This is a genomic window from Roseinatronobacter domitianus (assembly GCF_023336755.1).
GTDB classification, from domain to species: domain Bacteria; phylum Pseudomonadota; class Alphaproteobacteria; order Rhodobacterales; family Rhodobacteraceae; genus Roseinatronobacter; species Roseinatronobacter domitianus.
In genome coordinates this window covers 1-56258 of the sequence record NZ_JALZWP010000014.1, presented here as the reverse complement: position 1 = coordinate 56258, position 56258 = coordinate 1, and the positions used below count along the sequence as shown (strand labels likewise).

The 56258-nt window shown below is 60.6% G+C and carries 57 protein-coding genes and 1 tRNA gene (1 of these 58 running past the window's edge); 33 read left to right on the top strand and 25 right to left on the bottom strand.

Annotated features, from left to right (window positions below):
• Positions 1–1040, bottom strand: the 5' portion of a protein-coding gene (iolD, locus tag M3N55_RS13170) for a 3D-(3,5/4)-trihydroxycyclohexane-1,2-dione acylhydrolase (decyclizing) (protein ID WP_249059833.1). 832 nt of this gene lie to the left of the window's left edge; 1040 of the gene's 1872 nt are visible here — the first part of the coding sequence; its start codon is at positions 1038–1040; its stop codon lies off the left edge, out of view.
• Between the two features lie 122 nt (positions 1041–1162).
• Between iolD and M3N55_RS13165 the strand changes: the two genes are divergently transcribed.
• From M3N55_RS13165 to M3N55_RS13155, 3 genes are read left to right on the top strand one after another with little or no spacing between them, the layout of a single operon-like run.
• Complete coding sequence (locus tag M3N55_RS13165) at positions 1163–2278, top strand: Gfo/Idh/MocA family protein (RefSeq protein WP_249059832.1); 1116 nt, start codon at positions 1163–1165, stop codon at positions 2276–2278.
• A 14-nt stretch (positions 2279–2292) separates the two neighbouring features.
• Positions 2293–3183, top strand: a complete 891-nt coding sequence (locus M3N55_RS13160) for a sugar phosphate isomerase/epimerase family protein (RefSeq protein ID WP_249059831.1) — start codon at positions 2293–2295, stop codon at positions 3181–3183.
• 11 nt (positions 3184–3194) lie between these two features.
• The gene (locus M3N55_RS13155; RefSeq protein ID WP_249059830.1) at positions 3195–4325 is read left to right on the top strand and encodes a Gfo/Idh/MocA family protein; all 1131 of its coding nucleotides are present in this window, start codon (positions 3195–3197) and stop codon (positions 4323–4325) included.
• 89 nt (positions 4326–4414) lie between these two features.
• On the opposite strand, the gene M3N55_RS13150 is transcribed toward M3N55_RS13155, so the two are convergent.
• Complete coding sequence (locus tag M3N55_RS13150; RefSeq protein WP_249059829.1) at positions 4415–5425, bottom strand: LacI family DNA-binding transcriptional regulator; 1011 nt, start codon at positions 5423–5425, stop codon at positions 4415–4417.
• A gap of 176 nt (positions 5426–5601) precedes the next feature.
• On the opposite strand from M3N55_RS13150, the gene M3N55_RS13145 reads away from it, so the two are divergent.
• The 4 genes from M3N55_RS13145 to iolB all read left to right on the top strand — a co-directional run bounded on the left by M3N55_RS13145 (position 5602) and on the right by iolB (position 9342).
• A complete protein-coding gene (locus M3N55_RS13145) occupies positions 5602–6549 on the top strand; it encodes a sugar ABC transporter substrate-binding protein (protein ID WP_249059828.1) in 948 nt (315 codons plus the stop codon).
• An 87-nt stretch (positions 6550–6636) separates the two neighbouring features.
• Positions 6637–7752 carry an ABC transporter permease gene (locus M3N55_RS13140; RefSeq protein ID WP_249059827.1) on the top strand — a complete coding sequence of 372 codons (1116 nt, stop codon included), beginning with the start codon at positions 6637–6639 and terminating at the stop codon, positions 7750–7752.
• A gap of 1 nt (position 7753) precedes the next feature.
• Positions 7754–8545 carry an ATP-binding cassette domain-containing protein gene (locus M3N55_RS13135; RefSeq protein ID WP_249059825.1) on the top strand — a complete coding sequence of 264 codons (792 nt, stop codon included), beginning with the start codon at positions 7754–7756 and terminating at the stop codon, positions 8543–8545.
• Positions 8545–9342 carry a 5-deoxy-glucuronate isomerase gene (gene iolB / locus M3N55_RS13130; RefSeq protein WP_249059822.1) on the top strand — a complete coding sequence of 266 codons (798 nt, stop codon included), beginning with the start codon at positions 8545–8547 and terminating at the stop codon, positions 9340–9342. The genes M3N55_RS13135 and iolB overlap by 1 nt, the downstream gene beginning before the upstream one ends.
• 70 nt (positions 9343–9412) lie before the next feature.
• Here iolB and M3N55_RS13125 read toward each other — a convergent pair whose 3' ends face one another.
• Positions 9413–10225 carry a class II aldolase/adducin family protein gene (locus tag M3N55_RS13125; RefSeq protein WP_249059819.1) on the bottom strand — a complete coding sequence of 271 codons (813 nt, stop codon included), beginning with the start codon at positions 10223–10225 and terminating at the stop codon, positions 9413–9415.
• Positions 10226–10302: 77 nt separating this feature from the next.
• Between M3N55_RS13125 and M3N55_RS13120 the strand changes: the two genes are divergently transcribed.
• Complete coding sequence (locus M3N55_RS13120; RefSeq protein ID WP_249059817.1) at positions 10303–11241, top strand: LysR family transcriptional regulator; 939 nt, start codon at positions 10303–10305, stop codon at positions 11239–11241.
• A 9-nt stretch (positions 11242–11250) separates the two neighbouring features.
• Here the strand turns inward: M3N55_RS13120 and rfbA are convergent, their stop codons facing one another.
• The 6 genes from rfbA to M3N55_RS13090 form a co-directional block, all read right to left on the bottom strand.
• On the bottom strand, positions 11251–12123 hold the full coding sequence (rfbA, locus tag M3N55_RS13115) for a glucose-1-phosphate thymidylyltransferase RfbA (RefSeq protein WP_249059815.1): 873 nt from the start codon (positions 12121–12123) through the stop codon (positions 11251–11253).
• Positions 12120–12968, bottom strand: a complete 849-nt coding sequence (gene rfbD / locus M3N55_RS13110) for a dTDP-4-dehydrorhamnose reductase (protein WP_249059812.1) — start codon at positions 12966–12968, stop codon at positions 12120–12122. Before rfbD ends, rfbA begins: the two co-directional genes overlap by 4 nt.
• Entirely contained in the window at positions 12965–14008 is a 1044-nt protein-coding gene (rfbB, locus tag M3N55_RS13105) for a dTDP-glucose 4,6-dehydratase (RefSeq protein ID WP_249059810.1), read from the bottom strand. Before rfbB ends, rfbD begins: the two co-directional genes overlap by 4 nt.
• A gap of 9 nt (positions 14009–14017) precedes the next feature.
• Entirely contained in the window at positions 14018–14575 is a 558-nt protein-coding gene (gene rfbC / locus M3N55_RS13100; RefSeq protein ID WP_249059808.1) for a dTDP-4-dehydrorhamnose 3,5-epimerase, read from the bottom strand.
• A 69-nt stretch (positions 14576–14644) separates the two neighbouring features.
• Positions 14645–17065: a phenylalanine--tRNA ligase subunit beta gene (gene pheT / locus M3N55_RS13095; RefSeq protein WP_249059806.1), complete on the bottom strand. Its 2421-nt coding sequence runs from the start codon at positions 17063–17065 to the stop codon at positions 14645–14647.
• Positions 17066–17135: 70 nt separating this feature from the next.
• The gene (locus tag M3N55_RS13090) at positions 17136–17912 is read right to left on the bottom strand and encodes a DUF1013 domain-containing protein (protein ID WP_249059803.1); all 777 of its coding nucleotides are present in this window, start codon (positions 17910–17912) and stop codon (positions 17136–17138) included.
• Between the two features lie 153 nt (positions 17913–18065).
• Between M3N55_RS13090 and M3N55_RS13085 the strand changes: the two genes are divergently transcribed.
• Positions 18066–18722 (top strand): ribonuclease T2 family protein, encoded by a 657-nt coding sequence (locus tag M3N55_RS13085; protein WP_249059801.1) that lies wholly within the window; start codon positions 18066–18068, stop codon positions 18720–18722.
• 7 nt (positions 18723–18729) lie between these two features.
• Here M3N55_RS13085 and M3N55_RS13080 read toward each other — a convergent pair whose 3' ends face one another.
• On the bottom strand, positions 18730–20121 hold the full coding sequence (locus tag M3N55_RS13080; RefSeq protein ID WP_249059799.1) for an aspartate aminotransferase family protein: 1392 nt from the start codon (positions 20119–20121) through the stop codon (positions 18730–18732).
• A gap of 147 nt (positions 20122–20268) precedes the next feature.
• A complete protein-coding gene (locus M3N55_RS13075; protein WP_249059798.1) occupies positions 20269–21492 on the bottom strand; it encodes an acyl-CoA dehydrogenase in 1224 nt (407 codons plus the stop codon).
• A gap of 100 nt (positions 21493–21592) precedes the next feature.
• Here M3N55_RS13075 and M3N55_RS13070 point away from each other — a divergent pair, with 100 nt between their 5' ends.
• The 11 genes from M3N55_RS13070 (at position 21593) to M3N55_RS13020 (ending at position 33054) form a co-directional block, all read left to right on the top strand.
• Complete coding sequence (locus M3N55_RS13070) at positions 21593–22480, top strand: LysR substrate-binding domain-containing protein (RefSeq protein WP_249059796.1); 888 nt, start codon at positions 21593–21595, stop codon at positions 22478–22480.
• A gap of 49 nt (positions 22481–22529) precedes the next feature.
• The gene (locus tag M3N55_RS13065; protein ID WP_249059794.1) at positions 22530–23663 is read left to right on the top strand and encodes a cation diffusion facilitator family transporter; all 1134 of its coding nucleotides are present in this window, start codon (positions 22530–22532) and stop codon (positions 23661–23663) included.
• A 23-nt stretch (positions 23664–23686) separates the two neighbouring features.
• On the top strand, positions 23687–25045 hold the full coding sequence (gene radA / locus M3N55_RS13060; RefSeq protein WP_249059792.1) for a DNA repair protein RadA: 1359 nt from the start codon (positions 23687–23689) through the stop codon (positions 25043–25045).
• A 22-nt stretch (positions 25046–25067) separates the two neighbouring features.
• On the top strand, positions 25068–25619 hold the full coding sequence (locus M3N55_RS13055) for a CvpA family protein (protein WP_249059783.1): 552 nt from the start codon (positions 25068–25070) through the stop codon (positions 25617–25619).
• A gap of 7 nt (positions 25620–25626) precedes the next feature.
• Complete coding sequence (locus tag M3N55_RS13050; protein ID WP_249059780.1) at positions 25627–26778, top strand: RsmB/NOP family class I SAM-dependent RNA methyltransferase; 1152 nt, start codon at positions 25627–25629, stop codon at positions 26776–26778.
• A 91-nt stretch (positions 26779–26869) separates the two neighbouring features.
• Complete coding sequence (locus M3N55_RS16810; protein ID WP_249059779.1) at positions 26870–29179, top strand: ATP-binding protein; 2310 nt, start codon at positions 26870–26872, stop codon at positions 29177–29179.
• A gap of 80 nt (positions 29180–29259) precedes the next feature.
• Positions 29260–30273: a nicotinate-nucleotide--dimethylbenzimidazole phosphoribosyltransferase gene (cobT, locus tag M3N55_RS13040; RefSeq protein ID WP_249059777.1), complete on the top strand. Its 1014-nt coding sequence runs from the start codon at positions 29260–29262 to the stop codon at positions 30271–30273.
• 3 nt (positions 30274–30276) lie between these two features.
• Positions 30277–31032 carry an adenosylcobinamide-GDP ribazoletransferase gene (gene cobS, locus M3N55_RS13035; RefSeq protein WP_249059772.1) on the top strand — a complete coding sequence of 252 codons (756 nt, stop codon included), beginning with the start codon at positions 30277–30279 and terminating at the stop codon, positions 31030–31032.
• Positions 31023–31553, top strand: a complete 531-nt coding sequence (gene cobC, locus M3N55_RS13030; RefSeq protein ID WP_249059771.1) for an alpha-ribazole phosphatase family protein — start codon at positions 31023–31025, stop codon at positions 31551–31553. The genes cobS and cobC overlap by 10 nt, the downstream gene beginning before the upstream one ends.
• Entirely contained in the window at positions 31543–32055 is a 513-nt protein-coding gene (gene cobU / locus M3N55_RS13025) for a bifunctional adenosylcobinamide kinase/adenosylcobinamide-phosphate guanylyltransferase (RefSeq protein WP_249059769.1), read from the top strand. The genes cobC and cobU overlap by 11 nt, the downstream gene beginning before the upstream one ends.
• Positions 32056–32154: 99 nt before the next feature.
• On the top strand, positions 32155–33054 hold the full coding sequence (locus M3N55_RS13020; RefSeq protein ID WP_249059768.1) for a DMT family transporter: 900 nt from the start codon (positions 32155–32157) through the stop codon (positions 33052–33054).
• Positions 33055–33105: 51 nt separating this feature from the next.
• Here M3N55_RS13020 and M3N55_RS13015 read toward each other — a convergent pair whose 3' ends face one another.
• The 6 genes from M3N55_RS13015 to M3N55_RS12990 form a co-directional block, all read right to left on the bottom strand.
• Entirely contained in the window at positions 33106–33846 is a 741-nt protein-coding gene (locus M3N55_RS13015; RefSeq protein ID WP_249059765.1) for a YebC/PmpR family DNA-binding transcriptional regulator, read from the bottom strand.
• Between the two features lie 125 nt (positions 33847–33971).
• Entirely contained in the window at positions 33972–34481 is a 510-nt protein-coding gene (locus M3N55_RS13010; RefSeq protein ID WP_249059763.1) for a CarD family transcriptional regulator, read from the bottom strand.
• A 215-nt stretch (positions 34482–34696) separates the two neighbouring features.
• Positions 34697–35035, bottom strand: coding sequence for a ferredoxin FdxA (fdxA, locus tag M3N55_RS13005; protein ID WP_249059761.1), 339 nt, complete (start codon positions 35033–35035; stop codon positions 34697–34699).
• Between the two features lie 71 nt (positions 35036–35106).
• Positions 35107–35457 carry an RNA-binding S4 domain-containing protein gene (locus M3N55_RS13000; protein ID WP_249059862.1) on the bottom strand — a complete coding sequence of 117 codons (351 nt, stop codon included), beginning with the start codon at positions 35455–35457 and terminating at the stop codon, positions 35107–35109.
• 27 nt (positions 35458–35484) lie between these two features.
• Entirely contained in the window at positions 35485–38280 is a 2796-nt protein-coding gene (locus tag M3N55_RS12995; RefSeq protein ID WP_249059860.1) for a helicase-related protein, read from the bottom strand.
• A 27-nt stretch (positions 38281–38307) separates the two neighbouring features.
• The gene (locus tag M3N55_RS12990) at positions 38308–38868 is read right to left on the bottom strand and encodes a tetratricopeptide repeat protein (RefSeq protein WP_249059759.1); all 561 of its coding nucleotides are present in this window, start codon (positions 38866–38868) and stop codon (positions 38308–38310) included.
• 66 nt (positions 38869–38934) lie between these two features.
• Between M3N55_RS12990 and M3N55_RS12985 the strand changes: the two genes are divergently transcribed.
• The 6 genes from M3N55_RS12985 to M3N55_RS12960 all read left to right on the top strand — a co-directional run bounded on the left by M3N55_RS12985 (position 38935) and on the right by M3N55_RS12960 (position 42487).
• Positions 38935–39222, top strand: coding sequence for an SCP2 sterol-binding domain-containing protein (locus M3N55_RS12985; RefSeq protein WP_249059757.1), 288 nt, complete (start codon positions 38935–38937; stop codon positions 39220–39222).
• Positions 39219–40145, top strand: a complete 927-nt coding sequence (locus M3N55_RS12980) for an alpha/beta fold hydrolase (RefSeq protein ID WP_249059755.1) — start codon at positions 39219–39221, stop codon at positions 40143–40145. The genes M3N55_RS12985 and M3N55_RS12980 overlap by 4 nt, the downstream gene beginning before the upstream one ends.
• Before the next feature lie 99 nt (positions 40146–40244).
• On the top strand, positions 40245–41108 hold the full coding sequence (locus M3N55_RS12975; RefSeq protein ID WP_249059754.1) for an MBL fold metallo-hydrolase: 864 nt from the start codon (positions 40245–40247) through the stop codon (positions 41106–41108).
• Positions 41109–41182: 74 nt separating this feature from the next.
• Positions 41183–41611 carry a YeeE/YedE family protein gene (locus M3N55_RS12970; RefSeq protein WP_249059858.1) on the top strand — a complete coding sequence of 143 codons (429 nt, stop codon included), beginning with the start codon at positions 41183–41185 and terminating at the stop codon, positions 41609–41611.
• A gap of 2 nt (positions 41612–41613) precedes the next feature.
• The gene (locus M3N55_RS12965) at positions 41614–42045 is read left to right on the top strand and encodes a DUF6691 family protein (protein ID WP_249059856.1); all 432 of its coding nucleotides are present in this window, start codon (positions 41614–41616) and stop codon (positions 42043–42045) included.
• Positions 42046–42061: 16 nt separating this feature from the next.
• Positions 42062–42487 carry a protein tyrosine phosphatase family protein gene (locus M3N55_RS12960; protein WP_249059753.1) on the top strand — a complete coding sequence of 142 codons (426 nt, stop codon included), beginning with the start codon at positions 42062–42064 and terminating at the stop codon, positions 42485–42487.
• A 65-nt stretch (positions 42488–42552) separates the two neighbouring features.
• Here the strand turns inward: M3N55_RS12960 and M3N55_RS16805 are convergent, their stop codons facing one another.
• Both M3N55_RS16805 and M3N55_RS12950 read right to left on the bottom strand, forming a co-directional pair.
• Positions 42553–43605 (bottom strand): FliM/FliN family flagellar motor switch protein, encoded by a 1053-nt coding sequence (locus tag M3N55_RS16805; RefSeq protein WP_249059751.1) that lies wholly within the window; start codon positions 43603–43605, stop codon positions 42553–42555.
• 48 nt (positions 43606–43653) lie between these two features.
• Positions 43654–44241, bottom strand: coding sequence for a lytic transglycosylase (locus tag M3N55_RS12950; protein WP_249059749.1), 588 nt, complete (start codon positions 44239–44241; stop codon positions 43654–43656).
• Positions 44242–44431: 190 nt separating this feature from the next.
• On the opposite strand from M3N55_RS12950, the gene gatB reads away from it, so the two are divergent.
• The 3 genes from gatB (at position 44432) to M3N55_RS12935 (ending at position 46969) form a co-directional block, all read left to right on the top strand.
• The gene (gene gatB / locus M3N55_RS12945; RefSeq protein ID WP_249059747.1) at positions 44432–45946 is read left to right on the top strand and encodes an Asp-tRNA(Asn)/Glu-tRNA(Gln) amidotransferase subunit GatB; all 1515 of its coding nucleotides are present in this window, start codon (positions 44432–44434) and stop codon (positions 45944–45946) included.
• Between the two features lie 75 nt (positions 45947–46021).
• The gene (locus M3N55_RS12940) at positions 46022–46495 is read left to right on the top strand and encodes an acyloxyacyl hydrolase (RefSeq protein WP_249059745.1); all 474 of its coding nucleotides are present in this window, start codon (positions 46022–46024) and stop codon (positions 46493–46495) included.
• 57 nt (positions 46496–46552) lie between these two features.
• Positions 46553–46969, top strand: coding sequence for a DUF4177 domain-containing protein (locus M3N55_RS12935; protein ID WP_249059743.1), 417 nt, complete (start codon positions 46553–46555; stop codon positions 46967–46969).
• A gap of 7 nt (positions 46970–46976) precedes the next feature.
• Here M3N55_RS12935 and pheS read toward each other — a convergent pair whose 3' ends face one another.
• Together pheS and M3N55_RS12925 are read right to left on the bottom strand one after the other, a co-directional pair.
• A complete protein-coding gene (gene pheS / locus M3N55_RS12930; protein WP_249059854.1) occupies positions 46977–48050 on the bottom strand; it encodes a phenylalanine--tRNA ligase subunit alpha in 1074 nt (357 codons plus the stop codon).
• Positions 48051–48227: 177 nt separating this feature from the next.
• Positions 48228–49688: a bifunctional diguanylate cyclase/phosphodiesterase gene (locus M3N55_RS12925; RefSeq protein ID WP_249059741.1), complete on the bottom strand. Its 1461-nt coding sequence runs from the start codon at positions 49686–49688 to the stop codon at positions 48228–48230.
• A 165-nt stretch (positions 49689–49853) separates the two neighbouring features.
• On the opposite strand from M3N55_RS12925, the gene M3N55_RS12920 reads away from it, so the two are divergent.
• Positions 49854–51332, top strand: coding sequence for an NAD-dependent succinate-semialdehyde dehydrogenase (locus tag M3N55_RS12920; protein WP_249059739.1), 1479 nt, complete (start codon positions 49854–49856; stop codon positions 51330–51332).
• Between the two features lie 54 nt (positions 51333–51386).
• Here M3N55_RS12920 and glnA read toward each other — a convergent pair whose 3' ends face one another.
• Complete coding sequence (gene glnA / locus M3N55_RS12915; RefSeq protein ID WP_249059738.1) at positions 51387–52793, bottom strand: type I glutamate--ammonia ligase; 1407 nt, start codon at positions 52791–52793, stop codon at positions 51387–51389.
• Between the two features lie 57 nt (positions 52794–52850).
• Entirely contained in the window at positions 52851–53189 is a 339-nt protein-coding gene (locus tag M3N55_RS12910) for a P-II family nitrogen regulator (protein WP_249059736.1), read from the bottom strand.
• A gap of 188 nt (positions 53190–53377) precedes the next feature.
• Between M3N55_RS12910 and M3N55_RS16800 the strand changes: the two genes are divergently transcribed.
• On the top strand, positions 53378–54022 hold the full coding sequence (locus M3N55_RS16800) for an NAD(P)H-hydrate epimerase (protein WP_346429275.1): 645 nt from the start codon (positions 53378–53380) through the stop codon (positions 54020–54022).
• Positions 54019–54897 (top strand): NAD(P)H-hydrate dehydratase, encoded by an 879-nt coding sequence (locus tag M3N55_RS16795; protein ID WP_346429274.1) that lies wholly within the window; start codon positions 54019–54021, stop codon positions 54895–54897. Before M3N55_RS16800 ends, M3N55_RS16795 begins: the two co-directional genes overlap by 4 nt.
• Here the strand turns inward: M3N55_RS16795 and M3N55_RS12900 are convergent.
• Positions 54881–55351, bottom strand: a complete 471-nt coding sequence (locus tag M3N55_RS12900) for a Hint domain-containing protein (protein ID WP_249059735.1) — start codon at positions 55349–55351, stop codon at positions 54881–54883. The two genes, M3N55_RS16795 and M3N55_RS12900, sit on opposite strands and share 17 nt — an antisense overlap.
• 195 nt (positions 55352–55546) lie before the next feature.
• Between M3N55_RS12900 and M3N55_RS12895 the strand changes: the two genes are divergently transcribed.
• Positions 55547–55631: transfer RNA gene (locus tag M3N55_RS12895), tRNA-Leu, on the top strand.
• 97 nt (positions 55632–55728) lie between these two features.
• On the opposite strand, the gene M3N55_RS12890 is transcribed toward M3N55_RS12895, so the two are convergent.
• Positions 55729–56106: a tyrosine-type recombinase/integrase gene (locus M3N55_RS12890; RefSeq protein WP_249059734.1), complete on the bottom strand. Its 378-nt coding sequence runs from the start codon at positions 56104–56106 to the stop codon at positions 55729–55731.
• Positions 56107–56258: the final 152 nt, after the last annotated feature.

Genomic DNA, 56258 nt, shown 5'->3' with positions numbered 1-56258 from the left:
CCCACAACCGGCAATGACAGGTGCTTCATCGCATCATGCCGACCGACATTCAGCCCGATCAGACGCGCGTCCCCGGCAAAGGCCGTCCATGATCCGGTGGTGAAATCCTGCAAGCGCGTGCCCACGGCCAGCACAACATCGGCCTGTTCAGCGATCGCATTGGCACTGTCAGAGCCGGTCACACCTATCGGGCCAATATTCAGAGGATGCGTGGCCAGCATATTCGCGCGACCCGCGATCGTCTCTAGCACCGGAATACCATGCGCTTCGGCAAAGGCCGTCAGCTCGGACACAGCGCCCGAATACTGCACACCTCCGCCCGCAATTATCACCGGACGTTTTGCCCCCGCCAAAGAGGCGGCGGCATCCGTGATCTCACGCATGTCCGGGGTCTGCCTGCGGATCCGGTGAACGCGACGCGCAAAGAAACTTTCGGGGTAATCATAAACCCAGCCCTGCACATCCTGCGGCAAGCCAAGGAAAGCGGGCCCACAATCTGCAGGGTCAAGCATCGTCGCCAATGCCGCGGGCAAAGACTGGATCACTTGTGCCGGGTGCGTAATCCGGTCCCAAAACCGCGTCACAGCCTTGAAGGCGTCATTCACGCCCAATGTCGGATTGCCGAAGTGTTCCAACTGTTGCAGCACCGGATCGGGCAGCCGGGTCAGGAAGGTGTCGCCACACAGCATCAGCATGGGCAGACGGTTGGCATGCGCCAGTGCGGCTGCCGTCAACAGATTGGCTGTGCCCGGCCCTGCGCTGGCGGTGCAGAACATGAATCGGCGGCGCAGATGGTATTTTGCATAGGCTGCCGCAGCAAAGCCCATGCTTTGCTCATTCTGGCCCCGGTAAAGCGGCATCGTGTCGATATGCGGATAAAGCGCCTCGCCCAGACAAGGCACGTTGCCATGCCCGAAAATGCCGAAACCACCGCCGCAAATGCGTGTTTCGATGCCATCAATCTCGATATATTGGTTCAACAGGTAGCGTGTGATCGCCTGTGCTGCTGTCAGCCGGATGGTGCTGGCTGTCGCGGTCATGTCTGTTCTCCCCTCGTCGATCTGCGCAGGGTTTTGCGATTACCGGTTGCGCAATGTCTAGGCAGAGGATAACCGTTTTGCAACCGGTTGCAAGCCGAGTCACGCAGAGCGAAGGACGAATCATGCAAGAGATCGGGATCGGCCTGATTGGCGGGGGTTATATGGGCAAAGCCCATGCCGTAGCCTACGCCGCCGTGGGGGCAGTTTTCAACACACAGCTAAGGCCACGGCTGGAAATGGTCACAGCTTCCAGCCCCGAATCATCAGAGCGATACCGCGCCGCCTTTGGCTTTGCGCGCGCGGCCCCAGACTGGCAAACACTTGTGGCTGATCCAAAGGTCGAGGCGATTGTCATCGCCGCGCCACAAGCCACACATCGCCAAATTGCGACAGCCGCTTTCGCGCTTGGTAAACCCGTATTCTGCGAAAAGCCGCTTGGGGCGTCTGTGTCTGATGCGCAGGCGATGGTTGCCGCCGCCGAAAGCGCAAAGCTGCCCAATATGATCGGCTTCAACTACATCCGCACCCCGGCCACGCAATTCGTCCGTCAACTTCTGGCAGAAGGTGCAATCGGCGATCTGACGTGGTTCCGGGGCGAGCATACCGAGGATTTCCTGGCAGACCCAGAGATCGCGGCGAATTGGCGCTGCCATGACCGCGCCAATGGCTGCATGGGTGATCTGGCGCCTCATATGGTCAATTGCGCGCTGGCGCTGATGGGCGACATCACAGAACTTTCGGCACGGATTGAAACGCTTCACCCAATGCGCGACGGGCCCAACGGGCCTGTGCCCGTGGATAATGACGATCACGGACAGATGATGGTGCGCTTTGCCTCTGGCGTGATGGGGCATTTGTATTTCTCCCGCGCGGCCACCGGGCGCAAGATGGGCTATGCCTACGAAATACATGGGACAAAAGGAGCCATCCGGTTTGACCAGGAAGACCAGAATGCGGTCTGGCTGTATCTGGCCGAAGGGCCTGATGCGCAACGCGGCTTCACGAAAATTCTGACAGGCCCCGCTCATCCTGACTACCTGCCATTTTGTCAGGGTCCGGGGCATGGCACTGGCTATCAAGACCAGATCATCATCGAAGCACGCGACTTTCTGAATGCTATCCAGACAGGCGACCCCGTCTGGCCCACCTTTCGCGACGGCCTCGCCGTGGCGCGGGTGATTGACACCGCCTTTGCCTCGGCCACGGATGGCCGCTGGCATTCCGTTCCAAAAGACTGAAAGGGTCCACATCCATGTCAATTCGCATCGGCAATGCGCCCTGCTCCTGGGGTGTCGAGTTTTCTGACGACCCCCGCAATCCGCCTTGGCGGCGCGTGCTGAAAGAATGCACGGAGGCAGGCTACACCGGCATCGAACTGGGCCCCGTGGGTTTCATGCCCGAAGACCCGGCGCAACTTTCTGAAGCGTTGGACGAACATGGGCTAGAGTTGATCGGCGGGGTGGTCTTTCGCGCGTTCCACGACCCCGACCAATGGGACAATGTGTTGGACGGCGCGATCCGCACCTGCAAGGCGCTGTCGGCGCATGGCGCGCAACATCTGGTGCTGATCGATTCCATCTCGTCGCGCCGCGCCCCGACCGCAGGGCGCGCAGAAGACGCCGAACAAATGGATGCCGCTGAATGGGCAGCCTTTCGCGACCGCATCGCGCATGTCGCACGAATGGGGGCCGAGGACTATGGCCTGACTGTGGGAATACACGCCCATGCTGCCGGCTTCATGGACTTCGAGCCAGAGTTGGAGCGATTGCTGAATGAAGTGCCAGACGACATTCTGAAAATCTGCTTCGACACCGGCCATCATTCCTATGCAGGCTTTGATCCCGTTGCCTTCATGCGCAAACATATGGACCGCATTTCCTACATGCACTTCAAAGACATATCGCCAAGCGTCAAGGCCGATGTGATTGCGAAAGGCACCGGCTTCTATGATGCTTGCGGGCAAGGTATTTTCTGCAATCTGGGCCATGGCGATGTCGATTTCCCCAAGGTGCGCCAGTTGCTGCTGGATCATGGGTATAAGGGCTGGTGCACAGTCGAGCAGGATTGCGACCCGACGCTGGATGTCTCTCCGGTCGATGACGCGCGCGCCAACCGCGAGTATCTGCAAAGCATCGGATTTTAAGGGAGCCATCCATGAAACTGAACTGGGGCATGATTGGCGGCGGCGAGGGCAGCCAGATTGGGCCAGCGCATCGGCTTGGCGCATTGGCGGACGGCAATTTCACCTTGGCGGCGGGCGCTCTAGACCATGATGCTGCGAAAGGCCGCGCCTATGCACAGAGCCTTGGCGTAGCGCCAGACCGCGCCTATGGCGACTGGCGCGAAATGCTGGCGGGCGAGCGTGGACGTGATGACCGCATTGATCTGGTCACAGTCGCCACGCCAAACGCGACACATTTCGAGATCACCAAAGCGTTTCTGGAAGCCGGTTTTCATGTGCTTTGCGAAAAGCCCATGACAATGACGGTGGAAGAAGGCGAAGAAATCGTGCGCGTGGCGCGTGCCTCGGGCAAGATTTGCGCGGTGAATTACTGCTATTCAGCCTATCCAATGGTGCGCGAGATGCGCGAGATGGTGCGCAGCGGGCAGATAGGTCGCGTGCGGCTGGTGGTCACGAATTTCAGCCATGGCCACCACGGCGACGCCACCGATGCCGATAACCCGCGCGTGCGCTGGCGCTATGATCCGGCAATGGCGGGCGTGTCGGGCCAGTTCGCCGATTGCGGCATTCACGCGCTGCACATGGCCAGCTTCATCACTGGCGACCAGGTCGAAACCGTTTCGGCTGATTTTGCCTCGACCATTTCCAGCCGCGTTCTGGAAGATGACGCCATGGTCAATTTCCGCATGTCGAGTGGCACGGTCGGGCGGCTCTGGACATCTTCTGTCGCCATAGGCCGCCAGCACGGCTTTGATATACAGGTCTTTGGCGAAACAGGCGGAATGCGATGGGCGTCCGAGCAACCAAATCAGGTGTATTACACACCTGTCGGTGGCCGCACGCAGATCATGGAAAAAGGTGAGGCGGGTCTAAGCAGCGACGCCGCGCGGCTGAGTCGTGTCGCAATTGCCCATCCCGAAGGTTTCCCGCTGGCTGTGGCGAATATCTACGTCGATCTGGCCGCCGCCATAAGGGGAGAGGGGCGCGACGGCTTGCCCTTGGCCGATGATGGCCTGCGCTCGATGGCGGCAGTTTATGCGGCGGTGACATCGGCCAAATCAGCGGGCGCGTGGGTCGATGCAAGGCCGCCCATGTTCCGCTAGAGCAGGTCGCGCAAAAAGGCAAGCGTTCCCAAACGGTTAGAGTGGGCCAAGTGAATGCCAACGAACGCGCCACGCTCTCAGGCACCCTGCTAGGGTTGCATTGGGCTTACGGGTCGTAAAGTGCCGCGTTCAATGACGCGACATGGAAAAAGACGTGTTTCAGGGTGGCGGTCGGGGTTTTGAATGGTTTCGACCGCCAGATCAATAGAGGCGCCGATAATCTGGGCGACGGGCTGACGTATCGTTGTCAGGTTGATGTTTTCCCAGCGCGCCATTTCCATATCGTTCAGACCGATAATGCCAATGTCATCAGGCACACGCAGGCCCGCATCACGGATGGCAGACAACGCCCCGATGGACAGCACGTCATCCCCACAGAAATACGCCTCTGCCGGGGTGTTTTGCAAAAGGCGCTGCATTTCTGCACGGCCAGCATCGAACGAATAGGCGCTGGCGTAACTGATACCGACTTTGATGTCGGGGTGGCGGGACAAAGCATCAAGGAACCCGCCCGCCCGATCCTGGGTTGAAGTTGCCTTTTCGGGGCCACCCAGAAAGGCAATAGACCTATGCCCGCGCGCGATAAGCGCTTCGGCGGCCATACGACCGCAGGCGATGTTATCAATGCCAACCACATGCACATGCGGGCTTGTAGTGTAGCGGCCAAAGGAATGGACGACCGGCACGCCCGCATCACGGAACGCTTCTGCAAAGCTTGGCGGCAGGGTCGAGGAGGCGACAATCACCCCGTCTACAGAATATTGCCGCAGCATTCTGACAGAATTCGCGGGATCTGTTTCATTGCTGAGGTTGACCAGCAAAGGCCGCAGCCCGCGTTCTTGCAGACCTCGAGTAAACAGATCGAATACTTCCAGAAACAGCGGGTTGTGAAAGTTGTTCGAGACAAGCCCGATCAGCTTGGTGCGGCCCGTGGTCAATGAAGAGGCGATCGCATTGGGGCTGTAACGAAGTTCTGCGGCCGCTTTCTCTACCTTGGCGCGGGTCTTGGCCGACACCGAGGCCCCTTCGGTAAAGGTGCGCGACACCGCAGAACGCGAGACACCCGCGCGGACCGCCACGTCTCTGAGAGTCACCGCCATTTTTCCAAGTCCAATTAATTTGCACGCAGTTTACTACAGACCACGATCGCTCGAAATATACCATTTTCCCAAATCTTTTTGCAACCGGTTGCAAAAAGATCGATTCGGGACTACAGTCTGCTCAGGGCTTGAAGGCGCGCGCCTGCATTTGCCCGAAACATGTTTGGGAGGACATCATGAAAACAACAATCAAGACACTTGCGGTCAGCGCCGTCGCGGCGACCGCGCTGCTGGGTGCTGGCACCGCCATGGCCGAAGGCGAGCGCTATGTGCTGGTCAGCCATGCGCCCGACAGCGACAGCTGGTGGAACACGATCAAGAATGGTCTGGCGCTTGCAGGCGAGCAAATGGACGTGACGGTTGAATACCGCAACCCGCCCACCGGTGACTTGGCAGACATGGCCCGCATCATTGAACAAGCAGCGGCAAGCGGGCCAAACGGCATCATCACCACGCTGGCGGACCCCGATGTTCTGTCAGGGCCAATTCGTGCGGCTGTCGAATCTGGCATTGACGTCATCATCATCAATTCGGGCACACCAGATGCCGCGCGCGGACTTGGCGCGTTGATGTATGTGGGCCAGCCTGAATATGACGCGGGTTTCGCTGCCGGGCAACGCGCCGCGGGCGATGGCGTTTCCAGCTTCCTATGCGTCAACCATTACATCTCGTCGCCATCCTCGACCGAGCGCTGCCAAGGTTTCGCTGACGGTCTGGGCGTTGATCTGGGCAACCAGATGATCGACAGCGGCCAAGACCCGAGCGAAATCCAGAACCGCGTTACCGCGTATCTGAACGCGAACCCCGACACGGACGCCGTGCTGACGCTTGGCCCAACCTCTGCCGACCCGACGATTTTGGCGCTGGAGCAGATCGGTCTTGCCGGGGAAATCTATTTCGGCACTTTCGATCTGGGCGGTGACATCGTGAATGCAATCCGCGACGGCGTGATCCAGTGGGGCATTGACCAGCAGCCCTTCCTGCAAGCCTATCTGCCGGTCGTCGTGATGACCAACTATCATCGCTATGGCGTGCTTCCTGGCAACAACATCAACTCTGGCCCAGGCTTCGTGACTGCCGATGCGCTGGACTTGGTTGCCGAACTGGCTGGCGAATACCGGTAAAGTTCCGATGCTTCTTGAGTGGGCGCTGATTCTAGCGCCCACTTCCTCACTTATTGTTCTCTTTCTGCCGAACAGGAGGCGTGAGCTATGTCCAGCACGGACGCGGCCGTTGACGAACGCATCAAAGAAACCTCAAAGCTGCGAAAAGCCCTTATCCGGCCAGAGCTGGGCGCCATCGTAGGCACAATAGCGGTTTTCGCGTTTTTCATAATATTTGCCGGTGACAGTGGCATGTTCAACGCGCAGGGCGTTCTGAACTGGTCAACTGTTTCGGCCCAGTTCATGATTATCGCTGTGGGTGCCTGCATGCTGATGATCGCAGGCGAGTTTGACTTGAGCGTCGGGTCCATGATCGGTTTTGCCGGCATGTCGATCGCGCTTATATCGGTCACGTTGCAATGGCCTATCTGGGTCGCGATTCTGCTGACATTTGCGCTCTGCACAGCCGTGGGGGCCCTGAATGGAATCATTGTTGTGCGCACGGGCCTGCCAAGCTTTATCGTGACGCTGGCTTTCCTGTTCATCCTGCGCGGTTTCACGATTTTCTTTCCGCAACTGATCGAACGGCGCACAATTATCGGCGGCATTTCCGAACGGGCCGAGGGCGACTGGCTGGCACCGCTGTTCGGCGGAAAAATTGGCAACGGTCTTTTCAACTGGTTGGCGGAAATGGAGCTGATCGGCGTCTTCACCCGCGGCAATCGCATGGGCGAGCCCATTGTCGATGGAATTCCCATGCTGATTGTCTGGGCTATTGGGTTGATGATCGTCGCCCATATCGTGCTGACGCGCACCCAATTCGGAAACTGGATATTCGCATCGGGCGGTGACGCACAGGCAGCACGCTATGTGGGTGTGCCGGTCAACCGGGTGAAAATACAGATGTTCATGTTCACCGCGTTCTGCGCCTGTGTTTTTGCGACCTGTCAGGTGATGGAGTTTGGCTCTGCGGGCGCGGATCGCGGTTTGCTTAAAGAATTTGAAGCAATCATCGCGGTGGTTATTGGCGGCGCGCTTCTGACCGGCGGATATGGGTCGGTCGTCGGGGCCGCGCTTGGGGCTTTGATCTTTGGCGTCGTGCAACAAGGGTTGTTCTTCGCCGGTGTCGAATCCAGCCTGTTCCGGGTCTTCTTGGGCGTCATACTGCTATTTGCGGTCATCCTGAACACCTACATCCGCCGCATCATCACAGGGGAGCGCTAGGATGAAACCCTATGATCACAACCCCGTTGTCGAAATGCGCAATATCGAAAAGCATTTCGGCCCGGTCATCGCGCTGAACGATGTCAGCTTCGATATTCGCCCAGGAGAGTGCCATTGCCTGCTTGGCGATAATGGCGCGGGCAAATCGACTTTCATCAAAACAATGGCGGGCGTGCATAAACCCACTAAAGGCGAGATCCTGTTCGAGGGCCGCCAGATGAATTTCGACAGCCCCCGTGACGCGATGGAAGCAGGGATTGCCACGGTCTATCAGGACCTTGCGATGATACCGCTGATGAGTGTCACACGCAATTTCTGGATGGGTCGTGAACCGATCAAACGGGTTGGCCCGTTCAAGTTCATGGACTTCAAAACGGCCAATGAAGTAACGATGGAGGAGATGCGCAAACTGGGCATTAACCTGCGCTCTCCGGACCAAGCTGTCGGCACCTTGTCGGGTGGCGAGCGTCAGACCGTGGCTATCGCCCGCGCGGTGCATTTCGGCGCGAAAGTGCTGATCCTTGATGAGCCGACCAGCGCGTTGGGCGTGCGCCAGACCGCCAATGTTCTGTCCACCATCGACAAAGTCCGCAAGACCGGAATCGGCATTGTCTTCATCACGCATAACGTGCGTCATGCCTTGGCCGTTGGTGATCGGTTCACGGTCCTCAACCGGGGCAAGACATTGGGCACAGCACAGCGCGGACACATCACCCCCGAAGAACTGCAAGACATGATGGCAGGCGGTCAGGAGATGGTCGCGCTTGAAGGTTCACTGGGCGGAACTGTCTGATGGCAGGCCTGCTGCGCAAGCCCACAGCAAAAACTGGGCACATCCACGCAATCACACCCCAAGACGCAGGCTGGCACTTTGTCGGGTTCGATCTGTGGCGGCTTGCGCCCGGCGAAGTGGCAACGGGCCAGCTTGAAGGGCGTGAAGCGATCCTTGTGTTGGTCGAAGGCCACGCCGAGATCACCGCAGATGGCGAAAGCCTTGGCGAAATGGGCGGCCGGCTGAACGTATTCGAGCGCAACGCACCGCATTGCGTGTATGTTCCCCCGGCTACCCCTTGGCAAGCCCGCGCTACAACGCAAACCACGCTGGCCGTCTGCACTGCGCCCAGCCCAGGCGGGCGACCTGTTCAGGTTCTCGGCCCCGATGGCATCTCGCTAGAGGTGCGCGGCAGCGGCAGCAATACCCGCTATATCAACAATATTGCGATGGAGGGGCGCGATGTGGCCGACAGCTTGCTGGTGACAGAAGTGTTCACACCTGCCGGGCATTGGTCATCTTATCCGCCGCACCGCCATGACGAAGATGACTACCCCAACCTGACCTATCTTGAAGAGACATATTATCACCGGCTGAACCCGTCGGATTGCTTTGGCCTTCAACGGGTCTTTACCGATGACCTAAGCTTGGATGAAACCATGGCCCCGGCGGATCATGATGTCGTTCTGGTGCCGCGCGGGCATCATCCTTGCGCCGCACCACACGGGGTAGAGATGTATTATCTCAACGTGATGGCTGGCCCCCGGCGGGCATGGCGGTTCCGGACGCATCCAGCCTTTGAGCATATGACCCGCTAGCGCGTTTTATGGCCCCGAAAAGCCCCGCAACGCGCGGGGCAATTCGGGATCGCAGCCGGCAAAGCGATGCTCAATCAAACATATCCGGCTGGTCTTCTACCAACTGGTTCCAGATGGTCTGGAAATGCAGCCAGCCAATATAATCGCTGCCAACATGTTCGCGCGAATACCGCGCGCGGTCGGCAGGAATGTAGGTCGGCTGAATACCAGAGGCCGCAATATCCAATTGCTGCTGGCAGCACCGCTCCAGCGCCATGAACCAGAACGCAGCCGATTCGATGCTATGGCGGCTGGCGGTCAAAAGCCCGTGGTTCTGATGCAGGGCAGCTTTCACGCCCTTGAACGCCTTGGCCACATTGCTGCCCGCGTGATTTTCCACCGCAACCGCACCGGCTTCGTCGCCAATAATGACATGGTCTTCAAAAAATGCGCAGGCATCCTGCGTGATCGGTTCAATCGGGCGGCCCGTGGCACACCAAGCCGTGCCGTAAACCGTGTGCGCATGGCACATCGCGATGATGTCGGGATGCTCCTCATGCACATTTGCGTGCAGCACGAACCCCGCACGGTTCACGGCATATTTGCCTTCGATCACTTTGCCCTCATGATCCACAAGGATAAGGTTGGACATCTTCACCTTGGCAAAATGCACGCACATGGGGTTGGTCCAGTACAGCTCCGGGCGTTCAGGGTCGCGCACGGTCAGATGCCCGGCGAAGCCGTAATCGAACCCGGCCTGCGCAAAGGCGCGGCACGCTGCCACAAGACGTTCCTTGCGATGGCGGCGCTCCTCTTCGATGGAAGCGAACTCGGGAAGCTCGGGAAACACCAGCCCCTCTTGTTCGGGCTGATAGATCGAGATGCGGTTTCCAAGATCAAGCATGACAAACCCTTTCGGACAAAGTTGCGTTGCCATTAGTATCGCGGGCAGCGGGCCGTGCGGTCAATGATACATCCGCAATGACACTTATCGCCGCGGCGAAAGGGGCTGACATGAAAGATGACCGGTTACTGGCCATGCGCGTCTTTTCGGCGGTTGCCGAATCTGGCGGCTTCACCGCTGCGGCGCAGGCGCTTCGGGTCAGTCAACCCTTCGTCAGCCAGACAATTGCACGGCTGGAAGATCGGCTGGGCGCAAGGCTTTTACACCGCACGACACGCGGTCATTCCCTGACACCAGAGGGGCGGGTCTATCTTGACGGCTGCCGCAGTGCCATCGACGGCGTCGAGCAAGCCGAGGCTGCCTTGCAAACCAGCGCCGAGCAGGTGGCGGGGTTGGTGCGGGTCTCTGCCCCGCTGGCCTTTGGGCTGGACCGGATCACACCGATCTTGCCTAGCTTTCTGGCCAAGCACCCAAAGATCGACCTTGACCTTGTGCTCACCGATGACAGCGTCAACCTGATCGAAGATCGGATCGACCTTGCCATTCGCATGGGGCAGTTGACGGATTCGACCCTGCGCGCCCGGCGGTTATGCGCTTTACGCCGTATTGTCGTCGCCGCGCCGTCACTGGTTGCGCAATTCGGGCAGCCCCAGTGGCCAGAGGATTTGTCGGCCTTTCCCAGCCTGTGCTGGGATGGCGCGCGCACGCATCTGAACCTGTGGCAGTTCGAAACGCCGGACGGCCCCTACCGCCACGAGGCCAAAGGCCGTGTGCGCTGCAATACCGGCATGGCTATGTTTCAGCTTTGCCGGGACGGTGTCGGGATCATGCGCTGCGCCGAGCATCTTGCCAAACCTGCCATTGCCCGTGGCGAATTGGTGCCACTGCTGGACCAGTTCACGCAACAAGATGACGCCGCCTTTCATGCGGTGTTTCTACCGGGGCGCAACATACAACCGCGCTTGCGTTGCTTGCTGGATTTCCTGATAGATCACTTCGAAAAACCAGAGTGGTAGCCCCATCGCTCAGGACCGCACCAGCCCCCGCAGATAAGCGCCATAGCCGGTCTTGGCATACAGATCGGCGCGCGCGCGCAATCCTTCAACGGACAGCCACCCATTCTCGAAGGCAATTTCCTCTGGGCAACCGACCTGCGTTCCCTGCCGGTCCTGAAGCGTGCGCACGAAGTTTCCGGCATCCAGCAGGCTGGCATGCGTGCCCGTATCCAGCCACGCATAGCCGCGCCCCATAAGTTCGACATTCAGCGCGCCATCATGGCGGTAAGATTCCAGAAGATCGGCTATTTCCAATTCGCCCCGCGCCGAGGGTTGCACCGCACGCGCACGTTCCGGCGCGGTTTCATCAAGGAAATACAAGCCAGTGACAGCATAGTTGGACGGTGGGGCGTCAGGTTTCTCGACAATCTCATTGACCGTGCCATCGCTTGCAAACCCCACAACGCCATAGCGTTCGGGGTCGCTGACCCGATAGCCAAACACAGTCCCGCCACCGCGCGTATCTGCACGGGCCATCCGTTCTGGCAGGCCGTGGCCGTAAAAGATATTATCGCCCAGCACCATGGCCGAGGGGTTTTCGGCAAGAAAATCCTCTGCCAGCACATAGGCTTGCGCAAGCCCTTCGGGCTTTGGCTGCACGATCCATTCCAGCGCAATGCCCCATTGGCTGCCATCCCCCAGCAGGCGCTGAAACTGCGCCTGATCGTCTGGCGTGGTAATCATCGCGATCTCGCGTATGCCTGCCAGCATCAGCACCGAAAGCGGGTAGTAGATCATCGGCTTATCGTAAACCGGCATAAGCTGCTTCGACACGCCCTGTGTGATCGGCCATAGCCGCGACCCGGTTCCGCCAGCCAGAATAATGCCTTTGCGAGTGGTCATGTGTTTGCTCCAAGCTCTGCAAGGACAAGGGCCAGCCCCGCGCGCCAATCCGGACGCTCCAGCCCGAAACGCGCAAGTTTTGCGCAATCCATCCGCGAATTCAGCGGGCGGCGCGCCGGGGTCGGATAAGCACTGGTTGGAATATCTTCGACCACGCAGGCCAGCCCGGCCTGTGCCATGATCTCACGCGCGAACCCGGCCCAGCTTGTGTCGGGTGCACCTGCGAAATGGTATAGGCCCGCGCGGCCAGGGTCTTCGCGCAAACCATCCAACATGGTCAGGCAAGCCGCAGCAATGTCACGCGCGGGCGTTGGGCCGCCGATCTGGTCGGCCACAACTGTCAGCTTGTCGCGATCGCCGCCAAGGCGCAGCATGGTCTTGACGAAATTGTTGCCATGCGCCGAAAACACCCAGGATGTGCGCAAAATAGCGGCTGCGCCACCAGCTGCCGTGACGCCCTGCTCGCCCACCAGTTTCGAGCGCCCGTAAACACCCAGGGGCGCGGTCGGATCTTCCGGCGTGAAAGGCTGCTCTCCCGCGCCGTCGAACACATAATCGGTCGAGATATGCACGAAAGGCACACCCAGCCGCGCGGCAGCCTGCGCCATAGAAGCAGGGGCATCGCCGTTAATGCGGGTGGCAAGCGCCTCGTCCTCTTCGGCGCGGTCCACAGCCGTATAGGCGGCGGCGTTGATGATGCCGCTTGGCGCCACATCAAGCACCAGATCGCGACACGCATCCGGGTCGGCCAAGTCAACGCGGTCACGGCCAACGCAAAGCGCCTCGGGTGCCAAGCGGGCAATTTCGGTGGCAACCTGCCCTGTTTTCCCAAAGACAAGGATCATGACTTGACCCCCAACCGTTCGCCTACACCAGAGCGCTCTTGCAGGGCGCGCCACCAGCCTTCGTTGGCCAGATACCATTCGACAGTGCGCCGCAGCCCTTCTTCCACTGTGACCGAGGGCCGCCAGCCCAGTTCCGTGCTGACGCGGGCGGGGTCGATCGCGTAGCGCGCGTCATGGCCGGGGCGGTCGGTGACAAAAGTGATCTGGTCTGCGTAGCTGCCCTGCGGCTTGGGGCGCAACTCATCCAGAATGCCGCACAAGCTGCGCACCAGATCCAGATTGCTGCGCTCATTCTCGCCCCCAATGTTGTAGCTGCGCCCAACCGCGCCCTGCTGCACCACCAGCAGAAGCGCATCGGCGTGATCCTCGACATACAACCAGTCGCGCACATTGGACCCGTCGCCATAGATCGGCAGCGGTTTGCCCGCCAGCGCATTCAGAATGATGACCGGGATCAGCTTTTCCGGGAAATGATAGGGGCCGTAATTGTTAGAGCAGTTGGTCAGAACAATCGGCAAGCCGTAAGTGTGGTGCCATGCCTGCACCAGATGATCGCTCGCCGCTTTGCTGGCCGAATAGGGGCTGCGCGGGTCATAGGGCGTCTCTTCGGTGAACTGCCCTTCTGAACCAAGACTGCCGAACACCTCATCCGTGCTGATATGGTGAAAGCGAAAACTGCTGGGGCGGCCCTGCGCCACCCAATAGGCGCGCGCGGCTTCCAGAAGTGTGTAGGTGCCGGTGATATTGGTCTCAATAAACGTGCCCGGACCGTCTATGGACCGGTCAACATGGCTTTCGGCGGCCAGATGCATGATCGCATCGGGCTTGTGCTGTGCCAGAATGCGGTCCATCGCGGCACGGTCACGGATATCGGCCTGCTCAAAGCTGTAACGCGGATTATCCGCCACTGTGGCCACGTTGTCCAGACAGGCGGCATAGGTCAGCGCATCCAGGTTCACGACCGAATGACCGCGCGCAACCGCCAGCCGCACCACGGCAGAGCCGATGAACCCTGCCCCGCCCGTCACCAACAGCTTCATGTTCAAATCCTATCCTTCGTAGTCAAATGGCGACTCGAACGTGTCGAACGGTGTTGCAACAGCATCCTTGTCAGACAGGGTCGGTGCGTCCACGCCCCAATCAATGCCAAGACTGCTCCACAAAACCGCGCCATCGCATTCGGGCGCGTAATGGTCGGTGCATTTGTAATTAATCTCTGTATTGGGCATCAGCGTGACGAACCCGTGCAAAAATCCGGGCGGAACCCAAAGCTGGCGACCATTGTCTTCAGACAATTCATGGGCCACCCAATGCCCGTAACGCGGAGAACCGCGCCGCGCATCAACCGCGACATCCAGCAGCGCACCGCGCGCGCAGCGCACCAGCTTGCCTTGTGCATGGGGCGGGCTTTGAAAATGCAGCCCCCGGAGCGTGCCCACTTGCGCCGACAAGGAATGATTGTCCTGCACGAATTCGGGCAAGTCCAGCCCGGCGGCCAGCAGTGTCTTGCGGTTCCAGCTTTCGCTGAACCAGCCACGCGCGTCGCCAAACCGCCGAGGCGTAATGACCTTGACCTCTGGCAGAGCGGTTGTCGTGATGTCGATCATGGACGGTCCCCGGCTTCAGGTTGTGCTTTTGGGGTAAAGCCCCTTGCCACGGATGTCGAGTGTTTGCCGCTACCCTCGCAAGGTGCCCCCAGTGGCTTTTTCGACCTTGGCGATAATCTTGGCGCCGACCGCCTCGATATCTTCATCGGTTAGCGTGCGGTCGCCCGGTTGCAGACGCACAGCAATCGCCAGAGACTTGCGCCCCTCGCCAAGCTGCGCCGCAGCCTTGTCGCCGGTGAACTCGTCGAACACCTGCACATCAGCGATCAGCGCCTTGTCGGCCCCCATCGCGGCGTTGACGACCTGCGCCGCTTCGACATCTGCATTCAGCACAAAGGCGAAATCGCGTTCCACGGCTTGCAGACGGTTGCCGGACAGCGCGCCACGGGCAGTCTTGCGCGCCTTTGGACGGGGCGGGTTTTCAACCATCACGGTCAGCGCCATGACAGCGCCCTTCAACCCGTAATGACGAATAATGCGCGGGTGAACTTCGCCAAAGATCGCAAGCGGCAGTTTTGGCCCCAGCGACAAGACACCGGCCCGCCCCGGATGGAACCAACCCGGCATGTTGCGGTTGATCTGCATTTTCAACGGCGCACCGATGGCCGAGAGCACTGCTTCGGCATCGGCTTTGGCGTCATACAGGTCCACCACGCGGCGGCTGGCATGCGGGTCGCGCCCCGTATTGGCACCAACCAAGATGGCTGCGGCTTGCACTTGCTGCTCACCCGGTTCGCCGCCTGCAAATGCAGGGCCGACCTCGAACAAAGACAAATCCATCGCCCCGCGCGCCTGGTTGCGGGCGGCCGCTTGCAACAGCCCCGGCAAAAGGTCAGGGCGCATATGCGTCATTTCAGAGCTGATCGGGTTTTGCAGACGCGTGGCATCCGCACCGCCGCCAAACAACGCCGCACTGTCCGCGTCGATGAAGCTATATGTGACGCATTCATTATATCCCAACCCCGCCAGCATTCGCCGCGCAGCCCGCTCGCGCGTTTGCAACGGCGTCAGGATCGCGCGGGGCACACCGGCTTGCGGGCGTGGCAAAGGCTTGCCTTCCAGTTTGGTCAAAGATGCGACACGTGCGATTTCCTCGACCAAGTCAGCCGCGCCCAACACATCGGGCCGCCAGCTTGGCGGGCTGGCCTGATTGCCTTGCAGCGTAAAGCCCAGCGTTTCCAGTGTTGCCCGCTGCGTGGCTTCGGGAATATCCATACCCACCAGCGACCCAACGCGGGCGGGGTCGAACGTGTAGCTGCGCGCAGTGTCGGGGATGGTGCCATCAACGACCACTTCAGACGCTTCCCCCCCGCACAGGTCCATCACCATGCGCGTGGACAGTTCCAACCCGTCCAGCGTAAAGGCCGGATCTACGCCGCGCTCGAACCGGTAGCGCGCGTCGGAATTGATTTTCAGCGCGCGGCCCGTGGCGGCAATGGTGATCGGGTCCCAGTAGGCGGATTCGATGAACACATCGACGGTGTCCCCGGAACAGCCAGAGGCCGCGCCGCCCATGACACCGGCAAGGCTTTCAACGCCGTTATCGTCGGAGATAACCATCTGGTCAGCGCCGAGCGTGTAGGTCTTGTCATCAAGCGCAAGGAACTGCTCGCCACCTGCCGCCGGGTGAATGCGCAACGCACCCTGCACCTTGCTCGCATCGAACACATGCAACGGGCGATTCAGGTCGAAAGTGAAGAAATTGGTTATGTCCACCAGCGCCGAAATGGGCCGTAGACCAATCGCGCGCAGCCGTTTTTGCAACCAGTCGGGCGAGGGGCCGTTGGTCACCCCGCGCACAAGGCGACCGGCAAAGATGGGGCAGCCCTTGTCCTTCAACTCTGGCGAAATCTGCACGCCAATGGGGCACGGGAAGGTCCCGGCCACCGGCTCCACCGCCAAGGGCTTCAGCGTGCCAAGCCCACGCGCGGCCAGATCACGCGCAATCCCGCGCACGCCCAGCGCATCCGGGCGGTTGGGCGTGATCGCGATTTCGATAACCGGATCATTCAGCCCGGCATAGTCTATGTATCGCACGCCCAGCGGCGCATCCTCAGGCAGCTCGATTATACCATCATGATCTTCCGACAGTTCCAGCTCGCGTTCGGAACACAGCATCCCATTGCTTGCCTGCCCGCGTATGACGCCCGGTTTCAGGTCCACACCCGTGCCCGGCACATGCGTGCCGACGGGCGCAAACACGCCGACCAACCCTGTGCGTGCATTGGGCGCGCCGCATACCACCTGCACCTCTTCCGAGGCGGCGTCAGGACCGTTCGGCCAAGCCTCGACCCGGCACAAGCGCAGGCGGTCGGCATCGGGGTGTTGAACCGCCTCGATCACGCGGGCAATCGTGAAGGCACCCAAACTGGCGGCAGGGTCGGTGACGCCCTCTACCTCCAGCCCCAGATCGGTCAGCGCGTAAAGCACTTCATCCAGAGTGGCGGACGTCTCTAGATGGTCCCGCAACCATGACATGGTGAATTTCATGGGTCTGTCCCCGGCCTGTTGGTCTGTTTTCGCCCCCGCTTAGCGCGATTTGCCGGCAGGGAAAAGCCGCTCAACGCGATGTGCGGTCGTCTTCTTCATCCTCGTCTTCATCATCCTCATCAGGCAGGTTGAAGAAGCTGTCTGCATCCGAATAATCGGCGGATGATTTCTGCTCTTCCTGTTCCGATTTCATATCGCTGACCGAGAAATTCTCCAACCCGGCAATCCCGGCGGGCATTTTCGGGTCCGGGTCCATTTCCAAAGATTGCTCGGTCGATACCAGTTTCCGGCGCTCATCATCGGACATGACGCGGCCTTCCTTGGCCAGCTTGTCAGCCGCCTTGCGCACCTCTGCGTCCAGTTCAGACTGCTTGCACAGCCCAAGCGCCACCGGATCAATAGGTTGCAGATTGGCAATGTTCCAATGCGTGCGCTCGCGGATCGCGGCAATGGTGGAATTCGTGGTGCCCACAAGACGGCGGATTTGCGCATCGGCCAATTCGGGATGGAACTTGACCAACCACAAGATGGAAGCCGGGCGGTCCTGACGCTTGGACAAGGGCGTGTACCGCGGCCCGCGGCGCTTCTCTTCACCCTCCGAGGCGGGGTTATACTTCAACTTGAGCGCATAACGCGGGTCTTTTTCACCGCGGTCGATTTCGATCTGGTCAAGCTGGTTATTGGTCATCGGGTCGAAGCCCTTGACACCGCCGGCGACATCGCCATCGGCAATACCTTGCACTTCCAATTCGTGCAGGCCGCAAAAATCGGCAATCTGCTTGAAGCTGAGCGTGGTGTTGTCCACCAGCCACACGGCGGTGGCCTTGGCCATAAGAGGTTTCGACATGAGCGGCGCTCCTGTATCTGATGTCGGCAGCGCGCTTGGCGCGTGCGCATGGGTTATCATGTGCCGGAAAACCGGCTGCAGGGGACCCTGCCTCTCCTCGCTATCGGGGGATGGTGCGGTTATAGCCAAGTCGGGCTGCAAGGGGAAGGGCTAATGCAAAAGCTGCTGCGCAAGGGTATGAGCGGATTGGCGCTTCTGGTTTTGGCTGCAATCTACGTTCTGGGACAGCAAGCCGACAGCACAGAGCAGGACGCATATTACCTGCTGGCGCTCAGTTGGACGCCCAGCTGGTGCAATGCCGAAGGCGATGCGCGCGGGGCGCCACAATGCGATGATGGCACCGGCTGGCAAGTGCATGGCCTGTGGCCGCAATATACCGGGGGCGGATGGCCCGAATATTGTGACACGGACGCGCGTGATCCCAGCCGCGCCCAGACCGGCGCTATGGCCGATATCATGGGCGACGGCGGGCTGGCCTGGCATCAATGGAAAAAACATGGACGGTGCAGCGGGTTGAGCGCAGATGCTTATTTCGGGCAAACCCGCGCGGCCTTCGAAGGGCTAAGTTGGCCCGACTCGCTGACCCGCATCACCCGGACAACCCGCGCAACGCCCGACACCGTCGAAACCGCCTTTCGCGACGCGAACCCGCAATTCGGGGCGGATATGGTCATCACCACCTGCCGTGATGGCGATCTGCGCGAAATCCGCCTGTGCCTGACGCAAGACCTGCAACCGCGGGCCTGCGGCGTCGATGTGCTGGACCGCGCCTGCTCTGCCCGCCAGATCAGCATGCCGCCGCCCGACTAACCCGGCTCTAGGCGGCGACCATCGCACCATCACGGTGCAGATGCTCCAGCGTCTGGTCCAGGGCGTTGCGGGCGCGCCGAATCAATTCGTCGATATCGGAGGTCGAGATGACAAGCGGCGGCGCAATAATCATCCGGTCCCCGACATGGCGCATCACAAGGCCGTTGGCGAAACAATATTCGCGGCAGACATAGCCCGCACGGCCCGGCCCGGCGGCAAACGCGGCACGGCTACTTTTGTCCGGCGTCAAGGCAAGGCTGGCCATCAGCCCACGGCTGACTGCCTCGCCCACAAGCGGGTGGTCCGTCAGCGTGGCCCATGCGTTTGCAAGGTAGGGCGCCGCTTCATCCCGGACCCGCGTGACGATACTTTCTTCGTCCAGAATACGCAGGTTTTCCAACGCCACCGCCGCAGCCACCGGATGCCCGGAATAGGTGTAGCCGTGGTTGAACTCATCCTGCGCGATCGTCTGTGCCACCTCGTCGCAGACGATCGACCCGCCGATCGGCTGATAGCCAGAGGACAACCCTTTGGCGATGGTCATGATATGGGGGCGAATGCCGTAGCTTTGCGACCCAAACCACTGGCCAAGGCGGCCAAACCCGGTAATCACCTCATCCGCGATCAGCAGGATGCCGTATTTATCCACGATCCGTTGCACTTCGGGCCAGTAACTGTCGGGCGGGATGATAACGCCGCCCGCGCCCTGCACGGGTTCCGCGATGAAGGCTGCAACGGTTTCCGGCCCGATTTCGAGGATTTTCTCCTCCAGCGCCCGCGCGCGGGCCAGGCCAAATTCTTCCGGCGTCATGTCGCCGCCCTCGCCCCACCAATAAGGCTGGTCGATATGCACGATACCGGGGATCGGCATCCCGCCCTGCGCGTGCATCGCAGCCATGCCACCAAGCGACCCGCCGCCCATCGTCGACCCGTGATACCCGTTGCGCCGTGCAATGATGGTGCCGCGTTGCGCCTGCCCCTTCAGCGCCCAATACTGCCGCACCATGCGGATATTGGTGTCATTCGCTTCCGACCCCGACCCGGCAAAGAACACATGGTTCAGGTCGTCCGGCGCAAGCTCCGCCAGTTTCGCCGCAAGCGTTAGCGCGGGCACATGGCTGGTTTGGAAAAACGTGTTGTAATAGGGTAGCTCGCGCATTTGCCGCGCTGCCGCCTCTGCCAGTTCCGCGCGCCCGTAACCAATATTGACGCACCACAGCCCGGCCATTCCGTCGATCAATTCTTCGCCGTTGCTGTCGGTCAGCCGCACACCTTGAGCCCGGGTGATGATCCGCGCGCCTTTCTGCCCCAAAGCGCCGTTCGCCGTGAACGGGTGCATATGATGGGCCGCATCCAGCGCCTGCAACTCAGCGGTGGGAGGGGTGTTGGTCAAGGACATGCACTGCTCCAAAGATCGGGTTGCGGGCGACCATACAAGCCGCGCCCGAGGGGTCAAGCAAGCGCGGTCAGCCCCTTCATCTTGCCTCAAATACTCACACCGCCGGGCGACAGCCCGGCGGCGCGACATGGCGGCCCGTGCCCCGTGTCAGAAAAACGCCTGAAGCCCTGTCTGCGCGCGCCCCAAGATCAGCGCATGCACGTCATGCGTGCCTTCATAAGTGTTCACCGTTTCAAGGTTCACCATGTGGCGCATCACCTGGTATTCCTCGGAAATCCCGTTGCCACCATGCATATCGCGGGCGTTGCGGGCAATATCCAAAGCCTTGCCACAGTTGTTACGCTTGATAAGCGAGATCACTTCTGGCGCGGCTTCCGCTTCGTCCATCAATCGGCCTGTTTGCAGCGCAGCTTGCAGGCCCAGCGCGATTTCGGTCTGCATATCCGCCAGTTTCTTTTGAAACAGTTGCGTGCCCGCCAAGGGTTTGTCGAATTGTTTGCGGTCCAGCCCGTATTGGCGCGCGGCATGCCAGCAGAATTCGGCAGCACCAATGACGCCCCAGGCAATACCATAGCGCGCGCGGTTCAGGCAGCCGAAGGGGCCTTTCAGCCCTTCGACATAGGGCAGCAGCGCGTCTTCACCCACCTCGACCCCATCCATCACGATTTCCCCGGTGGTCGAAGCGCGCAGGCTCAGCTTGCCACCGATCTTGGGCGCGCTGAGCCCTTTCATACCCTTTTCCAGAATGAAGCCACGAATGCGCCCGCCATGCGCCTCGGACTTGGCCCAGACCACGAAGACATCGGCAAAGGGGCTGTTGGAAATCCACATCTTGGACCCGGTCAGCTTGTAGCCGGTGGCAGTCTTCTCGGCGCGGGTTTTCATGCCGGCAGGGTCCGACCCGGCATCGGGTTCGGTCAGGCCAAAACAGCCGATCAGCGTGCCCGCGCACAGGCCGGGCAGGTATTTCTGCCGCTGCTCTTCCGACCCGTAGGCATAAATCGGGTAAATCACCAATGAGGATTGCACCGACATCATGCTGCGATAGCCCGAATCGACGCGCTCGATTTCGCGCGCGATCAGCCCGTAGGTGACGTAATTGGCCCCAAGCCCTCCGTATTCCTCGGGCAAGGTCGCGCCTAAAAGGCCCGCATCGCCCATCAGCGGAAACAATTCAGGCGCGGATGTTTCCTCGCGGTAGGCATCGATGACGCGCGGTTGCAGCGTGGATTGCGCAAATTCATGGGCCGCATCGCGCAGCATGCGTTCATCTTCCGACAGTTGGCTTTCCAGGCGCAGCGGGTCATTCCAGGTGAAAGCGCCCAGTTCCGGGGCGTCTTTGGCTTTCATGGCGGGTTTGTCCAAGGGCATCGCATCCTCCAATAGCAGAACATTTGCGCATGTCTTACCTTGCATAAAGTGAATGATAAAAGGATAATTTAGAAACCTATCATTCCAAAATGGAATAGTTATGCCTTTGCCACGCCGCGACCTGCCCAGCACTTCCAGCCTGCAAGCCTTCGAGGCCGTGGTCCGGCTTGGCAGTTTCACCGCCGCCGCCGCAGAGCTTGCCCTGACGCAATCAGCGGTGTCGCGGCAGGTTGCAGCGCTGGAACGGCAGTTGAGCGTCACTCTGTTGCAGCGCGGCCCGCGCGAGGTGGTGCCAACGCCGGAAGGGGCGGATTACGCGCGGGACGTGCGCGCGGCATTGGGGCAGTTGCAACGCGCCGCATTGGCGCTCAGGGCCAGACCTCATCAGTTGACTTTGGCCATCCTGCCAACCTTCGGCACCCGCTGGTTAATGCCACGAATGCCGCGTTTCCTGCGCCGCCACCCGGATATTACAGTGCATTTTGCCACACGGATCGGCCAGATCGACCTTGCCGCAGAGGGGCTGGATGCCGCCATCCATGCAGGCCGCCCCGATTGGCCGGGAACAGAGGCCACGCTTTTGCTGGACGACCGCGTGCAACCCTGTGCCGCGCCCGCGCTTGCGGTCGAAGGCCCGGCGCAAATTGCCCGTGCGCCGCGTCTTGCATTGGCGACACGCCCGCATGAATGGTCCGATTGGTGCGCTGCGCAGGGCCTGCCCGACCCCGGCCCCCCGCAACTGGTGTTCGAGCATTTTTCCACATTGGCGCAAGCCTGTATTGCGGGCTTGGGCGTTGCGCTGTTGCCGGGCTTTCTGTTTCAGCCGGAACTTGCGCGCGGCGAGATGACGCCCCTCGCCCCGCCTTGGCCCAATGGCGCGGGCTATTGGCTTATGACGCCGAAATCCGCGCGCATTAACACAGCGACAGAGGCGTTTCGCGACTGGCTGATGACCGAAGTGACCCGTAGCGACGGGGCTTTCGCCTAGCGCCGCAGCTTGGTAAGTTGAAGGCTTCCAGCCAAGGCGCCCCACGACCATGACCAAGGACCACGCGAAAACCCGTGTCACGCTTGTTGGTGCCGGGATCAATACCATCTTGTCGATGGCCAAAATCACGGCTGGGCTGATGTTGGCCAGCCCTGCGTTGGTGGCCGATGGGGTGCATTCGCTGTCTGATCTGGTCTCGGATGTGCTGGTGTTCTGGGCCTTGCGCCATTCTGCGTTGGCCCCGGACGAGAACCACCCTTACGGCCACGGCCGGTTCGAGACACTGGCAACACTCGCCCTGGCCGCTATTCTGGCCCTGACGGGTCTGGGCATTGCATGGGATGCCGCCGTGCGGTTGTTGTCCGGCACAGATAGCGCACCCGGTTTGTGGGCGCTGGCGGTGATCGCAGTATCCATCTTGGCCAAGGAAGCGCTGTATCACTACACCCGCGCCGTGGGCGAACGAACCGGTTCGCGTATGATAATTGCCAATGCATGGCACCACCGCACCGATGCGCTGTCGTCGGTTGTGGCGTTGATTGGCGTGGGCGCAGCACAACTGGGCTTCGGCTGGGGCGATCCGGTAGCCGCGATCATCATCGCCGCCATGCTGGGCCGGGTGGCGTGGGAGTTCGGCAAAGGGGCTGTCGATGAGTTGGTCGACACCCAAGCCCCGGACGGGTTACGCGCAGATCTGCAAGACAGCCTAAACCGCACCCCCGGTGTGGAGGGCTTGCGCGACCTGCGGATGCGCCAACACGGCGCGCGGGCAGTGGCTGATGTGTCGGTAATGGTGGACCCGCATATCACCGTGACCGAAGGCCACCGCATTGCCGAGGCCGCGCGCTCTGACGCGCTTGACCGGATTGATGCGCTGGAAGACATTATCATCCATGTCGAACCCGCAGGCCATTTCGACGGGTTCGGTGCCACCGAAGCGCCCTTGCGCGGCGAAATCGAAGGGCTGATCCTGACGCTAGCGCAAGCCCATCCGATGGTGGCAAACGTGGCGCGCGTGCAGCTTGGTTATTTCGAAGACGGCTTGCACATAGAGGTGCTGGCCCGGTTGGACCCACAGGCGGACCACACCGCGACAGAGGCCGACCTGACCGAAACCCTGCGCCAGACCTTGCCGGAATTGCGCGCACTCAGCCTGCACCGGCAGGCGGGCTTGCAAGGCTAAGGCCGTCAGGTCATAACATCGCCATGGCCAAATCCGCCCCCCAGTTTACCTGCACCGCTTGCGGCGCCACCCACCGCAAATGGGCGGGCCAGTGTGATGCCTGCAACGGATGGAACACGATTGTCGAGGAGGCGCCCCTGTCGCGCGGCCCCGGTGCCCGCGCCATGAAGGGCAAGACAATCACGCTTGGGTCATTAGCCGATTCCGAGGCTCCACCACCGCGCCAGACATCCGGGATGAACGAGTTGGACCGCGTGTTGGGCGGCGGGCTGGTGGCGGCGTCTGCCATCCTTGTCGGCGGCGATCCGGGCATCGGCAAATCAACACTTCTTTTACAAGCCACGGCAGCATTCGCCCGCGCGGGCGCACGCTGCATGTATATCTCTGGCGAGGAAGCGGCCGCACAAGTGCGGTTGCGCGCGGCGCGTCTTGGCCTGTCGGATGCGCCGGTGCAACTTGGGGCCGAAACCCATCTGCGCGACATCCTGACCACGCTGGACGCAGAACGCCCCGACCTTGTGGTGATCGATTCGATCCAGACAATGTGGCTCGATACCGTGGACAGCGCGCCCGGTTCCGTGGCGCAGGTGCGCGCGGCTGCGCATGAACTGGTCAGTTTCGCCAAGCGGCGCGGCGTGTCGGTCATCCTTGTTGGCCATGTCACCAAAGAAGGTCAGATCGCCGGTCCCCGCGTGGTCGAACATATGGTCGATACGGTTCTGTATTTTGAGGGCGAGCGCGGCCACCAGTTCCGCATTCTGCGCGCGGTCAAGAACCGCTTTGGCCCGGCGGATGAGATCGGCGTATTTGAAATGACGGGCGGCGGGCTGGCAGAGGTCGCCAACCCGTCCGCACTGTTCCTGTCCGAACGCGGCACGCCCGCGCCCGGATCGGTCGTTTTCGCCGGCATGGAAGGCACACGCCCCGTCCTGACCGAAATTCAGGCCCTCGTCGCGCCGTCCCCTTTGGGCACACCGCGCCGCACCGTGGTCGGGCTGGACAGTGCCCGGCTGTCTACGGTCCTTGCGGTGCTGGAAGCGCGCTGCGGCATACCCTTTGCCGGGATGGATGTGTTCCTGAATGTCGCGGGCGGCATGCGCGTGATGGAACCCGCCGCCGACCTTGCCCTTGCCTGTGCGCTGTTATCCGCGCGCGAAGATCATGCACTTCCGCCCGAAACCGTGGTTTTCGGCGAAATCAGCCTGTCCGGCGCGCTTCGTCCGGTGGTGCAGACCGAAAACAGGTTGAAAGAAGCCCGAAAACTTGGTTTTAGCGCTGCTATCGGTCCAAGCCTTGCCAAACCAATCGACATGGGCGGGATCCGGCTGAACCAGATGGATGATCTGGCACAAGTGGTTGGTCAGGTTTTCGGCGCGGGATGACCCGCATAGTAGGAGTAAGGTCATGGACGCGTTCACGATTGTCGATGCAGCGGTAGCGATTATCATCATCGTTTCGGGCATCTTGGCTTATTCCCGCGGCTTTGTGCGCGAAACACTGGCCATCATCGGCTGGATCGTGGCGGCAATTCTGGCGTTCATGCTGGCCCCTGCCGCGCAACCGCTCATCCGAGAGATCCCCTATATTGGCGACTTTCTGGGCGATAGTTGCGAGTTGACCGTGATCGCGGCCTTCGCGGCTGTCTTTGCTCTGGCGCTGGTGCTGGCCTCGCTCTTCACGCCACTGTTTTCATCCTTCATCCGAAATTCTGCCTTGGGCGGGATCGATCAGGGGCTTGGGTTCTTCTTCGGTGTGGTGCGTGGCATCCTTTTGGTCGCGGTGGCCCTGCTGGTATTTGACCGCGCGGTTCCCCCCGGTTCGGTAGAGATGGTGGAGAACTCGCGCTCCGCAGCCATATTCGGTCAATTGTCGGGCAATCTGAACGACGCTGTGCCAACGGACGCGCCGAATTGGTTGGTTGCCCGCTACGAGCAGCTGACCGCCGGTTGCCGCTAACCATCACATGACCCCCGCTGCACGGCTTCAAGCCGCGATTGAAATTCTTGATGAGGTTCTTGCGGGGAAACCCGCAGAACAGACCCTGACAAACTGGGCCCGTGCCAATCGGTTCGCAGGGTCCAAAGACCGCGCCGCGATCCGCGACCATGTGTTCGACTGCCTGCGCTGCAAACGCTCCTTTGCGCATCTGGGTGGGCGGACCGACGGGCGCGGACTGGTGCTGGGGCTTGTGCGCGATGCGGGCACGGACCCTGCCACCCTGTTCACCGGCCAAGGCTACGCCCCTCCCCCACTGACAGCGGCGGACATGCCGAACACGGACCCAATGCCGCGCGGCGTCGCACTGGACTGCCCCGATTGGCTGCTTCCCGAACTGGAAACCAGCCTTGGCCCGGCCACAGACGACCTGCTGCGCATAATGCGGCATCGCGCGCCGGTTTTCTTGCGCGTGAACCTGCTGCGCGGAACGGTCGCACAAGCCATGGAACGCCTTGCGCAAGAGGGCATTGAAACGCGCCCAACCCCATTGGCGGCCACCGCGCTTCAGGTCGTGACGAACGCGCGCCGCGTGCGGCAATCACGCGCCTTCACCGAGGGGCTGGTCGAATTGCAGGATGCGGCCTCACAAGCCGTGATCGCCGCCCTGCCCGACCTCGACGGTGCTCATGTGCTTGACTACTGCGCAGGTGGCGGCGGCAAGGCGCTGGCGATGGCCGCCGAGGGCGCCAATGTAACCGCGCATGATGCAGACCCCGCCCGAATGCGCGACATTCCCGAACGCGCCAAACGCGCCGGCGTCAAGATCACCGTGCAGACCCAGCCCATGGGCCTGTTTGACCTTGTCGTCACCGATGTCCCCTGCTCCGGCAGCGGCGCGTGGCGGCGTGCCCCGCATGGAAAATGGGCGCTCACGCCAGAGCGCATGACGCACCTTACCAGTTTGCAAAGCGCCATCCTTCGGCAGGCGTGGCAGCATGTGCGGCCCGGTGGTCGGCTGGTCTATGCAACCTGCTCGCTTCTGGACGCCGAGAACACAGCAATCACCACCCCCTTCGCAGCCGAGACCACCGCTGCGACCCTTGGCGCGGCGCAGCACCTGACACCGCTGGATGGTGGCGATGGGTTTTTCAGTGCCATCATCCATAAGGCGAGTTAATTTCTCCTTTTAGTTGCGCGGCGCAAATTCCCGGTTAAACTGAAATTAACCTTTTGCAGCCACAGTCCTGATGAATGAATTCGGGGGTAGCGTGACACGAACCGCGACATCAGGGCAAAGCCCAGCGCAGGGACCGGCGTTTCGGTTTACTGCCGCGACAACGCTTGGCCTTGTCGCGGTCACTGGGGTCGCGTTGGTTCTGGCCAGTTTTTGGTTGGGACTATCCGGGCCTATTTCGCTGACGATTGGGGCAATCGGGGCAAGCATCTTGTGCTCTGTCGGCCTTCTGACGGCACGGCACTGGCACGCACAGCATCAGGTTCGGCGTGATCTGGCGCTTGTAAAGGCCCTCTATGGCTCTGCCACGGCCACCGCGCTTGTTGATGGCGCACTGGGCCATATTATCTGGGCCAACCAAGCGGCACATGACAGGTTCGCGGGCGCAACCCATGCCGCCAGCTTTGTCGAAGATGTCAGCGCAGACCCCGCCGAACTGGTCACACGCCTGCATGATCGCGCGCTTGCCGAAGGTCGGGTCACGCATAGCGTTGCGCTGGATACCGGGGAATTGCGGCTGACCGTGCGCCCAGCCGGGCATGGTCGGGCGCTGTGGCAATTCGACGACACAACGCTGCCTGACCGGCGCGACTCTCTGCCTTTCAACATGATCGAGACATCGGAAAATGGACGCATAAGCTACCTTTCCCCCAAGTTGCGCCACCAGTCCTCGACCTTAGCACGCCATATATCAGACCTGCTGAACCTGCCGCTTCCCAAGGCAGGTGAACCGGCGATCTTTGCCCTGCGCGACACCGATACCCGGCATATCGGGTTTCGCACAACACCCCAAGACGCAGGCGAATGTATCCTGTTACTTTCACCCGCCAGCAACGAAGACACCGATCAGAATTTCAATGCCCTACAAATGCTGCCAATCGCGGTCGCACTGGTAGATCGCAACGGCTACCTGACCCGCGCCAATGACGAAACCCGCCGATTGCTGCGCCTGCGCAAAGATGACACGCCGCGCTTTTGCGAGTTGCTCGAAGGTCTCGGTCGTCCGGTCGGCGAGTGGCTGGCAGATATACGCGCAGGCCGCGTGGCCACGCCAACCGAAGTTTTGCGTGCAACAAATCCGGCAGATGATCTGTTCCTGCAAGTCTCGCTGCGCAGCTATGGCAATGACGGTGAGTTGGTCGCCGTCATGCATGACGCGACCGAATTCAAAGCGCTTGAAGCGAAATTCACGCAAAGCCAGAAAATGCAGGCAATCGGGCAGCTCGCGGGCGGTGTGGCACATGATTTCAACAATCTTCTGACCGCGATCTCCGGGCATTGCGACCTGATCCTGTTGCGCCATGACCGAAGCGATGTCGATTACCCCGACCTGATGCAGATACAGCAGAACACGAACCGCGCAGCGGCCCTTGTGCGTCAGCTTCTGGCGTTTTCCCGCAAGCAGACCCTACAATTCGAAACGCTGGATCTGCACGATCTGCTGGCCGATGCGACCCACCTTCTGAACCGCTTGGTCGGCGAACGCGTCACCCTAACGCTGCGCCATGGCGCTGACATACCGCTAATACGATCAGACAAGCGGCAGTTCGAACAGGTCCTGATGAACCTTGTGGTCAATGCACGCGACGCCATGCCGATGGGTGGCGAAATCGTTATAGAGACCGAATATCACGCCCTTCCCAGCGGGATGCGACGCGACAAGGCAACGCTCCCGCCGGGCGATTACGCCGTGATCCGGGTCCGCGATGAAGGCATCGGCATGTCACACGCAATAATGGCAAAAGTATTCGACCCGTTTTTCAGCACCAAACGGCAAGGCGAAGGAACAGGACTGGGCCTGTCGACGGTCTACGGTATCGTAAAACAATCCGGCGGCTTTATCTTCGTCGACAGCGAAGAGGGGCATGGCACGACATTTTCGATCTATTTCGCAGCACAGGCTGCTGCGGCAATTGCAGTAGCGCGGCCGCACCAGACCAAGCCATTGGCAACAGTCGCGTCCCGCAGCACCGTCTTGCTGGTCGAGGACGAGGCACCGGTTCGCTCTTTCGCCGCACGGGCTCTGCAACTTCAGGGGCACCGCGTTCTGGAAGCGGATTCGGGTGAAGCCGCACTGGAATTGCTTCAAGACCCAAGTCTGCGCCCGGATGTTTTCGTCAGTGACGTGATCATGCCCGGCCTTGACGGTCCGGGCTGGATGGCCCAAATCCGTGATCGTTTCCCCGACACGCCGATTGTGTTTATGTCAGGATATGCCGAAGATAGCCGAATCGCAGCGCAAGCCGAGTTGGGTCAAGCCGTGTTCCTAGGCAAACCCTTCTCGCTGGCGGAATTCACCAGCATCGTGAACGAGCAACTCCGCAAACTGACGGAAGCAGCCTGAGCACAAGCGCCAAAAGGCATTGCACCACGGGTTCTAGCGGATACACCTGTCGCAATGCGATCCATCAAAGGTGCTCTGCCATGACCAGCAATCCCCATCGCCTGTCAGATGCCGAGATACAGGGCTTTATCGACGGCAAGACCAAACCGCTTGGCGCGCTTGGCCGCGTGGAAACGCTCGCCGCACAGCTTGCCCGGTTTTGCAACACTCTGACCCCACGCATCGACACCTGCGAACTGGTCATTTTCGCCGCCGACCATGGGATCGCGCTTGAGGGGGTTTCTGCCTTCCCGCAAGCCGTCACACAACAGATGGTCCAGAATTTCCTGGCCGGCGGGGCTGCGGCCAATGTCTTCGCGCGCAGTCAGGGTATTCCGGTTCATGTGGTCGATGCCGGGGTAGCAGGCGATCCTATCGACCACCCCAAACTGTGGTCCCGTCGCATTGCCCCCGGCACCGAAAGCAGCCTGCATGGCCCGGCTATGAGCGCGGCTGAGCGCGACGCAGCCCTCAACGCCGGAGCCCGGATCGTGGCCAACACCTCTGCAAAGGCACTCGCATTCGGCGAGATGGGGATTGGCAACACGGCCAGCGCAAGCCTGCTGGCCCATAAGCTAAGCGGACTGGCGCTTAATGACCTTATCGGGCGCGGGACTGGGGTTGATGATGCGGGCCTTGCCCATAAATCCGCGATCCTTGCACAGGCGTCGCAACGCACTGCACCCAGCCTTTCCGCCGACACAGCCCTGTCCGAATACGCAGGGTTCGAAATGGTGATGATGGCTGGCGCGATGCAGGCCGCAGCCGAAGACGGGCGGATTGTGCTGGTCGACGGCTTTATTGCGACCACCACCGCCGCCGCCGCACTGGGACGCGCGCCGCATATTCGCCCGGCAATGGTCTTCTGCCACCGCAGCCAAGAAGCCGGGCACCGCGTTCTGCTTGAGTGGTTGACTGCCGATCCGCTACTGGACATGGACATGCGCCTTGGCGAAGGCACCGGCGCGCTGCTGGCATGGCCACTTGTAAAGGCCGCCAGCGCCATGCTCTGCGACATGGCCAGCTTCGACAGCGCCGGCGTGTCACAAGGCTAGACAATGCGCGACGCCCTTGCCTCTGCCCTGCTGGCCGCACAATTTCTGACGCGCCTGCCCCTGCCCGCGCGCGGCTACACGCCCGCGCGATGGTCGCGCGCCCCGGCGTATTTCGCCTTCATTGGGCTTGGGATTGGGCTGGTTCTGGCAGGGCTGTTCTTGGCCATGTCGCAAATCTGGCCGCAGCCGCTGGCTGCAGTTCTGGTTTTGGGCGCAGGGCTGGTCCTGACTGGCGCGTTGCACGAAGACGGGCTGGCCGACACCTTGGATGGACTGGGCGGGGGTCGCGACCGCGAGCGCGCGCTTGAGATAATGCGCGACAGCCAGATCGGCAGCTACGGTGCGCTGGGCCTTGGCGCGGTGCTGGGGGTGCAGGGCATAGCCTTGTCGACCGCTCCCTTGGCAAACGGCATGGGGGCGCTGGTAATTGGTCACATGCTTGGCCGCGCATTGATGGCCTATGCGCTTGGGCAAGGGCGTTATTTGCGTGCAAACGGAACGGGATCGGGGCTGGGTCGTCCTCTCGGACGCAGCGGTTGGGGGGTGACGATGATCGCTGGCACACTGGCAGGTTTGGCCGCTTTACCGCTTCTGGGCTTGGGCGGCGCGTTTGGAGCAATTGCAGGCGGCGTGGCGGCGGGCATCCTCTGGCGCCGTTGGACCTTGCACAAGCTGGGCGGCGACACGGGCGACACATTGGGCGCGCTACATTGCATGGCGTTGACCGGCAGCCTGCTAGGGGCGGCCGCATGGGCGTGATCTTGCTGCGACACACCAAGCCCGATGCGCCCGAAGGGTTGTGCTATGGGCGGTTGGACCTTGCCCCTGCCGAAGGATTCGAGGCGCAGGCCGCAGAGCTTGCGCAAGACCTGCCGCCTGTCTCGCGCATTGTCACCTCGCCATTGCACCGGTGCGCGGTTCTGGCGCAGTCCATCGCAACCGCACGCGCCCTGCCGCTGACCACCGAACCCCGCCTGCGCGAGATGGATTTCGGCGCTTGGGAAGGCCAGCTTTGGTCCGAGCTGCCGCGCGCGGAACTGGACGCGTGGGCGGCAGACCTGTTGCATGCCCGCCCGCATGGTGGCGAGTCGGTGGCGCAACTGCGCGACCGCGCTCTGGCGGCGATGCGCGATCATGCCGCCCCAGATGTGCTGGTCGTCACGCATCACGGGATCATAAAATGCGCCCGCCACCTGACCGAAGGTGATAGCGCGTGGCAATCCACTCTGTCTTTCGGCGGCTGGCTGCGTTTCGCGCCAAAGGTGTTTCATGGCCAATGACCTGACGCTAATCCTTGGCGGCGCACGATCTGGCAAAAGCGGCTTTGCCGAGGCCGAGGTGACAGCCCGGCCCGGCCCATGGCATTACATGGCGACCGCGCAAGCCTTTGACGATGAGATGCGCGCGCGAATTGCCCAACACCGCGCCGACCGGGCCAACGGGTGGGTAACGCATGAAGTGCCCTTTGCATTGGCAAACGCGTTGCAAACTGTGCCAGACGGGGCGCCGGTTCTGGTCGATTGCCTGACGCTCTGGCTGACCAATCATCTGCTCGCAGAAAACGATCTGACAACCGAGATTGCGGCCCTGCAAAGCGCGCTCGACGCCCGGCGCGGCCCGGTCTGGCTGGTTGCGAATGAAGTCGGTCTGGGCATTGTGCCCGACAACGCTCTGGCCCGACACTTCCGCGACGCGGCGGGGCGGCTGAACCAAAGGCTGGCCAAACAGGCCGACCGCGTGCGCTTCATTGCCGCCGGGTTGCCCATAGCACTGAAAGGCTAGAGCTTTCGGTCGCATGTCGAAAAGCTTGGAACCAGCAAGCGGTTCCAAGCGACATGCTCAAGGCTTGCGCGTTTGCCCTGCGCATGCAACTTATTACACATGATAACAACCAAGCCCGACTCGCGCCCGCTGCTAGGCATGTTATGGATGCTGCTGACGGGTTTCTGCTTTGTCGCGGTGACGGCGCTGGTCAAATACCTGGGCGATGATCTGCCCGCCGCGCAACAGGCTTTCTTGCGCTACCTGCTAGGGCTGGTGTTCCTGATCCCAATGTGGCCCGCCCTGCGCGCGGCCCGCATCTCGCGGCAGGCGATAACCGTCTTCGGGGCGCGCGGCTTCATCCATGCGCTGGGCGTTATCTTGTGGTTCTACGCCATGACCCAAATCCCCTTGGCCGAAGTCACCGCAATGAACTACCTCTCGCCCATCTATGTCACGCTTGGGGCGGCGCTGTTCTTGGGTGAAAAGTTGGCATTGCGGCGCATCATGGCCGTTCTGGTGGCCTTTCTTGGCGCGCTTATCATCCTGCGCCCCGGCCTGCGCGAGGTGTCGAGCGGGCATATCGCCATGATCGGCACAGCAATCTTTTTCGCCGGGTCTTACCTTATGGCCAAGCGCATGAGCGGTCAGGTTTCGGCCAGCGTTGTCGTTGCCATGTTGTCACTGACAGTGACAATCTGTCTTGCCCCTTTCGCCTACGCGGTCTGGGTGCCCCCGACGGGCGCGCAGCTTCTGGGGCTGCTGGCGGTCGCGGCCTTTGCCACGGCAGGGCACTATACAATGACGCTCGCCTTCGCGGCCGCGCCTGTCACCGTTACGCAACCCGTCACTTTCCTGCAACTGGTCTGGGCGGTGGCCTTGGGTGCGCTTGTATTTGCGGAACCGGTGGACCTGTTCGTGGTGCTTGGGGGCATGGTCATCATGGCGTCGGTCCTGTTTATTACATGGCGCGAGGCCATGCTGCGCAAACAGGAAAGACGCGCAGTGCCCGCCCCCTAAAGCGCGCCGCGTTTTATTGCCCTGCTATCTTGCGGGCACCGCCTAAACAGGTTACAGCTCCGCCATAACCTCATCTGAAATTTCAAAATTCGCGGTGACGTTCTGCACATCGTCATCATCTTCCAGTGCGTCGATCAATTTCAACAATGAGCGCGCGCCGTCCAGGTCCAGTTCTGTCGTGGTTTGCGGTTTCCAGACCAGCTTCGTGCTATCAGCTTCCCCCAAAGCGCCTTCCAAGGCAGTAGACACCGCGTTCAGGTCTGTATCCGCACACCAGATGACGTGTTCTTCATCGGTGCTTTCGACATCCTCGGCCCCCGCGTCAATCGCGGCCAGCAAGACACTGTCGCCATCGCCCACACTGGCCGGGTAAACGATCCGCCCCATCCGGTCGAACATGAAAGCAACCGACCCGGTTTCGCCAAGGTTGCCGCCATTCTTGGAAAAGGTTGACCGCACATTAGACGCGGTGCGGTTGCGATTATCGGTCATCGCCTCGACAATCACGGCAACGCCGCCGGGACCGTAACCCTCGTAGCGGATTTCGTCATAGCTTTCGGCATCGCCGCCCTGCGATTTCTTGATCGCGCGTTCGATATTGTCCTTGGGCATAGAGACCGACTTGGCCTCTTTCACCGCCAAGCGCAGGCGCGGGTTTTTATCCGGGTCCGGGTCGCCCATCTTTGCGGCAACCGTAATTTCCTTGGACAGCTTGGAAAACAGTTTCGCGCGCACGGCGTCCTGTCGGCCCTTGCGGTGCTGGATATTGGCCCATTTTGAATGGCCTGCCATTGCGATCTCCGAACATTGAGTGCTTTGGGTGTGTTTAGTCCAGTCCCGCGGTGCAAGACAAGCCCATGCGACGACGCAAAACGCCCGCACGGGTGTGCGGGCGTCAGCTTTTGTTTCGGTGTAGCTTAGGCTGCGCGCGACACCAGCACGTCATTGACCTGCTTTTGCGCGATCACTTCATCGCCCCCGGCGACAGCAGCCACTTCGCGGGTCAGGCGTTCCAGCGCGGCCTCATACAGTTGACGCTCGGAATAGGACTGCTCGCGCTGATCGTCGCTGCGGTGCAGGTCGCGCACCACTTCAGCAATCGCCAGCAGGTCGCCGGAATTGATTTTTTGCTCATATTCCTGCGCGCGACGTGACCACATGGCACGTTTTACGCGGGCCTTGCCCTTTAGCGTAGCAAGCGCCTTGTCCACAATTTCGGGCGAGGACAGCGAGCGCATGCCCACCGTCACGGCCTTGTTGGTCGGCACACGCAACGTCATCTTCTCTTTCTCGAAAGAGATCACGGAAAGTTCCAGTTTCAGCCCCGCGATTTCCTGCTCTTCGATGGACACGATCTGCCCAACCCCATGGGCTGGATACACAACGTATTCATTCGCGCGAAACTCGGATTTTTTCGTTTTTGTCATACTGGCTTTCCCCACTAGGCTCTGGACGCATGGCGCAGAGTTTCGCAACAGGAACGCATGGCTCCCGAGGCATTTACGCGTTGGCGACAAAAAAACGGCAGTTGGCAAGACCGCCGTGGCAGAGCGAATTCATATTATGCGATTCTATACCACAAACTTGCCCATAAACCAAGCAACTTGGAAACAGAACCATGACACGCTAGGCGAATCGGGGCTTAACCACCTTCACCGGGGGCTTCGGAGAAGTATTTTTCGCGTTTCCCGGCCTCGCCATCACGCTCTTCTGCGTCAGGTAGCGGGTCTTTCTTGGTGATGATGACCGGCCAAGCTTCGGAATACTTGCGATTGAATTCAACCCATTCATCCATATCCGGTTCGGTATCGGGACGAATGGCATCCGCAGGGCATTCCGGTTCGCAGACGCCACAGTCGATACATTCATCAGGGTGGATGACCAGCATATTCTCGCCCTCATAGAAGCAATCCACCGGGCATACCTCGACGCAATCTGTGTATTTGCAGGCTATGCAATTGTCGATCACCACATAGGTCATGGGGGCGTTACCTTTTGCTTGTCATCCGGGCGAACCTGTCGCGTGAAGTTGACATAAACCCGCCTCTCGGATCAATCAAGCCGATCTGGTGCAGGTGCGGCAAAACGGCGACGGTCGCGTTTGTCGGGGCGTGGCCCGGACGATTTCGGGGCCGACAGATCAGGCGGTGGGGGCGGCGGTGACATGTCGTCATAAAGCGCCTGAGCCTCTGGCGCGGGGCCGCGCCGCGTGCCCAAGCCCAACACCTTGACCACCCGAACGCGCGCGCCGATGGCGAAGGTCAACACATCACCGGGGCCGACCTGCGCGGCGGGCTTGGCAATCCGCGTGCCGTTCAGCCGCACGCCGGCTTTGACCAGCCCAGCCGCCACCGATCTTGTCTTGGCGAATCGGGCATGCCACAGCCATTTGTCCACGCGCATGGTATCTGGCGCGAGGTCGGACACAGATCAGTCCTTGGCCTTGAACCCCGCAAGGGCGGCGGCAAACGGGTTGTCGGGGTCAATGCGCTGCGGTTTGGGGGCTTGCGCGGGGCGTTGGTCGCGCTCGGGCTTGCGCCCGTCGCCTTTGGCGCCCTTGCGTCCGTCGACTTTCGGCTTGCCACCTTTTGCGCCTTTGCGGGGGCCGCGCCCCTCACCCTCTGGCTTGCGGGCGGGGCGGTTCGTGTCACGGCGCGGGCGGGGTGCCCAAGTGAACGTGTAAAACACTTCCAGCGCATCCGCCTCGGCGGGTTGCGCGGCCTCAGACACATCGGCGCTTGCCTCGGCGGGGGTGTCGCCAGTATCGGCGGGTATCTCCACCTGCGTGCCCTCGGTTGCAGGCGTTTCGGGTGCTTCGGGGTCGCCGGCGGGCAACTCGACCACAGGTTTCACCTTTTCGCGCTCGCCCTTTTCGGCGGCATAGCCCAAGCCCTGCATCAGATCTGCGAACTGCTCCAGCGTGGTGCCGGTGATCGACAGCATATCGGGCGTCGCCTCAAAACCCACGCGGCTATCGCAGGCGCGCAGCAGGTCAGCCAGCCGCTCCAGCATGTCGATGCGAATCGCGCGTGCGCCTGCCGGATGATACCCCGCCATGGTGTAATGCGCGCTCGGCACCTCGGTAATGTGCGGGATCGTAACCAAGCCCGGCGGCGGGCTTTCGGGAAATTCATCCAGCCCTTCGTGCAGCGACCGCAGAACCAGTCGCAACCGGGTTGGCGCGGGCTTCAACAGCAGCGGCATGAAAATGGTGAACTGGCCAAACCGAACGCCATGCTTGCGCAACATGCCGCGCGCGTCTTGATCCAGCGCCTTGATGTCATTCGCGATCTGCGCGCGGGGGATGACACCCATAGCCTCGACCAGTTGGAACGCCACACCGCGCGCCAGCCCCAACAGCGTCTCGTCACGCGACATATTCAGGAGCGGCTCGAACAGTGCCGCAATCTTACGGTCAATGAAATGTTGTAGGCGGCGGCGGACTTTTTCGGCCACGTCATGCCCGGCCTCGTCATCGACAAACGCCTCGACCTGCGGGCGCATGGCATCTTCGCTTCGCACCAGCTTGCCAACGGCAGAGGTGCCCCACATCAGCCCACCCTGTTCGGTGAACTCAAATTCCGTATCAGGAGCGTTGTAGAACGTGTCCGCACGCAGATGGAACAAAGGCACAAGCGCCGCGATGGAAGCCTGACGCAGGGTTTTCGCTTCATCCGGGCTGGCGGTCTTGTCCTGCCGGAAGCGGAACCCTTCCAGACGTCCAATCAGTTCGCCTTCTACCGTCACTTCGCCCTTGTCGTTCACATCGGCCACAAGGCTCTCCTTCTGCTTCAACCGGCGCAGCAGCACTGATGTGCGCCGATCAACAAATCTTTGCGTCAGACGCGTATGCAACGCATCGGACAGGCGGTCTTCTACAGCGCGCGTGGCCTCGCGCCAATGCTTTTCGTCATCGACCCAAGCCTTGCGTTGCGCGATATAGGTCCATGTGCGGATATACGCCAGCCGTTTCGACAGCGCGTCGATATCGCCCTCGGTGCGGTCAATGCGTTTTATGTTGCGCGCCAACCAGTCCGGGTCGATCCGTCCTGCGCCGTGCAGAAACTCGAACACCCGGCCCAGAAGCCCGGCATGTTCGGTCGGAGAGATGCCTCGAAAATCGGGAATGCGGCACACATCCCACAGCAAACGCAAGTCGCGCGGGTCGCGCAGGCGGTCCTGCACCTCGGGCAAAACCAGCAGCGATTTCAGTGCAACCACGTCATCGGCATCGCGCGCGCGGGTCAGCCAGTCGTTGTTCGTATGGTGTTCAAGCGATTCCAGCAGCCGCTTGGGCGACCCGAATTCCAGCTTGGCGTTGCGCCATTGCAGCTTGCGCACCGGCAGAAATTTATGTGTCTCGATCGCCTCGATCACCTCGTCTTCCAGCGGGCGCGCTTCGCCGGTCACACCGAATGACCCGTCATTCTGATAACGTCCGGCGCGGCCTGCGATCTGGGCCAGCTCATCCGGGTTCAGCATCCGCATACGCCGCCCATCGAATTTGCGTGTGGCCGAAAACGCGACATGCTTGATGTCCAGATTCAGCCCCATCCCGATGGCATCGGTTGCGACCAGATAATCCACATCGCCATTTTGATAGAGTTCCACCTGAGCATTCCGGGTGCGAGGGCTAAGTGCGCCCATCACCACCGCGCAACCGCCTTTCTGGCGGCGGATCAATTCGGCAATGGCATAGACATTTTCAACACTGAACCCCACGATGGCACTGCGCGCAGGCATCCGACTTAGCTTTTTCGACCCTGTATAGCTAAGCTTCGACATCCGCTCGCGGCGATTGAACTGCACGCCGGGCACCATCGCCGCAATCGCGCTACGCATCGTGTCCGACCCCATGAACAGGGTTTCATGCAAGCCCCGCGCATGCAGCAGGCGTTCCGTGAAGACATGGCCGCGATCCGGGTCGGCGCAAAGCTGGATTTCGTCGATGGCCACAAAATCCGCGCCAATCTCCAGCGGCATCGCCTCGACCGTGCAAACCCAATATTGGGTGCGGTCGGGCACGATCCGCTCTTCGCCGGTAACAAGCGCCACGCAATCCGGGCCGCGCAAGGCAACGATGCGGTCATAGACCTCGCGCGCCAAAAGCCGCAGCGGCAGGCCGATAACACCGGTCCGATGCCCCAGCATCCGTTCGATGGCGTAATGAGTCTTGCCGGTGTTGGTCGGCCCCAGAACCGCCACCACCCGCGCATTCGCGCGCATATTCATGGGCCTTGCCTCTTCGCGCCGTCAGAGCGAGATGCCCTGCACAGCCTTGTCCAACCGTTGCAGCGCCGCTTTTACGTCGTCACGATGCGGATGTATAGCGTTGACCCGAAGCATCACCTCTTGTGCCTGCTTGGGGTGCCCCATGTCTTCAAGAATGCGGCCCAGCCCGATCATGGCCAGAAAATTCTGCGGGTTCAGCGCCAGAGCATGTTCAAGATCGGCCATTGCCAGCCCAAGGCGGCCAGACATAAACCAAGCCGTCGCGCGGGCATGCCAGCCTTCGGCAAATTCCGGCGCGTGGTCAATAACCGCAGAGAAATGGTCCAGCGCGGCGTCGGTCTGCCCTTGTTCCAAAGCCTCGCGCCCCCGCTGCAACAACAGATCCACACTGGCGGACCCAGAGCGTGACCAGATTCGGGTGATCTGCCGCTCTATTCGCTGCCACCGTTCTTGCGTCGGGTCCGCTAAACGGTCCAGCAGGATTTGCGGGTCATCTGTGGGAATATCCTGTGCAACAGACGGAGTCGCGCCCAGAAGCGCTGCCGCCACGACAAGATTGAGTATGGATATTCTAACCGCCATAGTGAAAGTGTAACGCAATGGCGCTGCGAATCCAGCGCGCAAAGATCACAAATTCGGAGCAAACCCATGAGCGAGATCATTACCCACGCAGTCAAGGCGCTGAACGAGAAGCTGGGCGACGGCTTCGACGGGACAGCAAAGTTCCAGATCGAAGGTGAAGGGTCCATCATGCTGGACGAAAACGGCGTGCGCGAGGGCGACGAAGACGCCGAAGTTACCATGATCGCCAGCACTGATACGTTTCGCGGCATTCTGGACGGCAGCGTAAACCCGACCATGGCCTTTATGTCGGGCGACCTGAAAATCGAAGGCAGCATGGGCGCCGCCATGAAGCTGGGCAGCGCGCTGAGTTGAGCGCGCCGTTTCACGCGGACGTCGCCGATGCGCCAGCCCCTGCACGGGTTGATTGGCTGACGGCCAGCGACGGTGTGCGTCTGCGCGCCGCGTTCTGGGGCAGCGGCGCTCTGCCCCTTGTCGGGATATTTCCCGGCAGAACCGAGATGGTCGAGAAATACGGGCCGACGGTAGCGAATCTGATCGAACATGGTTTCGATGTGGCCGTAATCGACTGGCGCGGCCAAGGGCTGTCAGACCGGCTATATGACACCCCCTTGCGCGGCGATGTGCCCGATTTTGCCGATTACCAAAAGGACGTGCAGACCTTTTGGGCATGGCTAGGCAGCCTGACCGCGCAGCCGCGCCATATTCTTGCGCATTCGATGGGCGGCTGCATCGCGCTGCGCGCGCTGGTGAATGGCCTGCCTGCGCAAAGCGTGGCCTTCAGCGCGCCGATGTGGGGGCTGGCCCTGCCCGCCGCGACCATGGCCTCCGTTGCACCCTTGCATGCGGTTTTGCGCCTGACAGGCCAGGATACACGCGAAGTTCCCGGCGCGGGAGAGGAATTCGAGTTGTGGAATTTCGCGTTCGAACGCAACGAGCTGACCCGCGACCCCGAGCGCTATGCATGGGCACAGGCGCAGGTGCGCGCGCGTCCCGAATTGCGGCTTGGCGCCCCCAGCATGCGTTGGCTTGCCGCCGCCCTGCGCGAAATGGCGGCGCTGGACGCCCTGCCCTCTCCCGCCTTACCCGCAATCTGCGGGTTTGGCACCGGCGACAAGATCATCAGCCCAAAGGCCATACGCAGCCGCATGGCCCGCTGGCGCAACGCCAACCTGACCGAGTATGACGGCGCCTTGCATGAATTGCTGCTAGAACGCCCCGAGGTGCGCGACGATTTCCTGACGCGGTGCCACGTCCTGTTTGCCAAGGCTGACTGATTTTTGATGACCCACACCGCCAATTAAAATACATTCTATTATTGCAATATATTCAAAGCCCTTTATATCCTGTGTCAGATTTATAACGGAGACGACAGCATGAAACCCGAAGTCACCTCTTTCTTTGACGACGCCACGAATACCATCACCTATGTCGTGCGCGAGCCCGAGGGTTCGTCCTGCGCGATCATCGATTCGGTTCTGGATTTCGACTATGCGTCAGGCCGGACCGATACATCTTCTGCCGATGCGGTTGTCGCCTTCGTGCAGGACAAAGGCTATCGCGTGGACTGGTTGCTGGAAACCCATGTGCATGCCGACCACCTCTCGGCCGCGCCCTATTTGCAGGAAAAGCTGGGCGGTGAAATCGGGATCGGACACAACATCAAGATCGTGCAAGACACGTTCGGCAAGGTCTTTAACGAAGGCACCGAATTCCAGCGTGACGGCAGCCAGTTCGACCGGTTGTTCAGCGAAGGCGACAGTATTCATATCGGCCAGTTGCGCGTGGATGTGTTGCACACACCCGGCCACACGCCCGCTTGCCTGACCTATGTGATTGGCGATGCCGCTTTCGTAGGCGACACGCTGTTCATGCCAGATTTCGGCACGGCGCGGTGTGACTTCCCCGGCGGCTCTGCTGATACCATGTGGGACAGCGTTCAGAAAATCCTGTCACTGCCCGAAGAGACCCGGATTTTCGTGGGCCATGACTACAAGGCCGAAGGCCGCGACCATTACGCATGGGAAACCACCGTCGGCGCGCAGAAAGCCGCGAATATCCATGTCGGCGGCGGCAAGTCGCGCGAGGATTTCGTGTCAATGCGCACTACACGTGACGCGAAGCTGGGCATGCCCAAGCTGATCGTGCCATCGTTGCAAGTGAACATGCGCGCGGGCCAGATGCCCGAAGCCGAAGAGAATGGCACGGTTTATCTGAAAGTGCCGGTCAACAAGCTCTGATCGGCAAGAGTCACGAATTGGCGTGCGGGCCAGCCCTGCACGCCCCCTAAAGTCGCGAACAGGAAACCAAAATGATAGAGATGGATTGGATATGGGGCCTTGTCGGCGGCCTTATGATCGGAACGGCTGCGGCCATTTTCCTGCTGGGGAATGGGCGCATCATGGGGGCCAGCGGCATTATCGGCGGGCTGGTCGATCGCAGCGGGCTGTCAAACTGGCAGGAACGCGCGGCGTTTCTGGCGGCACTTGTCGTCGTGCCCGCGCTGATGCTGCCGCTGTATAATGTCGAAGTGACAACCAACATCACCGACAATCTGGTGCTGGTTGTGGCCGCTGGCCTGCTGGTCGGCATCGGGACGCGGCTGGCAAATGGCTGCACGTCGGGCCACGGCGTCTGCGGCATTTCGCGTTTTTCGCTGCGGGGCATGGTCTCGACGGTATTCTACCTGCTGGCAGGCGGCATCGCGATGGTGTTGTTCCGGCATGTTCTGGGGGTAATCTGATGTTGCGCACTATTCTTGCCGCCGCATCCGGCGGATTGTTCGGGGCCGGGCTGCTGGTCTCTGGCATGACAGACACCACCAAGGTTCAGGGCTGGTTGGACGTATTCGGCGCCTGGGACCCGACGCTGGCCTTCGTGCTGGGCGGGGCGATTCTGCCCATGGCACTGGCTTGGCACCTGACAACACGCCGCGCCAAGGCGATTGTTGGCACACCCTTTCCAGCCAGACCCGACCCGAAATTGGGCCATAATCTAGTGATCGGGTCAGTGCTGTTCGGCGCAGGCTGGGGGCTGGTGGGTCTGTGCCCCGGCCCGGCAATTGCGTCACTTAGCTGGGGCGGAACCGGCGGGATCGTCTTTATCCTTGCCATGGTTGCGGGTATGCTCGCCGCCAATCCCATTCGCGCGCGGATTGACCAAGCCGCCGCGATCTGACCTTCAGGAGCAAACCATGGACATTCGCCCTTTGACAGACGGTTATGCCGTGTCCCCTCAAATCGCGGCAGAGGATGCTCAGACACTGGCCGAAGCCGGTTTCAGGACCGTGATCTGCAATCGCCCTGATGGGGAAGTACCGGGCGAATTCCAGGCCGATGCCATCCGTGCGGCGGTCGAAGCTGCGGGGATGACCTTTGTGCTGAACCCGGTCATTGGCGGCGCGATCACACCCGAAAATGTCAGCGCGCAGGGTGCTGCCATTGTCGGGCAGCCCGGCCCGGTGCTGGCCTATTGTGCCTCGGGCAACCGCTCGTCCATTGTCTGGGCCATGTCGCAAGTTGGCACGCGCCCGGTCGATGAACTGATCGCGACGCCGGCGCAACATGGCTACAATCTGGAACCCATGCGCCCGATTCTGGAGCAGCTAAGCGAACGCTGACCCAGCCCGGTCTTTCATCCGGGCACAACCTAGCCATAAAGGGCCACACATCGCTGTGTGGCCCTTTACTGTTGCGACGCATTGTTCAGAAACGCAGGCGCTGAGCGATCCTCCTTCGTCTCGGGTGAAGCTGACGTTGCTGGTCCGAGTGGGACTGCCTTGGACAGGCGCAGCGTCGGCGCGGATTGCAGATCGCCGCGACCGCTGACCTGCGGATCGGCCGTCAGGCGGACTGCGCGAAACCCGCGCGCCTGCCCCAGCCGTCCAGTGGCGACAGCAGCACCGCTCAGGGCTGTAAGGCCAAGCGTTTCCAAAGCCGACTCTGGCACGCGCAGCACATCACCTTTGGTTAGCGCCAAAGCCTCTTTCAAGGTAAGTTTGAACCGGCACAGAACAGCGTTCAGCATCACCGGGCTGTTTTCGACCGCACCGGTCAAACGGTTTTCCCAATCGTCGTTTTCATCTTGCACCGCTGGTCCTGCGGGGGCGTAGCATGGCAAAACGAGTGTCCATAGCCCCGTGACCCTGCCCTGCCCAAGCGAAATGCGAAGCTGTAGAACCTTGTAATCAAGATCATCCAGCACCACTCCCATAGGGCGTCTGTCATCCAAGAATGACCCATATAAGAAGCCGCTTACATCAGCCCCCTCTGGCAGGTCGGCGCAGCGTTCCGCTGCATGATGCAGAAACGAATCAACCATCGGCGCGATAAGCGCGGCATCTGTGCGGGTTGGCAGGCGCGGCGGACCGTCAGTCGCGGCTGGGGGCATAACCTGCCCGGTGGTCTGCGCATCGACCAGCGCGGCAAGCGCAGTCGGACATAACCAGACCATGCCCATCGCGTCGCCCGGCCCTTCCAACAGGGCAAGGAACAGGCCCGGTTCCGTCATATCCACCAGTTCTGCCAAGGAAACCACGCGGCGCGACAGCGCGACCACCGTTCCGTCAAGGCCCGGATAACCCGCGCACATCCGCCCAAAAGCTTGCGACAAGGCTGCCTGAAAGCTGGCCTCTTGCTGGGCAGCTTGCACTTGGTTGCGCCGAGCCATCCGCAAAAGCGGATCGCGCCCGGCTTCGCTATTTTGCACCTTCGCCTGTTCCATCTTGCCAATTTTCACCCATACAAGGGGATCATGGCAAAGAACGGTTAGCAAAGGGTGAAAATATCAGCCCTGACACGCCGCAAGGCTGCGGGTAAAGGCCGCGATGTCACGCCGCTTCGCTGCGTCGCGCAAAGGTGGCCAATCGGCAGCAACGCCGCCCCAGTTGCCGGGGCCACCTGCAACGACCTGATCGCGTTCGACCGCTTGTGCCGCAATCCTCGCGGCACATCGCAGGTTTGTTGCGCCATCATACAGGCCCTTGGGGTGCGTCAGGTCGCAGCCATAAAACTTCGCCGAGGTCGGCCATATCTGCAACAGCCCGCGATACCGCCCGCCGGCGCCTGCCGCCTCTGGCCGCCATGTGCTTTCGTAGAAAGCCAGACCCGAAAACAACCCGATCCAGAACGCTTTGCGCCCGCTGATATCGGCCTTTTCATATCCGGGGCAGAAGCTTTCGATATCAGCGGGGACCGTGTCGATCAGCCCGCGGCCTTCCTGCCCAAGCGCCTTGTATTGCGCGGTCGTCCAGAGCGCCGCCTCTGGCCTGTGGTCCCACCGCGCGGCAATTTCCGGCGCGGTTTGTGTGGTCGCAGTGGTGCATCCTGCCAGCAGGGCAATCGCCACTATGGCGGGAAGAAGAAGGAATCGCATTTGGGATCTCAAGAGCAGCGGGGCCATAGGGCAGCCTCGGTCGCTCTATGCGCCAAGGATCGCGCCTGCTGCAAGCCTATGGCGCAACACATGGCGACGATCCGCCGACCCAACTCGGAAAATCGCTTTCCCCTCAGTCCAAAATTGCTCTAGAACGCACGAAACCAAGACTTATCGAGAGTGCGAGCCGATGCTTGACCTGACCTACGAGTCCCCGAAACCCAAGATCTTCTCTGGCGCAACCGGCGACTGGGAGTTGGTCATCGGAATGGAGATCCATGCCCAGGTAGCCAGCGAAGCCAAGCTGTTTTCCGGCGCATCGACCCGGTTCGGGGCGGAACCCAATTCCAACGTGGCCTTCGTCGATGCCGCCATGCCGGGCATGTTGCCGGTGGTGAATGAATATTGCATCGAACAAGCTGTGCGCACCGGCTTGGGGCTGAAAGCGCAAATCAACCTGTGGTCGGCCTTTGACCGTAAAAACTATTTCTACCCCGACCTGCCGCAGGGCTACCAGATCAGCCAACTCTATCACCCGCTGGTCGGTGAAGGCGAAGTGTTGGTCGATATGGGCGCGGGCGTGGCGCGGTTGGTGCGGATCGAACGCATCCATGTTGAACAAGATGCTGGCAAATCCATCCATGACATGGACCCGAATATGAGCTTCGTGGACCTGAACCGCACTGGCGTTGCGCTGATGGAAATCGTCAGCCGCCCCGATATTCGCGGACCAGAGGAAGCCGCCGCCTATGTCGGCAAGCTGCGCCAGATTTTGCGGTATCTGGGCACCTGCGATGGCAATATGCAAAACGGCAACCTGCGGGCCGATGTGAACGTTTCGGTCTGCCGTCCGGGCCAGTATGAAAAATATCAGGCCACGCAAGATTTCGCGCATTTGGGCACCCGGTGCGAGATCAAGAACATGAACTCTATGCGGTTCATTCAGGCGGCCATCGACTATGAGGCCCGCCGCCAGATCGCCCTTCTGGAAGATGGCGGCAAGATCGACCAGGAAACGCGCCTGTATGATCCCGACAAAGGGGAAACCCGGTCCATGCGATCGAAGGAAGAAGCGCATGATTACCGCTACTTCCCCTGCCCCGACCTGCTACCCTTAGAGATTGAACAGGCTTGGGTCGATGCGATCGCCGCCAATCTGCCCGAACTGCCCGACACCAAGAAGGCCCGCTTCATGGCAGATTTCGGATTAACGGATTACGACGCCTCTGTGCTGACCGCTGATCTGGCGGATGCTGGCTTCTTCGAGGCGGTCGTGGCCGAGGCTGGCGACGGCAAACTTGCTGCGAACTGGGTCATCAATGAATTGTTTGGTCGGCTGAAGAAAGACACACGCGAGATTGGCGACAGTCCGGTATCGGCCAGCCAGCTGGCCGGGGTTATCAAGCTGATACAATCGGGCGATATTTCCGGCAAAATTGCCAAGGACCTGTTCGAGATCGTCTATACTGAAGGGGGCGACCCCGCCGCGATTGTCGATGAACGCGGTATGAAGCAAGTCACCGATACCGGCGCAATCGAACAAGCCGTAGACGAGATTATCGCCGCCAACCCCGCACAGGTGGAAAAGGCCAAACAGAACCCCAAGCTGGCCGGCTGGTTTGTCGGGCAGGTCATGAAGGCCACCGGCGGCAAGGCGAACCCGGCCGTTGTAAACCAGATCGTCGCAGAAAAGCTGGCGACCTGACACGGAAACCCACTCAGCCTGCGCGGCGATTCGGCCCGCATACGACCCTAGCAAACCTACCGAAAGAACAGACCAATGCGTAAACTGATCTCTCTGGTTCTTGTAACTGTGATGGCGGCGGCAAGCCCGGCCATGGCAGACCAACCGCGCGTTATTGCGGGAATTGGCACCCAGATGGGCGTCGGAAGTGCCGAAGCCTCTCTGCGCTACATCGCGCCCGAACCGATGTTCTGGCGGTTGCACCCTGCATTTGGCGTCTCTGTTGCCGGAAATGGGTCAGGCTGGGCTGGATTTGGCTCTGCGGTCACATTCGGACAAGATGATGGTCTGTTCTTGCGTGTCACCGGGATGGTCGGCGCGTATCGGCGTGGCAGTGGCCGCGACCTTGGCGGCGCCCTTCAATTCCGCAGCGCACTCGATATCGGCTATCGCTGGGAAAACGGAATCGAAGCGGGCGTCGGCGCGGATCATCGCTCGAATGCCGGGCTGAAAACTCCAAATCCCGGATTGAACAGCATCTACCTGTTTGCCGCGATGCCGTTGAACTAGGCCGTCCTTTCAATCAGATTGAAATGGACCGGTCGTCACAGCCCCAAGGACAAAAATATGGAAAGTTACGAGTATCTTGTTGTGCCAGCCCCCCGCAAAGGGGCAAAGGCCAAAGGGCTAAAATCCCCGGCGGACCGCTACGCGCACCAGATGACATTGTTATTGAACGACCTTGCGGCCGAAGGTTGGGAATACTGGCGTGCCGACACCTTGGCGAGTGAAGAGCGCAAAGGCTTGATGGGCACGACCAGCGTTAGCCACGAATTGCTGATATTTCGACGCCTGAGCGCAGCAGCGCTGGCGACCCAAATGCCCGCGCAGGGTTACGACCCTGCGCCAGCAGACCCTAAGATTTCCGATTACCCACCCGCCGGGGACTACCCCGAGCAATCCCGCCCGGAACCGCAACTGGGCCGCCCAGAGAATTATTATGATGACCAAAGCCCACGGCTAACGGCCTCACGGCACGAGTGACGTTTCCTTAGCGTGAAAGCCCCGCAGCCAAGGATGGTTGGTCCAGCGCGGCAAAGCCATAATGGCGCAGCCAGCGCAGGTCGGATTCAAAAAACGCCCGAAGGTCCGGAATGCCGTATTTCAACATGGCAATCCGGTCTATCCCCATGCCGAATGCAAAACCCTGCCATTCGTCGGGGTCTATACCGCCGGCGCGCAGCACATTTGGGTGCACCATGCCCGACCCAAGGATTTCCAGCCAGTCATTGCCCTCGCCCAGCTTCAACTGGCCATTGTCCCAACTACACCGAATATCCACCTCTGCCGACGGTTCGGTAAAAGGAAAATGCGACGCGCGGAAGCGCAGTTCGACCTCGTCCAACTCGAAAAAGGCGCGGCAGAATTCCTCCAACGTCCATTTAAGCTGTGCCATCGAAATATCACGATCAATCGCCAAGCCCTCGACCTGATGGAACATGGGCGTGTGCGTCTGGTCCATATCCATGCGGTAGACACGGCCCGGCGCAATCACCCGAATGGGCGCGCCTTGTGCCTGCATGGCACGAATCTGCACGGGGCTGGTATGCGTGCGCAGCACATGCGGCGGGCGGTCATCACCCGCGTCGCGATGCATGAAAAACGTATCATGCTCTTGCCGTGCGGGGTGTTCGGGCGCAATGTTCAGCGCGTCGAAATTATACCAGTCGCTTTCAACCTGCGGACCTTCGGCAACGGCAAAGCCCATATCGGCGAAAATGGCGGTCAGTTCTTCCATGACCTGGCTGATGGGGTGGATCGTGCCCATCGGGCGCGGACGCCCCGGCAGGGTCACATCCAGCCATTCGGTTTTCAGACGCGCATCAAGCGCTGCATCCTCTAACGCCGCCTTGCGGGCCTTCAGCGCGGCGTCGATCTCGGATTTCAGACCATTCAGAACCGGACCTGCGGCTTGGCGTTCCTCGGCGCTCATCTGGCCTAGCTCACGCATTTTCAGGGCGATTTCGCCCTTCTTGCCCAGCGCGGCCAAACGCACAGCTTCCAACCCAGCGGCATCGGGGGCCGCCCCGATCTGCTCCAGGTATTTTGCGCGCAGGTCTGAAATTCCGTCCATGGTCCACCCTTGGATTGGTGATATAGCCCAGTGGCAATAGGCAAAGGCGCCACAGGATGCAAGCGCGCTACAGGTTCGGAAGTGCCTGCGCCGTGTTGAAATGGCACATCACACCCATCATCGCAGCCTCATAACCTTGGCGAAGGGCGTCCCTCCGCCCACCCTAACCTAGCTTACACTCAAATCCGCTACGGATATTGTGCGATTGCGCCCTCCCTCTTTCGCGGCATAAAGCGCGGTATCCGCAAGTTTCATTAACTGTGCCAAGCTCTTGCCGTCTTGGGGGTAGCTTGCGACACCGCAAGATATGTTGACGCAAGGCAAACTGGACCCGCCGGATGACAACTGAAGCGCTGCCACGCGCGTTCTTAACTCCTCGGCCTGGTCGACTGCGCATGCGCGCGGCATTCCGACACAAAGCAATGTGAACTCTTCACCGCCCAAGCGGCACGGAAAGACAGTATCCGGCCCGATGGCTTGCATCAGCCCGGCCACCTCGCGCAGAACCAGATCGCCTGCGTCATGCCCGAAGCGATCATTGAACCGCTTGAAATGGTCCACATCGACAGCGACCAGCGAGAGGGGCGTGTTTTCACGCTCTGCATTGGCCAATTCGCGCGCTGCCTGCTCGGTGAACCAGCGGCGGTTCCACAGTCCCGTCAACGCATCGCGCATGGAACGTTCGTGCAGTTCCTGGCGCAAGCGCACATTCGCCACGGCCAAGCTGATCTGTTCGGCGCAGATAAGCGAAACATCCCAGCGGTTATTCAGAACCTCTGCCCGCATATGGCGCATCAGGCCACCCTCTTCGAACCCGTCGAAAATGATGTGCATCAGGCCAATGGTTTCACCATGCGCGATGATCGGCAGGCAGAAATAGGGCGTGTCCTTTTGGTGTACATGATCGCAAGGAAACTGGATCGGCTTCAGACCAAAGGCATAGGCCCGCCCCCGGCGCAGCGCCCAGCAATCATCCGGCAAGATGTGGCCGGGAAAATCCGGGATCGTGCCCCAGCTTGCCACCAGGTCCAGCGTGTTACGCTGTGTGGCATAAATATAGAGCGCGCCATCCGCTTCGGGAATAAGCGTATGCATGGCACGACGCACCACCATCAGCAATTCTTCGAAGGACTTGGCGGAATAGAGCCATTCGCTGGTCAAAGCCAGAAGCTGCCTTTCGGATTGGCGAAGCGACTCGGCTTGGCGCATTTCTTCATTCTGGTCCTCCAACGTCTTGCGTTCGGAAATATCGCGCATGGTAGAGATGAAATGCGTGTGCAGCCCGTCAGTGTCGTAAACTGGCGTTACCTTCAGATCGACCCAGAACGGCGTGCCGTCGCGCGTATAGTTCAGAATATCCAACCGCACCTCGCGTCGCTGGGCACAGGCCAAAGCGATACAACGCGCCGCGTCGCGGTCGGTATCTGCGCCTTGCAGCAGGCTGCCCGGTTCCTTGCCCAGAATATCCGCCGGCCCATACCCGGTCTGCGCTGTGAACGCGGTATTGACCCAGCGTGCCTTGCGATCGGGGCCGCTGATGACCACCCCGTCGGAGGAATGGCGCGCAACCAACGCGGCATAGAACCCTTCAGGCGGATCATTGGGGTCCGGGCAATCCTTTGCGCACATGGCCATCCTCTCTACTCATCTACGCAAAGTGCCACCTCCGGCTTAAGAAAGCGTGAATTCTTGGCCGGGTCACAAGCCGTGACATTGTGCAGGGTCCGCGTTAGCCTCCCGGTAAATCTGGGCGACGCCCGATGAAGCCAAAAATCCGAAAAGACTGGAGCAAACATGCGCGATTCCGTGACCGATCTGAAATCTATATTGAACGACCCCGCGTTGCTGGAAACCCGTGGATATGTCGCCGGGGAGTGGATAGAGGCCGATGATGGGGCAAGTTTCGACGTGACGAACCCGGCGCGCGGCGATGTCATCGCGCAGGTGGCCGATTTGTCACGCACAGAGGTCGCGCGCGCGATTGACGCGGCAGAAAGCGCACGCCACGCTTGGGCGGCGCGCACTGCGAAGGACCGCGCAGGCGTGCTGCGGCGCATGCATGACCTGATGATGGCGCATGCAGATGATCTGGCCACTATCCTGACCGCCGAAATGGGCAAGCCTTTGGCCGAGGCGCGTGGCGAAATCGCCTATGGCGCCAGCTATTTCGAGTGGTTCGCCGAAGAAGCCAAGCGCATCTATGGAGAGACCATTCCCGGCCATCAGCCCGACAAGCGGTTGACGGTTCTGAAGCAACCCATCGGTGTCGCCGCCGCGATCACACCTTGGAACTTCCCGAATGCCATGATCGCGCGCAAAATCGCGCCCGCGCTTGCGGCGGGTTGCGGATTTGTCGGGCGGCCAGCATCCGAAACGCCGCTCTCGGCCTTGGCAATCGGCGTGATCGCGGATCGCGCCGGGCTGCCCAAGGGTCTCATGTCAATCCTGCCATCCACGCGCGCCTCTGACATCGGAAAAGAGTTCTGTGAGAACCCGAAAGTGCGCAAGCTCAGCTTCACCGGCTCGACCGAGGTGGGGCGCATTCTGATGCGGCAAGCCGCCGATCAGGTCATGAAATGTTCGATGGAGCTTGGCGGCAATGCACCCTTCATCGTGTTTGATGACGCTGATCTGGACGCTGCCGTGGCGGGCGCCGTCGCCTGCAAGTTCCGCAATAACGGGCAGACCTGCGTTTGCGCCAACCGCATCTATGTGCAGGACGGGATCTATGACGCGTTTGCCGAAAAGCTGGCCAAGGCGGTTGCGGAGTTGCGCATTGGCGATGGGCTGGAAGAGGGCGTTCAGCTTGGCCCGCTGATCCATGATGATGCCGTGAGCAAGGTCGAAACCCATGTCGATGATGTGCTGAGCAAAGGCGGCACAGTGCTGACTGGTGGCGCGCGGCACAACATGGGCAGCAATTTCTACCAAGCGACAGTTCTGGCTGGCGTCACGCAAGAGATGCGGATTGCCAAAGAGGAAACTTTCGGCCCGGTCGCGCCGCTGTTTCGCTTCAAGACAGAAGAGGAAGCGATTTCCATGGCCAATGACACCATCTTCGGGCTGGCCAGCTATTTCTACAGCCGCGATATCGGGCGCGTGACCCGCGTGCAAGAAGCCTTGGAATACGGCGTTGTGGGCGTGAATACGGGCATCTTCTCGACCGAGGTGGCGCCGTTTGGCGGCGTCAAACAATCGGGTATCGGGCGCGAAGGGTCGCGGCACGGTTTGGACGATTACTTGGAGATGAAATATGTCTGCTTAAGCGTCTGAGGCATATGAAAAAGCCCCCGCAAATGCGGGGGCTTTCATTTTCAGGTCTACAGCTTAGCAGCTGTAATACATGGTATATTCAACCGGGTGCGGGGTATGCTCGTAGGCGTAGACCTCTTCCCACTTCAGGTCGATATAGGCCATGATCTGATCCTTGGTGAACACATCGCCTGCCAGCAGGAAGTCGTGATCTGCGACCAAGCTTTCCAGTGCCTCACGCAAGCTTGCGCATACGGTGGGGATGCCTTCCAGCTCTTCTGGCGGCAGATCATACAAGTCTTTGTCAGACGCGGGACCGGGATCGATCTTATTCTTGATCCCGTCAAGGCCAGCCATCAGCAGGGCTGCAAAGCACAGGTAGGGGTTCGACGAAGGATCCGGGAAGCGGGCCTCGACGCGCTTGGCCTTCGGGCTTTCCGTCCACGGAATACGAATGCAGCCAGACCGGTTGCGTGCAGAATAGGCGCGCAGAACGGGTGCCTCAAAGCCCGGAATCAGGCGCTTGTAGCTGTTGGTCGACGGGTTGGTGAAGGCGTTCAGCGTCTTGGCGTGCTTCAGAATACCACCAATGAACCACAGGGCTTCTTGGCTAAGGTCGGCGTATTTGTCACCTGCGAACAAGGGCTTGCCATCTTTCCAGATGGACATGTTCACATGCATGCCGGTGCCGTTGTCGCCTTTGACGGGCTTGGGCATGAAGGTCGCGGTTTTGCCGTAGGCGTCTGCAACGTTCTTGATGACATACTTGTATTTCATCAATTCGTCGGCTTGCTTGGTCAACGAACCAAAAATCAGGCCAAGTTCATGCTGCGCCGACGCCACCTCGGTGTGGTGCTTGTCGACCTTCATCCCCATTTCTTTCATGGTGGTCAGCATTTCCGAGCGCATGTCCTGGTTGGCATCCGTCGGGTTCATGGCGAAGTAATGACCCTTCACGCCCGGACGATGGCCGCTATTGCCGTGCTCGTAATCGGTGTCGCTGTTCCAGGCGGCTTCCTCGGCATCAACCTCGTAGCCAACCTTGTTGATCTTGTCGCTGAACTTGACGCTGTCGAACACGAAGAACTCAGCTTCCGGCCCGAAATAGGACACGTCACCAATGCCCGACGCCTTCAGATAAGCCTCGGCCTTTTCGGCGGTGCCGCGCGGGTCGCGCTCATAGGGTTCGTTGGTGTCAGGCTCGACGATAGAGGCGTGGATCGCCAGCGTCTTTTCGGCATAGAACGGGTCAATATAGACGCTCTCGGTGTCCAGAACCAGTTTCATGTCGGAAGCTTCAATGCCCTTCCAGCCCGGCACGGACGACCCGTCGAACATGAAGCCTTCTTCGATGAAGTCTTCGTCGACCATGTCGTTGATGATCGTAACATGCAGCATGCGACCGCGCGGGTCGACGAAGCGAATGTCCAGATAGGCGACATCTTCGTCTTGCATCAATTTGAGAACGTCAGCAGCACTCATGTGTTTTCCCTTTGCTCTTGAACCGTTGTTTGGGAGTGTTCCGTGGCTTGAACCCGCTTAAAGCGCGTCGTCGCCACTCTCGCCGGTGCGAATACGGATCGCCTGCTCCACCGGAGAGACGAAAATCTTGCCATCACCGATTTTATCGGTGCGCGCGGCGGCTATGATTGCCTCGATCGCGCTTTCGACCTGATCGTCGGGAAGCACGACCTCCACCTTCACCTTCGGAAGAAAATCGACCACATACTCGGCACCGCGATACAGTTCGGTATGCCCTTTCTGACGGCCGAAACCCTTTACTTCCAGCACGGAAAGTCCCTGAACACCAATGTCTTGCAGGGCTTCCTTGACCTCATCCAGCTTGAATGGCTTGATGACGGCTTCGATCTTTTTCATGCGGTCGGCCTCCTCGGGTGTCGCACCAACGTGCGATGGCTTGTCTCTGACAGATCATGTTCAGATACGGGCCACAATCTGATAAGGCTCTGGATAGGACAGGCGCAATGGCAAAACCAATCGGAATGCAAACTTAAAAGGCGTAGTGCCTAATTATTAATCTTTTTGGAAAATCTTGGTGTCGAAAAGTGACTGAAATTCTGACATCTGCCCAAATGCGCGCCACAGAAAGGGCCGCGATTGATTCTGGCACCACCACGGGGCTGAAGTTGATGGAACGCGCGGGCATCGCCACGGTGGAGGCGATTGTATCGCATTGGCCCTCTCTGGCCGATAAACCGCTGCGCGCACGAGTTCTGTGTGGGCCGGGAAACAATGGCGGCGATGGCTATGTGATCGCACGACTTCTGCTGAATCGTGGCTGGCAGGTGCAAGTCGTGACATTTGGCGCGCCGGACCGCCTGCCGCCCGATGCGCGGCATAATTTTGACCGTTACAAGGGGCCACAGCTTGATGCAGCGGCGACGCCCTTTCCGTTCGACGGTGATCTGTCGGTCGATGCCGTGTTCGGAACCGGCCTGTCGCGCCCGATCACCGATAGCGCAATGCGGGGCTGGCTGGACGAACAGGACCGGTTCACAGCCCGTGGCGGCGCAAGCGTCGCGGTCGACATTCCGTCAGGGCTGGACGCCGATAGCGGGCGGGTGCTGGACGGCTCGGCCTGCGCGCACGCCGCGCTGACCGTGACATTCCACCGGGCGAAGCCGGGCCATTACCTTGCTCAAGGGCCAGAGTATTGCGGCAGGCTGCATGTGGCGGGGATCGGGCTGTGAGCTTGCGCCTGATATCACCCGATTGGCTGCCGAACCTGTCCAAGGCGAATGACGCCCATAAATACGACCATGGGCATGCCGTTATTCTGGCTGGCGGTCCGGGCAAAGGCGGCGCGGCCCGGCTTTGCGCGCGTGCGGCTTTGCGTGTTGGGGCCGGGGCCGTGACGGTGCTTTGCGAAAGCGCGGCACTTCCGGAAAATGCTTCACGGCTTGACGCGATCATGCTGGGCTTGTGCGATACTCCGGGTGACCTGCGCGAGCGGATGGCCGATCCGCGCATATCTGCCCTGTGCCTTGGCCCCGGCATGGGGTTGGGCGCGGCGCAGGCCACACTCTTATCCGACGCGCTGGACCTGTCGCAGGGGCGCAGTCTGGTTCTGGATGCCGATGCGATCACGCATCTGGCCCGCACCCCGGATATGGCCCAAAAGGTGCACAAAGCCTGTCTGCTGACACCACATGCCGGCGAATTCGCGCGCCTTTTTCCCAAGATTGCAGCCCGCTTGGATGCACCGGCGCGCAACGGTCCGGCCTATTCCAAGTTGGACGCCACACGCGACGCAGCACGGCAGATCGGCGCGACGGTTCTGTTTAAAGGCCCCGACACTGTTATTGCAGCACCGGACGGGCAAACCGCGCTGCACGCCGCGGTATATGACCGCGCAGCGCCGTGGCTTGCGACCGCTGGTGCGGGCGATGTGCTGGCCGGTTTGATCTGTGGTCTGCTGGCACGCGGATATGCGCCATTCGAGGCAGCCTGCTGGGCGGCGTTCCTTCATGTCGAGTGCGGCCGCGCATTTGGTCCCGGACTGACAGCCGATGATCTGCCGGATATGTTGCCAGGCGTTCTGGCGCGGCTTACAGCGCAGGTTTGACGACGGCCATGGCCCCGTCAATATCCAGGCACACGACCGAATCAAATTGAAGCTGGCACAGAATCGCCTTGCCGGGGCGGCCACGGCGCAGCGCAACGCCATCGACCATGCGATCTGCAACGGTGACAGCCGCCTGACCAAAGACAATTTGCGCGCGCCAGTCATCAGCGCACAGGCTTTGCCCACCACCAACCGTGACCGGGGCGCGCCCCTTGCGCGCAATCCTGACGACAGTCTTGCCATCCGCCTGAACCCGCCGAATGCCCCGTAATTCATGCAGGTTGCCCGCGCTATCGACAACCAGATCGCCCGCCATAAGCGCGGCGACTGGCTGCCAACCCATCAATGTGCGAACGCGTGTTGAAACGCCGAACCCTTCAGAAGCGGGGGCAGTCGCACAGCGCGAACCGCCACGGGCGGCCGGAAGGGGGGGAGCAAGGGAAATGGTGGTCATGGTAATATCCTCTGTTCGCAGCCTACCGCCAAGATATGACGGAACGGTAAACATCTGCCAAACGCATCACTGTTTCACTTTTTGCGACAATCAGCGTGAATTGCGGCAGAAATCGGACCACGTCATGTCGAGTTTTTGACTACCCTTAATTTTCCGCTCGCACCCGTCGCGCGGCTTTGCTACATCGCTCTGCGTGCGGGTGTGGCGAAATTGGTAGACGCACCAGATTTAGGTTCTGGCGCCGCAAGGCGTGGGGGTTCAAGTCCCTCCACCCGCACCATTTTGATTCTAAAATGTTTTTTCGAGTTCAGGATTGTCGAGCAGAACCCAGTTTAGCGGAAGTTTCGCACTGGGTTTCGCACTTTCTTGTTCTGTTCTCAGCGGCCGCGGCGCTGTTGTGCCCGCTTCGACGCCGCCCTCTGATTAGCCTGCGCGCGGTATTTTTGAACCATGCTGAGCGTCTTGTGGCCGGTCACAGCCTGAATTTCGGAGTCGCTGCACCCGGCTTCCGCCAGTAGCCGGGCCGCTGTGTAGCGCCACCCGTGAGGTACCAGTCGGTTTTCACCATGCATCAACCCTAACGCTTCCCGCACGTCTTCCACCGCCTTCTGAGCTGCCCGTTTACCGAGCGGTTGCGTAAGATTTCGGGCGAGGATATGGCGTCCAGTTCTGGGAAGTGTCTCGAGATATGCTTGTAGACGTTCCGGGCAGTAGATCCAGAGCTTAGTGTCGGTCTTTTCCTGACAGACCGCCATGTACTCCCCGTCGAAATCCTCCCAGTGTTGATTGTCACTGAGAACTGACCCGGCATTGTCACCGAGAACTGACCCACCCAGTTGTTATGTTCTGCGTGTCATGTTGGGGTCAATTGTGGTGTTTCCTTCCGTTTCTTTTTCGCTGTTTCGGA

Bases quoted from the DNA above. Each gene is read 5' to 3' on its own strand.
- M3N55_RS13135 (WP_249059825.1), top strand. From the start codon at position 7,754: ATGAAACCCTATGATCACAACCCCGTTGTCGAAATGCGCAATATCGAA.
- M3N55_RS12890 (WP_249059734.1), bottom strand. From the start codon at position 56,106: ATGGCGGTCTGTCAGGAAAAGACCGACACTAAGCTCTGGATCTACTGC.
- M3N55_RS12935 (WP_249059743.1), top strand. From the start codon at position 46,553: ATGGAAAGTTACGAGTATCTTGTTGTGCCAGCCCCCCGCAAAGGGGCA.
- M3N55_RS12960 (WP_249059753.1), top strand. From the start codon at position 42,062: ATGGACATTCGCCCTTTGACAGACGGTTATGCCGTGTCCCCTCAAATC.
- cobC (WP_249059771.1), top strand. From the start codon at position 31,023: ATGGGCGTGATCTTGCTGCGACACACCAAGCCCGATGCGCCCGAAGGG.
- glnA (WP_249059738.1), bottom strand. From the start codon at position 52,793: ATGAGTGCTGCTGACGTTCTCAAATTGATGCAAGACGAAGATGTCGCC.
- M3N55_RS13085 (WP_249059801.1), top strand. From the start codon at position 18,066: ATGCAAAAGCTGCTGCGCAAGGGTATGAGCGGATTGGCGCTTCTGGTT.
- M3N55_RS12985 (WP_249059757.1), top strand. From the start codon at position 38,935: ATGAGCGAGATCATTACCCACGCAGTCAAGGCGCTGAACGAGAAGCTG.
- M3N55_RS13160 (WP_249059831.1), top strand. From the start codon at position 2,293: ATGTCAATTCGCATCGGCAATGCGCCCTGCTCCTGGGGTGTCGAGTTT.
- M3N55_RS12990 (WP_249059759.1), bottom strand. From the start codon at position 38,868: ATGGCGGTTAGAATATCCATACTCAATCTTGTCGTGGCGGCAGCGCTT.
- M3N55_RS13050 (WP_249059780.1), top strand. From the start codon at position 25,627: ATGACCCCCGCTGCACGGCTTCAAGCCGCGATTGAAATTCTTGATGAG.
- M3N55_RS13065 (WP_249059794.1), top strand. From the start codon at position 22,530: ATGACCAAGGACCACGCGAAAACCCGTGTCACGCTTGTTGGTGCCGGG.
- M3N55_RS12975 (WP_249059754.1), top strand. From the start codon at position 40,245: ATGAAACCCGAAGTCACCTCTTTCTTTGACGACGCCACGAATACCATC.
- M3N55_RS13165 (WP_249059832.1), top strand. From the start codon at position 1,163: ATGCAAGAGATCGGGATCGGCCTGATTGGCGGGGGTTATATGGGCAAA.
- M3N55_RS13000 (WP_249059862.1), bottom strand. From the start codon at position 35,457: ATGCGCGTGGACAAATGGCTGTGGCATGCCCGATTCGCCAAGACAAGA.
- M3N55_RS13070 (WP_249059796.1), top strand. From the start codon at position 21,593: ATGCCTTTGCCACGCCGCGACCTGCCCAGCACTTCCAGCCTGCAAGCC.
- M3N55_RS13090 (WP_249059803.1), bottom strand. From the start codon at position 17,912: ATGTCGAAACCTCTTATGGCCAAGGCCACCGCCGTGTGGCTGGTGGAC.
- iolB (WP_249059822.1), top strand. From the start codon at position 8,545: ATGGCAGGCCTGCTGCGCAAGCCCACAGCAAAAACTGGGCACATCCAC.
- gatB (WP_249059747.1), top strand. From the start codon at position 44,432: ATGCTTGACCTGACCTACGAGTCCCCGAAACCCAAGATCTTCTCTGGC.
- M3N55_RS12995 (WP_249059860.1), bottom strand. From the start codon at position 38,280: ATGCGCGCGAATGCGCGGGTGGTGGCGGTTCTGGGGCCGACCAACACC.
- M3N55_RS12920 (WP_249059739.1), top strand. From the start codon at position 49,854: ATGCGCGATTCCGTGACCGATCTGAAATCTATATTGAACGACCCCGCG.
- radA (WP_249059792.1), top strand. From the start codon at position 23,687: ATGGCCAAATCCGCCCCCCAGTTTACCTGCACCGCTTGCGGCGCCACC.
- M3N55_RS12950 (WP_249059749.1), bottom strand. From the start codon at position 44,241: ATGCGATTCCTTCTTCTTCCCGCCATAGTGGCGATTGCCCTGCTGGCA.
- M3N55_RS13120 (WP_249059817.1), top strand. From the start codon at position 10,303: ATGACACTTATCGCCGCGGCGAAAGGGGCTGACATGAAAGATGACCGG.
- fdxA (WP_249059761.1), bottom strand. From the start codon at position 35,035: ATGACCTATGTGGTGATCGACAATTGCATAGCCTGCAAATACACAGAT.
- rfbC (WP_249059808.1), bottom strand. From the start codon at position 14,575: ATGATCGACATCACGACAACCGCTCTGCCAGAGGTCAAGGTCATTACG.
- M3N55_RS13150 (WP_249059829.1), bottom strand. From the start codon at position 5,425: ATGGCGGTGACTCTCAGAGACGTGGCGGTCCGCGCGGGTGTCTCGCGT.
- cobU (WP_249059769.1), top strand. From the start codon at position 31,543: ATGGCCAATGACCTGACGCTAATCCTTGGCGGCGCACGATCTGGCAAA.
- M3N55_RS12925 (WP_249059741.1), bottom strand. From the start codon at position 49,688: ATGTGCGCAAAGGATTGCCCGGACCCCAATGATCCGCCTGAAGGGTTC.
- cobT (WP_249059777.1), top strand. From the start codon at position 29,260: ATGACCAGCAATCCCCATCGCCTGTCAGATGCCGAGATACAGGGCTTT.
- M3N55_RS13145 (WP_249059828.1), top strand. From the start codon at position 5,602: ATGAAAACAACAATCAAGACACTTGCGGTCAGCGCCGTCGCGGCGACC.
- M3N55_RS13015 (WP_249059765.1), bottom strand. From the start codon at position 33,846: ATGGCAGGCCATTCAAAATGGGCCAATATCCAGCACCGCAAGGGCCGA.
- M3N55_RS13075 (WP_249059798.1), bottom strand. From the start codon at position 21,492: ATGCCCTTGGACAAACCCGCCATGAAAGCCAAAGACGCCCCGGAACTG.
- M3N55_RS13140 (WP_249059827.1), top strand. From the start codon at position 6,637: ATGTCCAGCACGGACGCGGCCGTTGACGAACGCATCAAAGAAACCTCA.
- cobS (WP_249059772.1), top strand. From the start codon at position 30,277: ATGCGCGACGCCCTTGCCTCTGCCCTGCTGGCCGCACAATTTCTGACG.
- M3N55_RS13010 (WP_249059763.1), bottom strand. From the start codon at position 34,481: ATGACAAAAACGAAAAAATCCGAGTTTCGCGCGAATGAATACGTTGTG.
- M3N55_RS12900 (WP_249059735.1), bottom strand. From the start codon at position 55,351: ATGACCACCATTTCCCTTGCTCCCCCCCTTCCGGCCGCCCGTGGCGGT.
- M3N55_RS13125 (WP_249059819.1), bottom strand. From the start codon at position 10,225: ATGCTTGATCTTGGAAACCGCATCTCGATCTATCAGCCCGAACAAGAG.
- M3N55_RS13155 (WP_249059830.1), top strand. From the start codon at position 3,195: ATGAAACTGAACTGGGGCATGATTGGCGGCGGCGAGGGCAGCCAGATT.
- rfbD (WP_249059812.1), bottom strand. From the start codon at position 12,968: ATGATCCTTGTCTTTGGGAAAACAGGGCAGGTTGCCACCGAAATTGCC.
- M3N55_RS12940 (WP_249059745.1), top strand. From the start codon at position 46,022: ATGCGTAAACTGATCTCTCTGGTTCTTGTAACTGTGATGGCGGCGGCA.
- rfbB (WP_249059810.1), bottom strand. From the start codon at position 14,008: ATGAAGCTGTTGGTGACGGGCGGGGCAGGGTTCATCGGCTCTGCCGTG.
- M3N55_RS13020 (WP_249059768.1), top strand. From the start codon at position 32,155: ATGATAACAACCAAGCCCGACTCGCGCCCGCTGCTAGGCATGTTATGG.
- pheT (WP_249059806.1), bottom strand. From the start codon at position 17,065: ATGAAATTCACCATGTCATGGTTGCGGGACCATCTAGAGACGTCCGCC.
- M3N55_RS13055 (WP_249059783.1), top strand. From the start codon at position 25,068: ATGGACGCGTTCACGATTGTCGATGCAGCGGTAGCGATTATCATCATC.
- M3N55_RS12910 (WP_249059736.1), bottom strand. From the start codon at position 53,189: ATGAAAAAGATCGAAGCCGTCATCAAGCCATTCAAGCTGGATGAGGTC.
- rfbA (WP_249059815.1), bottom strand. From the start codon at position 12,123: ATGACCACTCGCAAAGGCATTATTCTGGCTGGCGGAACCGGGTCGCGG.
- M3N55_RS13080 (WP_249059799.1), bottom strand. From the start codon at position 20,121: ATGTCCTTGACCAACACCCCTCCCACCGCTGAGTTGCAGGCGCTGGAT.